The sequence below is a fragment of the Bartonella sp. M0192 genome, assembly GCF_016102305.1.
Lineage (GTDB): Bacteria > Pseudomonadota > Alphaproteobacteria > Rhizobiales > Rhizobiaceae > Bartonella > Bartonella apihabitans.
The window spans coordinates 1,501,960-1,559,630 of sequence record NZ_JACFOU010000001.1; the positions used below are offsets into that span (position 1 = coordinate 1,501,960).

Below are 57,671 nucleotides of genomic sequence, written 5' to 3' on the forward strand. Positions count from 1 at the left end.
AACCGGAGGAGGTCAAGGCTTACGAAGAGGAGGGGAGAAAACCGCATTGGCGTTTCAAATTGCCTAATTTCGAATCGGACCCTTTCAAGACCAGAAGGACCGATGTGCACTGGGACGATGTGGTCCGCGGTCCACAGACGATAGATCTTGCCTCGATGTCCGATCCGATACTTATTCGTGAAGATGGCAGTTATCTTTATACACTGCCATCGGTCGTGGACGACATCGATATGGGGATAACCCATATTATACGCGGCGACGATCATGTCACAAACACCGGTGTACAAATTGCTATTTTTGAAGCACTTGGTGCAAAAGCGCCGACATTCGGTCACATCAATCTTTTGACGACGATTTCGGGTGAGGGGCTGTCTAAACGCAAAGGTGATCTGTCTATCCGCTCGTTGCGAGAAGAGGGATTCGAGCCTTTAGCGGTCGAATCTCTGGCAGTTCTTATCGGTACTTCGGAAAATGTGACTGCTTGTCGAAATCAAAAGGAACTGCTTGAACATTTTGATCTCACGTCCGCATCAAAGTCGTCAGCGAAATTTGACCCGGCTGATTTGTTGACGCTCAATAAGCACATTGTGCATGAGCTTGAATTTGATGAAGTAAAAGCGAGACTGGAAAAGATTGGCATCAAAGGTGAAGACGCCAAGCGGTTCTGGTATGCCGTTCGGGGCAATATCGATAAAGTATGTGAAGCAAAAAACTGGTGGGACAATTTGGAGGTGAACAAAACGTTCGATGCAGTTTCACCGGAAGACCGTGAATATGTTCATCAATCAGCTTCACTTTTGCCAGATGGCGAACTTGATGAAAATAGCTGGAAAGTCTGGACGGATGCCTTGAAAAAACAGACGGGCCGCAAGGGAAGAGCGCTTTTTATGCCATTGCGGCAAGCATTGACAGGATTGGACCACGGGCCGGAAATGGCTGCTTTGCTGCCCCTTTTGGGTAAAAACAGGGTTCTTCAACGCCTGAAGGCTTGAATATTATATCCTTCGAATATTCATGAAAAAGGCAGCTCGTTTTATGAGCTGCCTTTTTATATTTATTCATTAAGAGGTAGAACGGCGTGTAAGTCTTATTATCCGCTAATCAACATTTACGCGCTGTAGTAAGCGTTGTGTTTGCGCTATTTCCTAACGATTTTAAGCACAGCAGACGAAAAGAATTCACCTTTTTGTATCAATAAGCATAAATGCGGGAATATCGTTCCCAAATCCCTTGGGTGAGGGGGGCTCTTTTGACGAGTATTTGTCTTGATTGTGTCTTTGAGACCGTATCTGCTGTTGGTTGACCGGCATAGCAGTCTGTTTGTCGCCAGAACTGTCGGTTTTTTCGCCATTGGCCTTTGTCTGTTTTTTCCGGCGTTTAGGTTCGGGGGTTTCGGTCTGCTTTCCACTCGCGGGAGATTTTGACTCCGATGATTTCGTACGTTTCTGATCGGAGTCTTTACCGTTTTCTTCCGGAACCAGAGAAGATAAGTCGCCATCATACCATTCGATTTTTTGATCGCTCATCTTTTCTATGGCGTCGACATATTTTTTGTCGGCCTTTGTAACAATGGTGAAAGCTTTACCGGATTTTCCGGCACGTCCTGTGCGACCGATACGATGAACGTAATCTTCTGCATGTATTGGAACGTCATAGTTGAACACGTGACTGACGTCAGGAATATCAAGCCCGCGGGCTGCGACATCAGATGCTACCAATAAAGCAATTTTCCCATCTTTGAAGTTTGCCAGCATAGACATGCGCGAACGTTGGTCCATATCTCCATGAAGAGCACCAACACTGAATTCATGCCGAACGAGAGAGCGGAAAAGTTCTGAAATGTCTTTTTTACGGTTACAGAAGATAATCGCGTTTTTTAATTCATCACCTTCATTATGGATAAGATCACGCAAAACTGCTCGTTTTTCCCATGGTTTGCGACCGGAAGCGACGAGCTTTTGTGTAATCGTCTCGGCGGTAGAAGACGCTTTCGCGATTTCGATACGAACAGGTGTATGTAGAAATTGTTCGGTCAATTTTGTAATTTCCGGTGCCATTGTAGCCGAAAAGAACAAAGTTTGGCGGGTAAAGGGAATAAGTTTGCAAATACGTTCGATATCCGGAATAAAGCCCATATCAAGCATACGGTCAGCTTCATCAATAACCAGAATTTCTACACCGGTCAGCAAAAGTTTTCCACGTTCGAAATGGTCTAAAAGCCGCCCTGGCGTCGCAATCAGAACATCTGCACCACGGTCAAGTTTACGGTCCTGATCATCGAATGAAACGCCACCAATGAGTAGCGCTACGCTCAAATGATGATTAATGCCGTATTGATCGAAATTTTCTTTCACCTGCGCTGCAAGTTCACGGGTGGGCTCTAAAATGAGTGTACGTGGCATCCGCGCCCGTGCACGTCCTTTTTCAAGGAGCGTCAACATAGGAAGCACAAAAGAAGCGGTCTTACCTGTTCCCGTTTGTGCAATACCCAATACATCTTCGCGTTTCAAGACATGAGGAATAGCTCCAAGCTGAATTGGAGTAGGTTCTTCATATCCAATAGATTTTACTGCTTTGAGAACCTTTTCTGAAAGGCCCAAATCATTGAAACTGGTCAAAGGCGCTATCACTCTTTCTCTTTTTCGCCTAACTTAGGTGACAATAGTCAAAATGGTTCAACTATTCTACATTATCAACAAACGCGTTAAGGTGCATTGATAAAAAAGTCAACAAAAACGATCGTTTGCAATGCGTTTTAACGTGTATTCTTCTCAATAACGAAATTGTTCGGATAATATACGTTCGTCCCATGAATGGTTGGAATCAAATAAAATTGACGCTTTTACACCCTTTGCCAGAGAAATAACCACCGAACTGACCGACTTTACTTCTACATTGTCAGCGGCAGCATTAACCGGCCGTTTATCTAGTTCAAGCATATCAAAACGGACTGTGACAGAATTTGGTAAAAGTGCGCCGTGCCATCTGCGCGGACGAAACGGGCTAACAGGCGTTAGCGCGAGCAATGGAGCAAGTAATGGTAAAATTGGTCCCTGAGCAGAAAGATTATAAGCTGTCGATCCCGCTGGTGTTGCAACCATCACGCCGTCGCAATTGAGCTCGTCCATACGGATTTTGCCATCAATGCTGATTTTTATTTTCGCAGCTTGGTAAGATTGGCGAAATAAAGATACTTCATTGATTGCCAATGCTTCAACATGGCCTTCGGAGCTGGAATCAGCAATCATTCTGAGCGGCTTTATATCTTCTTTATGTGCTTTCGAAATCCGTTGCGGCAAATTGGCTATTCGATATTCATTCATAAGAAATCCGACAGAACCGCGATTCATTCCATAAATAGGCTTTCCGGAATTCATGAAATTGCGCAGAACTTCCAACATTGTCCCGTCGCCGCCCAAAACAACAATGACATCAGCATCATCCACGCTCGATTGACCGTAACGCTCTTCCAACGCTTGAAGAGAGTTGCGCGCCTGTTCGGTTTTAGACGCGATAAAATGAAATCGCTCTATAGGTTTTTCCATCAAGTTTGCTCGTTTTTTCAAGTAAATGAATTGGATGTGCTCGTGCCCAATTTTTTTATCGACCAAAGCATCCAATATCTCATCTGATACGATATCTAATCTGACACGACAGCTTTTTCAACAATACACAAATTTTGCTGACAAAGTTCGAGAATAATGGCAAGTTTTAGTGATTGCTTGTTCGTGCAAATTAACCATTGAATAGTTGGCGGCTCGTTTAGTGAAAGGTATCGCTTATGAAAACGAAATTGTTCTTGGCCCTTCCTCTCGTATTTATAACTTTTTCATTTGCCCATGCTGAACCGGCGTTGAAAGGATGTGCTGCTAAAAAACATAGTATTGAAACGCAGCTTGATTATGCCCGTGAATACAACAATAGCTACCAAATAAACGGGTTGGAAAAAGCGCTGAAGGATGTTTCTGAAAATTGCACTGACGAGAAACTGAGAGCAGAACGGAAAGCCAAAATATCCGAAAAAATGAGAAAAGTCTCTGAAAGGGAGGCCGAACTCAACAATGCGAAAGCACAGGGTAAGCAGAAAAAAATAACAAAGAAAATGGAAAAACTGGAAAAGGCAAAACAGGAGTTGAAAGAGGCGCAAGACGAATTGAATCGATAATCAAATAAGTTTTGTTTTGCGATTTTTTTCACCCGTCAACGACAGTTAAAACCTGAAACATCTGAACTCACGTTCAGGTTAGAAACTTCTTTGTTTTTCAAATCCCGAAATAGATAGATAACCAGTTTTTGAGGGCAGGGGAGACTATTTAGAAATGTATTGTTTCTACACGATTTATGCGAAGTGAGCTATCCAATGTATATGCTGTAAAACTTTCAATTCGCGGGCGTAAATGACAATTTCAACGGGATTTTTTGATCACTCGGCGAAGCTCATTTCAAAGGCTTTCCTTATCAGAAGATATTTTTAGGAGCTTTTTGGAAAAAAAGCCGCGAGAAGGAATAAATACCATTATTATATTATTTCCAACCAAAACTTGTTCGTGAAGTTGATATTGATCTCAAGTTCAAGCAGATAACAGCTTTTTAAAACCACTTCATAATCAGCCCGAAAACCGTTATCGGCAACATCTTTGCATTCAAAAAGGGGAGGTATGTTGCACCGATCTGTTGCAATGATAACCCCTCGGCTCTGTCTCACTCAATTCGAAGGGCTCTTGAGCGGATAATTCAATAGTTTCGCAGGCTTCCCGGGATGTTTGTTTTCGTTATTTTTAATATTTTTCAACTTATTGACATAGAGAACGTTTTTCACCATTGAACCATTCACTATGATCGGCTAGAAAAACGTCGAACAAATCCGATTTTGGCAAAACAATATTGGGTTTTGCACCCGTAGCTCAGCTGGATAGAGCGCTGCCCTCCGAAGGCAGAGGTCAAGAGTTCGAATCTCTTCGGGTGCGCCATTTCCTCGTTTCAATTTGTTTTAAAGTTGAAAGACGATTTTCAATCATCCCCTATTTATGGCTAAAATTGCTAAGAACCGAATTTGAACGGATAGAGGTTCTAACAAGCCGCTATGTTGAATAACAAGGTCGAAGAACATTCTCTCGGGATTTTCTGATGGAAAAACAACTCGGGAAAAACATATTTATGAATCATGAGAGCTGCCTTACTTTGAATGTTTGTTTTGTCGCAACACCCAAAGAGGGCAACTCCCGCTTTGAAAAAGTCCAAATCGTCAGATCTTGTCTAAACTTTTACAAATAATGATGACAGTCGTGTTTACCTGATATTATCTGCTTTTTTTAGAACACTATATTATAACGCCACCGATGAGCGCTTTTACCACTCAAGAAAAGATCGCCACTTGCAAGTGTTTTGCCGCTTTCCCAAAGCTTTCTTGCACGTTCGTTCGTGCCTGGAGCGAGTTGCGATTTGTCAACTTCAAGTTCACTGACTGCGCCTCCCCCCTCTTTTCGCTTAAAAGCGTAGTTGACCTGGTCAAACATCGGATCGTTTAGTTCGTCACCCATATAGATTTGATAATCACCTGAAACCAACTTATCCATAAGGCCGTTACGATCTTCGATTCTACCTTCACGAACACCGATTTTATAATATTCAACTACAATCTCTTTCATTTGATCTTGAGAGAGAGCATAAGGGTTGTCTTCCAAATAATCATATAAATTTTGATATATAACACTTGATAAACTGCGAGACGATGAACCATCTTTTACTTCCGTAATATCAATAGCGTCGCCTATGATTTTTTGTATTTTATCAACAGAAGCCTGATTTTCCCGAGCAACAGCAATCTTAACCTTGTTATCATCTTTGACTTTATTTTGAGATTGCGCATTATTTGCTTTTAAAGCATTTTCAATCAACTTTGATCGAAATTCAGCTTGTGACTTATCCCGAATTTCACCGGCTTGTTTTACAAGTTCTTGAATATTGTTTTTAACGTCAGAGGGATTTGACTTGTTTGAATTGTTGTTCTTTGACGTTATCGATTGAATCAACTGAAGTGCTATTTCTCCACTTCGTCCACTTAATGTAGTAGATGAGATGCTCATGTCGTATCCCCTTAAGAATACTGCAGCCTTTCAAGCTCTCATAGCTATTCCAGCGCTCCCTCACATTCTTCATAAATGTATCATAACGGTACATTAAAAAGATTAATTGTCAATATTAACAATTCTATCAACAGGAAGAAATTTAACGTTTATAATATTAACATTTATTGAGGAGGTGCCAATCACTACTGAAAGAGTTATTTCATTACGATCAACCTTAGGTTTGGAGCGTTGATTATCAGCTATTATATATTCCAAACGTACACTTAAGGCCTTATTCGGAGGGGGACTATAGTTGTTAAGTGTGCAGACATTCCAATTTTGATGAATTTTTGCAGCTCTTCAGCAAGCTTTAGCAATTTGACCTCATGTTTGATAATTTTTCTTCTCGATCATGAGAGTTGCCTTTGTTCGAATGTTTGCATCATCAAAACACGCAAAGCGGTCAACTCTCACTTTGAAAAGTCAAAACTGTCAGATCATGTCTAAACGTTTAAATATCCGGGTACCGGAGTTATTTTCTTAATTCTCAATTTGTTAGACGCAAATGTAAAATATTGATAGGTAAAAAATGAGGTTTTGTTGGTCTAGCCTTTGCCAATCTCTATTGGCTCTCTAATCATGTTTATATGAAGTTGGCTGCTGACAAATGATCCGGCTAGCTGATCAAACCGTTATTACCAAATTCATATCAACTTGAAATTACTTCGGCCATCTCGCAATCTTAAAACAAGCAATGTCTTTTTTGCCGTCTACGGTGCCTTGTGTTTTCCTTTTCAGGCAATCGAAAACGACTTCTGTATAACTATTTAGGTAGATTGGATAACAGCGTTCATAGTGAATAAGCTTGGTCAAGTCTCTGCGCGAGGGGCCAAATCAAAAAGCCTCACAAAGCTTGAAAAATTTCGAGCTATGTGAGGCTGATAATTCAAGTGGAAAAACGATCAAAGTTCTTCAAATTTCGAAAATCAGAAGAAACCTTTTCTTTGCCACCAACCGACGCGTTTCGGTTTTTTATCTTCATTTTCATCCGATGACGTTACGACCGGTTCTGTTGTAACCGTTTCGTTGTTTTCAGCTGTAGTTGTCTTCGCTCTGGCCGTTTTGCGCGAAGATTTTTTTGCCGGTTTTTCTGTTTGGACCTTCACATCATCAATCGCTGTCTCATTTGATTGTGCTTCGGCTTTAGCTTTCCGTGAACGTCTAGCAGTCTTTTTAGCAGGTTTTTCAGTTTCTTGTGCTAACTCGGTTTCTTTCGACGTCACAGCATTTGCAGTTTCATCCGAAATTGTTTCACTTGTTGTTTCTTTCGTTTTTGTCTTCCGTTTGCGTCCGCGAGAAGCAGGTTTTTTATCTTCTTCACTTTCAACACTTGCTTCAACATTCGTTTCGGAAACTACTTTTTCTTCTTCTGCTGAGGTTTTTTTCGTCCGTCTCCTGCGCGTTTTTGTCGGCTTTTTTTGCTCTGTCTTTTGTTCTTCCTTAGAAACTTCCGTTTCCGAAGAAGCTTTTAGCTCCTGCGGCTCTTTTACAGCAACGGGTGTAACCTGAACTGCAACTTCCGTTGCCGAAAAACCAACCGGTTCTGCATGAGGAACTCGGCGTTGGCGTCTTGCAGCAATAACCTCTGCAAGCGCTCTTTCAGCAAAATCTCCTACCGGTTCCGCATAAGGAATTCTGCGACGTTCGAAGTCGCCTTCACGGTAGCGCCTTCCACCGCGACGCCCACGCCGGCGACGACGTTTATTGTCTTCGTCACTGCGTACAACATCATCTTCATTCCGGACGCGTTGATTTTTTCCTTCATTGCGATCGTTCGATTTTCCGCGATTGCGACGTTTGCGCCTTTGGTTATTATCGGTATTGTCACTATCTTTTTCTTCGCTTTCGACCTCGATTGCGGTTTCTTCGACCTCATTGTCATCATCCGCTTCATCGACTGCTGGAAGTTGGGGTACCACGGCAGGCGTTCCTTCGGCAGGTGTACCTTTATATATCGCCAAATTTTGAGCACCAACCTCGTCATCTGCTTCGATATTGATCGTTAGACCAAAACGGTTTTCCAAATCGGATAGAGCTTGTCTTTTATGATTAAGAACATAAAGAGCAGTAGCGACCGATGTACGGACGATAATATTAAAGTGAGGATTGCGCAGAAGATATTCTTCAATCGAGCGGATAACGTGCAGAGCCAAGGACGAATCAGAACGTATATAGCCGGTGCCATTGCAATGCGGGCAGGGCTGCATTGTGCTTTCCAGCACAGATGCCCGAATACGTTGACGGCTCATTTCCATAAGACCAAAATGTGAAATGCGGCCGACCTGGATACGAGCCCGGTCATCTTTCAGGCAATCTTTGAGTTTTTTCTCGACAAGACGATTATTGCGTTTTTCTTCCATATCAATGAAATCAATAACAACGAGTCCTGCGAGGTCGCGCAGTCGCAACTGTCTCGCAACTTCTTCGGCAGCTTCGAGATTCGTTTGGCAAGCCGTTTCCTCGATAGAATGTTCTTTCGTGGAACGACCCGAATTTACGTCAATTGCGACGAGAGCTTCGGTTTGATTGATAACCAGATATCCGCCGGATTTTAGCGTTACTTCCGGTTGCAGCATACCATCAAGTTGTGCTTCAATTCCGTTATGCGCAAAAATTGGAAGCTGTTCACGATATGGTTGAACAGCTTTTGCATGGCTCGGCATTAACATGCGCATGAAATCTTTTGCTTCACGATAGCCTTGTTCGCCCGAAACAAGTATCTCACTGATGTCTTTGTTATAAAGGTCACGGATCGACCGTTTGATAAGGCTACCTTCTTCATAGACAAGACAAGGAGCAACGGATTCAAGCGTCAATGCACGTACATTTTCCCATAGGCGCATCAGATACTCGTAATCGCGTTTGATTTCGGTCTTTGTCCTATTGGCGCCGGCTGTCCGTAAAATGACTCCCATTCCCTTCGGCACGTGAAGATCTTTCACAACCTCCTTGAGACGTTTACGATCTTGCACATTGGTGATTTTGCGGGAAATGCCACCGCCACGTGCCGTATTCGGCATCAAAACCGAATATCGTCCTGCTAAAGAAAGATAGGTGGTCATGGCAGCGCCCTTGTTGCCACGTTCTTCTTTTACAACTTGTACCAGCAGGATTTGGCGGCGTTTGATAACTTCCTGAATTTTATATTGCCGACGCGGGGTGCGCTCGCGGGTTGGCACCTCTTCCAGAGCGTCTTCTGCTCCGACAAGTTCTACACTATCTTCTGTGTCGTCTGCTGTTTGTTCGGTATCGTCGTTTTCTTCACTGGAAACAGAAACTGTCTCGCTTTCATTGCTTGCTTCGGACGAACGACTTTTTTTCCTGTTATTCGCTCTTGAAGCCTTTTCGTTTTCCTGTTCATCCTCATCTTCAACACGGGCAGCTTTTTCTTCTTCTTCAAGAAGCGCTTGGCGGTCAGCAACCGGAATTTGATAATAGTCCGGATGAATTTCAGAAAACGCAAGAAATCCGTGACGATTACCGCCATATTCCACGAATGCAGCTTGCAGAGAAGGTTCAACTCGCGTTACGCGAGCCAGATAAATATTTCCTTTTATCAGTTTTTTGTGTTCGGATTCAAAATCGAATTCTTCAATTCTGTTACCACGAACAACAACCACGCGAGTTTCCTCCGGGTGGGAGGCATCGATAAGCATTTTGTTTGACATTATAGAAAATCCTGCAGGCGACACGTATGGAACAACGGATAGAGGCCTTTGAAAAACCTATGAATGCCGATGCATACTGTCTGCCGATGGAAAGAAGATTTGCCAACAAACTATAGTGAGAATGGGCGTGCATATCCCCGCTTGCATGTGCCGCGCTTAAAACTACTTCTACTACCAGTTGTGTTCGACTCATATCCTGCGAGTCTCCGGCAAAACGTTTTTAAAATAGTTCGGGGCAACCGAACCAGCGAAACTTAATCATTACAAACTTGCTCCTTATTCATTGAAAACATAGCGTCAAATGACCTAGGAACAGCTAAAGTTTGTAGACTTTTTGGCTGAAAATGGTTTGAATGAACCGGTTAACCGAAGGTTCATTTATTGTTTTTCCAACCGTTCAAGACATTTACGCTTTTAAGTCGATATCCGGCCGAACACAAGTAACTTTATAAAGTCGTCTACTTTATTTCCTGGAAAAACATGAATTTGGCGGTTCGCGCAGCGGTCGTGTCCACAGATTGAGATGTTATTTTAAGCAAATATTATCTTAAAATCGCCAAAGACCCTGATTATCGTTCGCGCGATTTGCTAGTTTTTATTTAAATGCTTTAAAACAAAGACTGGTAGTAGAGAAACAAGGGCCACGCCACAATGGATCATGCCGGACAACAAGCAAATGGTATTGGCAATATCGGGCAATCAAAATGGCTTGTTTTTATCGTTGCATTTCTCTTAAGTTTTATGAGTTTTCCAGATAAAGGCAATGCTAGCAATGAACAATTGGAACTCGTGAACATTAGAGCGGTAGGAGATCTAACGAGAACACGACTTATTGCGGTATTTTCGGGTAATCCCGACTACTCCTTACAGTTTCTCGATCATCCGAACCGGCTCGTTGTCAATCTTCCAAGAACTGATTTTTCCTCACAAAAACAGCCTCCATTAAAGCTCGGTATGGTTACCGATTTGCGTTACGGAACGTCCGGGCCAAATTCGTCAAGAATTATATTGACGACGAATGCCCCTTTCGTGATCGAAAAAGATAAAATCGAACAACTTGATAGTGGACTTTGGCAATTGGTCATAGACTTGACCAAGGACAATGAGGAGAACTTCAAAAAGTTAATCCAAAAACAGCAAACAGAAAATAATGCGCTGGCACGAGACGATAGAAAAGCGCAACAAAAGCCTTTTCGTGTCGTGATTGATGCCGGTCATGGAGGAATTGATAGCGGGGCGGAAAGTGTCTCGGGCGTGCTTGAAAAAAACGTTACATTGGCGTTTGCACGCACATTACGCGATGAACTGGAAAAAAACGTCAATTTGCAGGTATTTTTAACACGTGATTCCGATATTTTTCTCAGACTTAACGAGCGGGTTCAAAAAGCACGTGATTATGGTGCCGATCTGTTCATTTCCATTCATGCCGATACAATAAATATGACATCGATGCGTGGCGCAACTGTTTATACAATTTCGGACCGTGCATCTGACGATTTGGCAAAAGCTTTGGCAGAAAGAGAGAATAAAGCTGACCTGCTTGACGGTTTACCGGCTGACGAATCTCCCGAGGTGACCGATATTCTGATTGATCTTGCAAGACGGGAGACACTGTCTTTTTCGGTGAATTTTGCCGATCGTGTAGTTTCAAGCCTTTTGGAAGATAATATAAACCTTATAAAAAATCCGCATCGCTATGCCGGTTTTCAGGTTCTAAAAGCCCCCGACATTCCATCGGTTCTTATTGAAATCGGATATTTGTCAAATAAGGATGACGAGAAGCTCATTTCGGATCCCGTTTGGAGAAGACAAGCAGCAAGCGCAATTGCAACAGCTGTGCAACAATTTGCAAATTATAGGACCCGTAACGGGAATAATCCACAGCCATGATAAAAATGCTTGAGAAAAACGGAAGCGATAGTCTTAACTTTGACATTAAAATACTAAATAGTGCATTTAGCCTTGTTTCTAACGAAATTCCAGTGCACACGCATCGTGTTTTACCAATAAAGGTCTCGCATAAAGCGGGTACGGGAGAAAGCGACATCCGGTTATTATGATGAAGTTTTTTAGAATTTTTCTTGCCGCTGGAGTTACTCTCAGTCTGGGCACATATCTAATCGGCTTGGCAAGCGCCGAGAATGAACAGCAAGGCGACGAGCTTCCGGATTATCAGGTGCTTGCCGATTACGAGCCTCCTGTTATGACCCGCGTTCACGCTGCAGATGGTGGCCTCATGGCAGAATTTGCGACGAATCGTCGACTTTATCTGCCAATCCAATCGGTTCCCGATTTAGTGAAATTTGCCTTTATATCTGCTGAAGACAAAAATTTTTACACCCATTTCGGTCTTGATCCGGAAGGGCTTGCACGAGCCTTGGTAAGCAACGTCAAAAATATCGGTTCCGGTCGCAGACCTGAAGGTGCTTCGACAATCACTCAACAGGTCGCAAAAAACTTCCTTTTAAGTTCCGATGCCACGATGGAACGTAAAATCAAGGAAGCCATATTGGCTATGCGCATCGAAAGGGCTTATTCCAAAGACCGTATTCTCGAACTTTATCTGAACGAAATTTATCTGGGACGTGGCGCTTATGGTATTGCCGCTGCTGCACTTACATATTTCAATAAATCGGTGAACGAGCTTACATTGGAAGAATGTGCCTATCTTGCATCTCTTCCAAAGGGGCCGAGCAATTACGATCCTTTCAAACATACCCAGCGTGCTCTCGACCGTAGAAACTGGGTAATTGATCGTATGGTTGAAAATGGCTATGCGACGCAGGCACAAGGCGAGCAGGCAAAACTGAAACCTTTGGGCATCTCGCTGCGTGGTGACGATTCATATATTTTCGCGGCAGACTATTTCACCGAAGAAGTCCGTCGGCAATTGATCAACCGTTATGGTTCAAAAACCCTTTATGAGGGTGGCTTATCCGTTCGCACAACTCTGGATCCGAATTTACAAGTTCAGGCCCGTCGGGCATTGCAGGACGGTCTTGTCAAATACGATCAGAACCATGGTTGGCGCGGAGCATATAAACACATCGACATTTCAGATGATTGGGGCGTCGCTTTGGGAGATGTTAGCGGCTTTAGCGATGTTCCGGAATGGCGTTTGGCTGTTGTTCTTTCCGTTTCTCAGGATAAAGTAAAAATCGGTTTGCAACCAAAGAGAGAAGTATCCGGCGCACTTTCGGCCGAGCGCGACGTGGCCACAATTAACGCAAGCGATATGAAATGGGCTTACCGAATGGTCGGTAAGAACGACCGCCGGTCTTCAGCTTCAAATCCAGGTGGCGTTCTGCAGGTTGGCGATGTGATTTTTGTCGAGAAAAAGCCCGGAAGCGAGGACGGTTATTTGCTCCGGCAACCACCTAAAATTGAAGGTGCAATGGTTGTTATGGAGCCAAGGACAGGACGTGTTCTGGCGATGGTTGGCGGGTTCTCATTTGCTGAGTCCGAGTTCAACCGTGCAACCCAGGCCTATCGGCAACCCGGCTCTTCTTTTAAACCCTTTGTTTATGCCGCAGCTCTTGATAATGGTTATACGCCGGCTTCGGTTGTGCTCGACGGGCCTGTGGAAATCAAACAGCCGAATGGCGAAGTGTGGCGACCAAAGAATTATGGCGGGACATTTGCCGGCCCGTCGACACTACGTTACGGTATCGAACATTCACGTAATTTGATGACAGTCCGGCTGGCAAACGATCTCGGTATGCCGATTGTGTCGGAATATGCGGAACGTTTCGGAATTTATGACAAATTGCAACCTTACCTTCCTATGGCGTTAGGGGCAGGGGAAACAACGGTATTGCGCATGGTTACCGCTTATTCGGTTATCGCGAATGGCGGCCGCTCCATTTCACCATCCCTTATAGATCGCATCCAAGATCGATATGGAGCGACGATCTATCGGCATGACCAACGTAAATGTGAGGGATGTAATGTAAAAAACTGGGATAACCAACCCGAACCGACATTAATAGATGAGCGGGATCAGGTGCTTGATCCTATGACAGCCTATCAGATTACCTCAATGATGGAAGGTGTGGTTCAACGCGGTACGGCTGCACGCCTTGCATATCTTAATCGCCATATTGCCGGTAAAACCGGAACCACCAACGACTCGAAAGACGCCTGGTTTATGGGCTTTACTCCCAATATCGTCGTTGGTGTGTTTATCGGCTATGACCAGCCTTCAACACTCGGATATGGTGGTACCGGAAGTTCTCTTGCAGTTCCCGTATTTGGTGAATTTATGGAGAACGCTATGAAAGGCGTTCCCGACGTTGATTTTAAAATACCGGATGGCATGATGCAAATTGCTATTGATCGGAAAACCGGTATGCGTGCGGAACCCGGAAATAGCAATGTCATTGTTGAAGCCTTCAAACCGGGTACTGGTCCGGCCGATGTTTATCAGGTTATTGGCGGAACGACATCCTTTAAAGAAGGGGTGCCGGTTGCGCCGACGTCTCCTCAAGTCAATAAAGCTATTCAAAGTGGAGCCGACGGCCTTTATTGAAAATTGCCTTTTGACAAAAAAGACATCTTGTGGATATTGCTGCACAATTGTTGTCGAACAAATGACGTTTCGAGCGGAAAGGTTGAATTCGCTATTGTAACGGAGCAATAAGCCCGACAACGAACAACAAAATAAATGATCAGGAAAAAGACATAACAATGCGAGCAGAAATCGAAACTTTGGTTGAAGAAATCAAGCAGGCTATCGGCTTGCTGAGGAGGCATCTTTGACTGGGATCAGTCGGTAAAACGCCTGGAATATCTCAACGAAAAAGCTGAAGATCCCAGTTTGTGGGACGATGCGGCAAAAGCGCAGGAACTTATGCGCGAACGGCAGCGGTTGGACGACGGTATTAATAATCTCAAACATCTGACGCAAACACTGAATGACAACATTGAATTGATCTCCATGGGGGAAGAAGAGGGCGATGACGACATTGTTAGAGATGCCGAATCATCAATACATGCCCTTAAAGGTGAACTTGATAAACGCCAGATCGAAATGTTGTTATCCGGCGAAGTGGATGCCAATGACACTTATCTGGAAATTCATGCTGGTGCTGGTGGTACAGAAAGTCAGGATTGGGCTTCTATGCTCCTTCGCATGTATACCAGATGGGCGGAAAAACACTCAATGAAAGTTGAAGTGCTGGAAGTTCATGATGGCGAAGAAGCAGGGATAAAATCGGCAACCATACTTGTGAAAGGTCATAACGCTTACGGTATGCTTAAAACCGAGTCTGGCGTGCATCGTCTGGTTCGTATTTCTCCATATGATTCCAATGCAAGGCGTCACACGTCCTTTGCTAGCGTCTGGGTCTATCCGGTTATTGATGACAATATCGAAGTGGATGTTTCGGAAGCGGACGTACGCATTGACACATATCGTTCGTCAGGTGCTGGTGGGCAGCACATTAACACGACAGATTCCGCTGTGCGCATCACACACCTGAAAACCGGTATTGTTGTACAGTGTCAAGCCGAACGCTCCCAACATAAAAACCGTGCTACAGCTTGGGCCATGTTAAGAGCACGCCTTTATGAAGAAGAGTTGAAACGTCGTGAAGACGAAGCCAACGCACTTGAAGCATCCAAGACAGAAATCGGTTGGGGCCATCAAATCCGTTCTTATGTTTTACAGCCTTATCAGCTTGTAAAAGATTTGCGCACCGGTGTGGAAAATACCGATCCACAAGCCGTGCTTGATGGTGACCTTGATGAATTCATGGAAGCGGCGCTAGCCCAAAAGATCAAGGGCGGTGTCGAGCATGTTGAAGATGTTACCTGACATCTTCAACGTTAAATTAACATGAATTGAAACGACCCTTTTGGGGTATAATATTATACTTCAATTCGACGAATTTTTATATCGGTTCGCAGATTGAAGTATATTTTTGAACCTGATTTACCTTGCAGGTATCCATCGGATAGCTAACAATTGGCTATAAAGATCATTAAGCCGAGATAAAGCAGCTTATCCACGTGGACCTGTTATTATGGGGTCAATGCCGGCATAAGGTTTTAGGGCAATATTTTCGGTTTTCGGAACCGAAACTTTGGGCATCGCCGGAAGAGATTGATGAAAATAGGGCTTTTTTGCATCTGTTTCTTTTGTCAGTTCTTTTGCTGTTGTAGCAACCGACATTGCTGCAAACAAAACCGACGTTAGAACCAGAATCTTTGCAAAATAGTGCATATTTTCATCTTCCCTGTTCAGTTTTTATTAACACACTAAAAAGTTAACAAAGTCCTAACGATTGTTATTTTCAGGCGATTGTTGTTGCCTTCTCCAATACAGTTTTGGCGTGGCCTGGAACTTTAACTTTCCGCCAGATCTCAGCAATTTTACCGTTTTTGTCGATCAGAAACGTAGAGCGTTCGACGCCCATATATTTGCGTCCATACATCGACTTTTCCACCCATACGCCATATTTCTGAAGCGTCGTTTTTTCCTCGTCGGAGACAAGGATAAGCTGAAGATCGTGTTTGCTTATGAATTTATCGTGCTTTTCAGCCTTGTCCGGTGACATTCCGATAATTGTTACGCCAATTTTGTCGAATTCGGGTCGAAGTTCCGTAAAGTCATGTGCTTCCAGTGTGCAGCCACTGGTATCATCTTTCGGATAGAAATAAAGTACAACAGGATGACCTCGCAATTCGGATAAAGTTTGTGTCTTTCCACTATCGCGAGGCAAATTGAAATCAGGTGCAATATCGCCTTTTTGTAAACCTGCCATTATAATTACCTTTCTTCTGTGGGTAGAACGAAAATTAAATTAGAAACCATAAGAATCAACATTATTCGGTGCTATAAAGAGTCTTACGATATTAATCCTACATCGTAAAATGTGATTGCAGAGATAAATGGGGTTGATTGCAATTTGTCAGATCCACATGAAGAGATTCGCTTTAAAAAAAGCGAGATAAAGAGCCTCGACCAATTTCCGTCAGCACAGGATAGCAATGGCGTGACGGTTGATACACCACGTCGACGCAAAACATTGGCAAGGCGTCTTTTCCATATCGTTTTGTGGGCTATTATTATCGTTATATTATTGTTGGGGCTGATCTTTTCTCTATTGAAAGTAGGCATTAGCGGCAAATATTTGACGCAGAAAATGCAGGCAACGCTTACCCAGCAATTAGGCGATTACGCACGTGTAAAAATTACCGATGCGCGTCTTTCATTGGACGAGGATTATCATCTTGCATTGGAAACACAAAACGTCATGTTGGATGATATCAAGGATGGCGTAAAAGTAGACCAGATCGGGGTTTTTCGCGTTGGCTTTTCCTCATGGGCTCTTCTTATGGGGAAATTGCAGATAGCCCAGATAGAACTTCACGATGCCAACGTCCTTTTGCCGCAAACTGGCGGACCGGGCTTGTTTGAGCAATTACCAAAAGATGAATATGGGCGCATTGACCCCGACGCAACGTCCAAAGCACTGTTTTCGGCTTTCGATAGTGGTGCCGATAAATTGCGTTCAATGTCAATTAATGTACTCGTTTTGAAGAATATTTCGCTTCATATGCCCGGCGATAATGGCGCAATATTGGGAATAAAAGATTTTGACTTGCGCACACGCTGGAGAACAGCCACACTTTTATCTTCTCTGACGTGGAATGGTGAAAAAATTGGCGTTACAGCAAATGCGAACTACGTCAGCAGGCATGCTACCGACATAACGCTCAAGGTCAAATCTTTCCCCCTCCATTTGGGCGCAGCCGATGATGTTTCACCATTTTTACCGAACGGTCACACAAATAATGGGCATTTCAGATTGAAGGGAAAGGCCAATCTCATTGTCGAGGCTCATCGTGTTTCATTAGAGAATGAACCGGTGGTGCGCACATCGCTTGTGATGCCTGATGGGGTTATGGATTTTGGTACAGAACAAAATATTCCTTCAAAAATCGATTTAAATCTGCTGCACACACCTCACAGCGGTAAAATCGAAGTCGAAACGTCATTATTGACAATCGGCGGGTTCACTTTGCCGTTCAACGGTGCATTGGGAATTACACCCAATGATAAAGAAACAGGAAAGCCGGTTAACGATTATCGTTTCGAAATTGTCGCCCAACATGCCGTCAGCGCCTCGAACGAGGTTCCCGATATAGCACTCAGATTCGAGATGAAGCTCGCTGGCCAGTACAATATTGGCGATAAAAAAGTAATGATGGATGAAATAACCATCAATACGCCACATGGTAATATGATGGGGCAGGGTAGTCTCAAATTCGGGAACGGTACCCCCGAAACGATCTTTGTTCTTCGTGTTCCTCAAATGGATGTGGCTGAAGCAAAACAACTTTGGCCTGTCAATCTATCTCCGGGCGCAAGGCGATGGGTTGTTTCCCACATTTTCGGCGGTCAGTTAAAAAACGGTTCTATCGAAATAGCCTTGCCACAAGGATATTTTCAATCGGGAATACCGACGGGAACACTTTCAGGAAATGAAATAAAAATCAGGACTGAAATCCTCAATACCCGTTCTGATCTTGTTGGAGAATTACCGGCTTTGCGGGATGCGTCCGGTAATATCGCCATTGACGGGATGACGACGACTATCAAGCTTGACAAGGGGATAAGCTATTTATCCGACGGACGTAAAATTGAAGCGACGGACGGAACAATGGTTATTCCTTGGGGCCCCCAACGGCCGGTTTATGCCGATATGAACTTGACAGCACGTAGCGAGATTGATGCAGCCGGAGAGATGATTGGCTATGCACCGATCAATGCCCGCCATCGTTTGCCGTTCAACCCTGATCATGCTGAGGGCAATGTAGAAGTTGATCTCGATCTCCGCTTTCCGGTAACGCATGATAATCCACGAGGTGAGATAACTTATAACGCTAATGTCAATTTCAATAATTTTTCTATTCCGGACCCGATTGAAAACAATCTGGTCAGCAATGCTTCCGGTACAGCTAATGTCACGAAATCGGGTATTGTTCTGGAAGCGAATGGCTTGCTCAATGACTTTCCTGCCCAAATCAAGCTTGTACAGCCGTTTGATAACTCGAATTTACAAAAAAGCGAAAAAATTACGCTTAATATTGATGATTCAATTCGGGCAAAACATTTTTCGTTCCTCAATAATTTCCTATCAGGGCCGGTTAATATAGAGGTCGGGCAGGATAATAATGGAAAACGCCATTTTAATGCAGATCTCACCAATGCAGAGCTGGAATTTTCATGGGCAGGCTGGAAAAAAGGCAAAGGCATGGCGGCACGTGCCCAATTTGATATGCCATCAAATATAAAGGATAAACCTGACTATACGATAGAAAATTTCTCTTTATCCGGTCAGAATTTGGATGTAGCTGGTCAAATCCATATCAAGGACAAACAACTGGCAAGTGCTGAATTCAACAAAGCCAATTTAAGTCGAAACGACGATTTGGGATTGAAAATTATCAGTTCCGGAAAAACCTATCATATAGAGGCAACCGGAAAAAGTTACGATGGACGCGCCCTGATCCAGCAATTGGGAAAAACACAAAATTCGAATTCCAATGATAAAACGGCTATATCATTGAGTGCATCAATAGGAAGCCTTGCAGGTTTCTATGGGGAAGAGCTTGATAACGTTAAGGCAACTTACGAAATAACCGAGCAAAAAGCTGTGCAGTTTTCATTAACCGGAACGACGCATAGTCGCAGATCTGTCAATGTCGAGACGCAGAAAAGTCAAGGGAGACAAACGATCTCGGCAAGAAGCAATGATGCCGGAGCGTTGATGCGATTTATGAATTATTATGACAAAATTCGCGGTGGTGATCTGAAGGCCGATTTAACGTCATCTTCCGGCCAACCATTATCCGGTCGCGTCAGCATCAGGAACTTTGCGGTGGTTGACGAACCCAGATTGGCTGCGATTGTCTCCTCACGACCAAGTGGCGGTGGTAAAAGTTTGAATGAAGCCGTAAGAGGTAAAATTAACAGTTCGAGTATCGGTTTTGATCTTGCTTATGCCCATATTGCAAAGGGTGATAATTATCTAGTTCTTGATAAAGGTGTCCTGAGAGGACCGACAGTTGGTGCGACTTTTCAGGGGGTACTTTACGATGTCGCGGGAAATATGTCGATCACCGGTACTTTTATGCCGGCCTATGGTCTGAACCGTTTGTTCGGAGATCTGCCGATCATAGGGCAAGTGTTAGGAAATGGCCGCGACCGTGGATTGATCGGAATTACTTTTAAGATTGAAGGCAAGGCGAAGCATCCGCAAGTTATGGTCAATCCGATTTCGGTGATCGCGCCCGGTATTTTCAGGTCGATATTCGAATTCCAATAAGCCTTTTAATTGAAGAGAGAGAATGCGTTATCAGCGTGTTTTGGTAACGGAGTGGCCTGTTTCCGGTTTTTAATGTTGCTCGACGAACCGGATTGAAGCAGAGAAAAACGGATTTTAATGCTGCCACATCAATCACATTAACAATGTGAATTATAACTGTTGGCACATACTGTAAGCTCTGAAGAGACCAATTCCATAATTCACCTTCTCATATCCGGATTATAGAGCTGTTTTGAAATGCTTTATCAAGAACGCCTGCAGTTTATTGCAAATGGATCTTTCTATAAAAAATCTTCCGGCAAGATCTGCCGGAAGACCATTATTATGACTGAGCAGAATTATGGCTGAGCGGGAATGCAAAACCATCACATTGGCTTGACGAGAACGTGCTTTTTTTTACCGAACGACAATTTGATGACGCCGTCGGCGTTGACATCATTTTCATTGATTATACGTTTTTCGTCTTCTACAGACGCATCATTCACCCGTATACCACCACCTTGAACATGACGCCGCGCTTCGCCATTTGATTTGGCAAGTCCTGCCTTCACCAACAGGGTAAGTAAGCCAATACCATCTTTAAGCTCGGTTGCCGGAACTTCTATTTTGGGAAGGTCATGACTGACTTCACCTTGTTCGAATGTTTTACGCGCGGTTTCGGCAGCTTTTTCAGCCGCGTCGCGTCCATGGAGCATGGCGGTTATTTCTGTTGCCAATATCTTTTTCACATCGTTGATTTCTGAGCCTTGGAGGGCAGAAAGACGTTTTATTTCGTCCATTGGCAAAGTTGTATAAAGTTTCAAAAAGCGCGAAACGTCAGCGTCTTCCGTATTGCGCCAATATTGCCAAAAATCATAAGGCGAAAGCATGTCGGCATTGAGCCAGAGAGCACCATTAAGCGATTTCCCCATTTTAGCGCCTGACGCTGTCGTCAATAATGGCGAAGTCAAAGCAAAAAGCTGTGGTGTATCCATACGATGGCCAAGATCAATGCCGTTTACGATATTTCCCCATTGATCGGAACCTCCCATCTGCATACGCAAGCCGTAACGTTTGTTGAGTTGAACAAAGTCATAGGCTTGCAAGATCATATAATTGAATTCAAGAAACGATAGCGAATGCTCTCTATCCATGCGCAATTTGACAGAGTCAAAAGAGAGCATCTTGTTTACCGAGAAAAACCGGCCGACATCGCGCAAAAATTCAATATAATTCAAATCCCGAAGCCAGTCGGCATTGTTGACCATAATGGCGTCTGTGGCTCCGTCACCAAATTTGATATAGTTGGAAAAAACTTTTTTAATACCGGCGATATTGGAATCGATTTTGTCGACGGTGAGGAGCTTACGTGCCTCGTCCTTAAATGACGGGTCGCCGATCATACCGGTACCGCCCCCCATGAGTGCGATCGGACGATGGCCGGTCTGTTGCAGCCAGTGAAGCATCATAATCTGGATCAAACTGCCGGCATGAAGGCTTGCGGCCGTTGGATCAAAACCGATATATCCCGTCACGATTTCCTTCGAAAGGAGATCGTCCAGACCTTTTTCGTCGGACATTTGGTGGATAAAACCACGTTCGCTCATCACATTTAGGAAATCGGATTTAAAACCGGACATCGGACTTTTTCCCTGAAAATTTTATATTTGGAAAAGAATATTCAACTGTTTCGTGGGCTTTATCATAGAATATATGTGATTCACAAGGAAACATAGTACGGGAAACAAGCTATGCGCACGCTAAAAACGGCGATCGGCCTCATGAGTGGTACCTCTATGGATGGCATTGATGCCGCATTGATTGAAAGTGATGGCGAAAAAATCGTCAACATCATCGGCCATTCGTCTTGTGAATATGATGTCGCTTTTCATAAAAAATTGAAGTCAACGCTTGATGAAGTGACTAATGTTGTGAAGGCTGATGAGCTTTCAAGATCTGTTTTGAATGTCGGAGACGAGTTGACAATCAAACACGCATTTGCGGTCAATCAATTATTGAAAAAATATTCTATTTCTCCGAACAAGGTGGATTTAATCGGATTCCATGGTCAGACTATACTCCATAAACCCGATATAGGATTAACTATCCAGATAGGCAACGGGGCAATGCTTGCACAACAGTGTGGCATTGATGTTGTTTTCGACCTGAGATCAAACGATATGAAACATGGCGGACAAGGGGCGCCGTTGGTTCCTGTTTATCATCGGGCTTTGGCTTTGAAATTGAGCGATAAACTCGATTTTCCAGTAGCTTTTATTAATATTGGTGGAATCTCCAATTTGACGTTCGTTGGTAAAAATGACGAACTTTATGCTTTTGATTGCGGACCGGGTAACGGTTTGATCGACCAATGGATGTATTTGAAAACCGGAAGCCCGATGGATCGCAATGGTGAAGCCGGTCTACGGGGAACTGTTAAAGAGGAGATTGTTAATTCCTATTCTCGACACCCGTTTTTTAGTCAGAGAAAACCGGGTTCTCTCGATTGGCGTAGTTTTAAACCTTTAACGGATAAAGCTGTTTCTGTTGAAGATGGAGCAGCTTCGCTGAGCTTCGTAACTGCCTATGGAATCGTCAATTCTTTCAGACATTTGCCGACCTATCCAAAAACACTCGTCCTCTCTGGAGGCGGGGCTTATAACAGAGCAATTATAAAGGCATTAGAGGAACTTACGCAAAAATATGGAATCATTACATTAACGGCGCAGTCACTTGGTCTTTCTTCGGATTTCATAGAAGCTGAGGCATGGGCTTATCTTGCGATCAGGTCAATTTATAACTTGCCGATAACATTTCCAACCACGACCGGTTGTCTCTCACCACAATCAGGCGGGCGTCTTGCGCGACACCAGAATAAGACACCGGATCGCAATATAAGCGGAAATTGAATAAAACAAATTTTAAAATTGGGGTAGGCAAGCGGCAAAATTCGCCATTTCGACCGTAATCGAAAGACTGTTTTATCGGATGTTTCAATTAGGAAGTTTCGGATTTTGGTATGGCAATGAAAGTTTTTGTCTGAAACCGATTACGCTCATTAAAAAAGGTCCATGCGGAAACTCTCGCATGAACCTATTTTGGAGGAAAATAGTAGCAAATAGTGAAAAGTTTTATCTTAACCGTTTCATACGAGGCTCGGACAATTCGCCATTAAGGCGCCGGTCAAGATAATTGGCGCAATCATCAATCAGTTCGTCGACTTGACCAGCAAAAAAGTGGTTTGCACCTTCAAGAATTTGCTGGGTTATCGTAATTCCTTTTTGTGTTTTAAGCTTGTCCACGAGGCCCTGAACGTCTTTTACCGGAGCAACACGATCAGCGTCGCCATGAATGATGAGGCCCGACGAAGGGCAGGGCGCAAGAAAAGAAAAATCATATATATTGGGCTGGGGAGCAACCGATATAAATCCTTCGATTTCAGGTCGACGCATCAAAAGCTGCATGCCGATCCATGCGCCGAAAGAATAACCGGCCACCCAACAATTTTTCGAATCCGGATGTAGTGCCTGTACCCAATCGAGTGCTGCTGCAGCATCGGACAACTCACCGGCTCCATGATCGAATTCACCTTGACTGCGTCCGATACTGCGGAAGTTGAAACGCAATGTAGTAAATCCGCGTTGCTGGAACATATAGAAAAGATCATAAACGATCTTGTTATTCATCGTACCGCCAAATTGGGGATGTGGATGGAGAATAATGGCTATAGGAGCATTTTTTTCCGGCGAGGGTTGATAACGGCCTTCAAGGCGACCCGCAGGACCATTGAAAATGACTTCAGGCATCAAGTACTCCTTACTTCATCAGCTTGAATTTCCGTTGTGACATAAATGGATATCGGTAAATTCAAACTGTTTTTTATGTTTTAAATTTATTCTAAGCGTTAGATAGTCTGTAATGGGTGCACTTTTCAAGGAAATTGCGTTATGGATGCGTTTGAAATAATAAAAATTACGAGGCCTCCATATGTCATCTTCAAGATGCTATCTCGATTATAATGCTACAACGCCCTTGTCAGATGCTGCTCGCAACGCTTTGGTGAGCGCACTCGACGTATATGGCAATCCTTCCTCAGTCCATCAGGAAGGGCGTGCCGCGAAAGCCTTGCTGGAAAAAGCACGGCGGCAGGTCGCCAACCGCCTTCATACCGAGCCGGATCACGTTGTTTTTACATCCGGTGCAACGGAAGCGGCAATGACGCTCCTTACACCCGATTACAAAATGGGACGTTCGGATGTTCACTTTTCCAAAGTCTACATAGGAGCAACCGAACATCCCTGCATTGGAAAAGGCGGTCGATTTGAAAAAGACCGGCAGGAAATTATTGATGTTGATGAAAATGGCATCATCAAACTGGACGAGCTTGAACGAAAACTCTCGGCTCATGATAAATCCGAAGGTCTGCCAATGGTTGCAATTCAGGCGGCCAACGGCGAAACCGGCGTCATCCAGCCTGTAGGAAACATTGCCGATATTGTCAAAAAGGCGGGCGGTGTTTTGATTGTCGATATTGTCCAATATATTGGTAAACTCCCTGTCACTATTGGTAGCTTCGGAGGAGATTTCTATATTGTTGCAGCACATAAGATCGGCGGGCCAAAAGGCATCGGCGCGTTTGTAGCGACAGGAAGTGCTCTTATGCCACAACCGCTTATATTGGGCGGGGGGCAGGAAAAAGGTTTCCGTTCGGGCACCGAGTCAGTTCCGCTCATCGCCGCTTTCGGTGCAGCGATGGAACAAAAACCCACCACTCAGGATTTAGACCATTCTAAAGCGCTTCAAATGCGTCTGGAACACGGGTTGCATCAATTGAGTAACAATCTTGTTATTTTCGGAGAAAAATCGCCGCGTTTACCGAATACAACCTATTTTGCTGTTGAAGGTTTAAAGGCGGAAACGCTGCAAATCGGTTTTGATCTTGCCGGGTTTGCGGTTTCGGCGGGATCGGCCTGTTCCTCGGGAAAAGTGAAACAAAGTGGTGTTCTTGCCGCAATGGGGTGTCATGTACCCGACGGGGCAATTCGGGTTTCTACAGGTAAACGCACAAGCTTGAAAAACATTGATGATTTTCTCTCGGCTTTCGAAAAAATCATTCGCAATTCAAAAAATTAAAAAACAGCACTTGAAATCTTCTTTAGAACTGTTTTAAACAAGGTCAAATAAGCTTGACTGGATTTATCATGTTTTTCATTGAAGTCCGGCGACCGAGACACTAAATCAAGTTGTGCTTATTTTGGTATAATCGACAACTGCCGGTTTTTGACCCGGCCAGGAGGGAGAAGCCCATGCCTGCAGTGCAGGAAACTATAAGTCAGGTCCGTGAAATTGACGTGGACCAATATAAATATGGTTTTGAGACCAAGATCGAGGCAGATAAAGCTCCGCTAGGTCTTAACGAAGATATTATCCGTTTGATTTCGGCTAAAAAGCAGGAGCCGGAGTGGATGCTGGAATTGCGACTGAAAGCATTCCGGTATTGGTTGACGATGGAAGAGCCTCATTGGGCAAGATTGGAAATCCCGAAAATAGATTTTCAGGCAATTTCATATTATTCGGCTCCTAAAAGCCAGAATGCACCAAAGTCTCTCGATGAAGTTGATCCTGCATTGCTGAACACTTATGAGAAGCTTGGTATTCCTTTAAAAGAACAGGAAATTCTCGCGGGCGTACGTAAGCAAGCAGAACCTTCACAATTGGACGATAATGTTTATGCATCCGGTCGCGTTGCGGTCGATGCGGTGTTCGATTCGGTTTCTGTGGTCACGACATTCAAGAAAGAATTGATCCGTTCAGGTGTTATATTCTGCTCGATATCGGAAGCGATACGTGAGCATCCTGATCTCATAAAGCAGTATCTCGGTTCGGTTGTTCCTGCCGGTGACAACTTTTATGCGGCACTCAATGCGGCGGTTTTCACGGACGGGTCATTTATTTACGTTCCTAAAGGCGTTCGTTGTCCAATGGAGCTGTCGACTTATTTCCGTATTAACGAGCGCAATACCGGCCAATTCGAACGCACATTGATTATAGCGGATGAAGGCGCCTATGTATCCTATCTTGAAGGTTGTACAGCGCCGCAACGTGACGAGAACCAGCTGCATGCGGCGGTTGTCGAACTTATCGCCCAGAAGGATGCAGAAATAAAATATTCAACAGTTCAGAACTGGTATCCGGGTGATAAAGACGGCAAAGGCGGAATTTTCAATTTCGTTACCAAGCGTGGTGATTGTCGTGGTGACAATTCAAAAATTTCCTGGACACAGGTTGAAACCGGCTCGGCGATAACCTGGAAATATCCTTCATGCCTGTTGCGTGGTGATAATACACGTGGTGAATTCTATTCCATTGCAGTTTCCAATGGACACCAGCAGATCGATTCAGGCACAAAAATGATCCATCTTGGAAAAAACACATCAAGCCGTGTTATTTCCAAAGGCATTTCAGCCGGATTTTCCAATAATACTTATCGTGGACAAATCTCGGCCCATCGCAAAGCCACCAATGCCCGTAACTTCACCCAATGTGACAGCCTGTTGATCGGCAATAATTGTGGTGCCCACACAGCTCCTTACATTGAAGCGAAAAACGCGACGGCGAAATTCGAGCACGAAGCCACTACGTCGAAGATTTCCGAAGACCAACTGTTCTACGTTATGCAGCGGGGCATTCCGGAGGAAGAAGCGATTGCTCTTATTGTAAATGGCTTTGTCAAAGAAGTTATTCAGGAATTACCGATGGAATTTGCGGTTGAAGCCCAAAAGCTTATCGGCATCAGTCTTGAAGGTAGTGTCGGCTAACTGAAGCTGTTGTTTTTTGTTGGGGGCCTTATCAGTGTCCACAAAATAGGATTTAAAAATGTTAGAAATTAAAAATCTCCATGCACGTATAGCCGAAACCAAGACAGAAATTCTGCATGGTCTGGATTTGACAATCCACGATGGCGAAGTTGCAGCAATTATGGGACCGAATGGTTCCGGTAAATCAACGCTTTCCTATATTCTTGCTGGCCGTGACGATTATGAAGTGACGGACGGAGAAGTCATCTTTAACGGCAAGTCGCTTCTTGATATGGATCCGGCAGAACGCGCGGCAACCGGCGTTTTTCTGGCTTTCCAGTATCCGATGGAAATACCGGGCGTTGCAACAATGGAATTTTTGAAAGTCGCAATGAATTGCCAGAGAAAAGCGCGCGGCGAAGAAGAATTGAAAGTGCCTGAATTCTTGAAAAAGGTGAAAGCGGGCGTTGCTGAACTCGAGATGGATATGAGCATGCTCAAGCGTCCTCTCAATGTCGGTTTTTCCGGTGGTGAAAAGAAACGGGCCGAAATACTCCAGATGCTTTTGCTGGAACCGAAGCTCTGTATTCTTGACGAGACAGATTCAGGCCTTGATATTGATGCGTTGAAAATTGTGGCAAACGGTGTCAATGCTTTACGCTTTCCGGACCGTTCGTTCATGGTCATAACCCACTATCAAAGACTTCTGGACTATATTGTGCCGGATACTGTGCATGTCCTCTATAAAGGTAAAATCGTCAAGACTGGCGATAAGACATTGGCGATGCAGCTCGAACAAACGGGTTATGCCGACATTATCGACAAGGTAGAAGCGGAGGAAGGACATGAGTGAAACCTCCAAAGTCGATAAAAAACCGGAAATGACTGCTGCAGAACAGGCAATAGTCGATATTTTTGGTCAAAAATTGGGTGATTTTCCTGGAAATAGCGAGGTTATGTCAACGCGAGATAGCGTGGTAGAACAGTTCAAACACGTGGGCATTCCTTCCAGAAAACGTGAATATTGGCATTACACCGATTTGCGTACCTTGTTGAAGACAATTCCGAATTTCAGTGATGAAGGTGACGGATTATCTCGCGACCCACTTCTGCCAAAGGATTCTGTATTTGCCATATTTAACGGCAAAACACTCGATGCTCCACAAGTGCAATCGATAACGACAAAGCGCGTGGCCGATGAACTTGCTAACGAGCATTTCACCCTGAAGCCGGATATTTCCGACGATGATTTTGTCGGTCAGGTCAATACCGCTTTTGTTACAGATGGCTGGCTTCTTGAAGTAGCAGAGGGTGCAAAAATTGCTGATCCGGTTGAATTGCAAATGATCAATCCGGGTGGTCAGGCTCATGCCTATTCCCAAATCAAAGTAGGAAATAACAGCTCGGTTACTTTCATTGAAAGGCAATTGGGTGGAGAAAAGTCCACATTTGTAACTTCCGTGCAAGACCTCAAAATAGGCGAGGGTGCAGATGTAACCTGGATTATCATTCGTGATCGGGGTTTCGATGCGACGCAGTTTTCCAAGTTTCTCGCAAATCTTGATAAGAAAGCAAAACTGACCCTTTACATCGTTAATATCGCAAGTGAGTTGAACCGGCAGGAAATAGACATCGAGATGCCGGGCGAGGGAGGGAACTTCCAATTGAGGACGATCAATCTCCTTGCAGGCGCCAGTCATAGCGACGTTACAATGTTTGTCCGTCACATTGGCGAAGATACTGTTTCGACCGAAATTGTCCGCAATGTCGTAGCTGATAAGGCAAGAGGTGCGTTTCAGGGCATGATCAAGGTTTCCAGAGAAGCCCAGAAAACGGATGCCCGGATGACGTGCAACAGTCTTATCTTATCGGATGACGCAGAATTCGATTCGAAACCCGAACTTGAAATTTTTGCCGATGATGTTGCTTGCGGACACGGTTCCACAGTTGCGGAGATCGATCGCGAACAACTCTTTTATCTGATGGCGCGCGGTATCGAAGAATCTGTCGCTCGCGGATTACTGGTAAAGGCTTTTGTCTCGCAATTGATTGATGACGTGGAAAACGATCAAATGAAAGACGTCATTGTTGCTCTCATTAATCAATGGTTGGAAAAGCACCTTTAAGAAGGAATAATGATGACTGACCAAACGTCTTCGTCTTTCGATATCAATCAAATACGGCGTGATTTTCCGATCCTTGATCGGAAAATCTACGGTAAGCGTCTCGCCTATCTTGATAATGCTGCTTCGGCTCAGAAGCCGAGGCAGGTGCTGGAGGCTATGGACGAGGTCTATCGGACAAGCTATGCCAATGTTCATCGCGGCCTTCATTTTTTGTCGAACACTGCAACCGAGCTTTATGAAAAAGCCAGAGAAAGCGTTCGTAAATTCGTGAATGCTTCATCCCATGAAGAAATTGTCTTTACCAAAAACGCGACTGAAGCCATCAATACTGTTGCATATGGATATGGAATGCCGCGTTTTTCGGAAGGTGACGAAATTGTTTTGACGATTATGGAACACCATTCCAATATCGTTCCCTGGCATTTTATACGCGAAGTTAAGGGCGTAAAACTTGTTTTCGTGCCGGTTGACGATGATGGAGTTCTCCATTTGGAGGATTTCGAAAAGGCATTGACCGAAAAGACGAGACTTGTAGCAGTTACGCATATGTCTAACACCCTCGGCACAGTTCCACCGGTGAAAGAGATGATAAAGGCCGCTCATGAGCGGAATATTCCGGTTTTGATCGACGGGGCGCAAGGGTCGGTTCATTTGACCGTCGACGTGCAAGACCTCGATTGTGACTGGTATGTAATGACTGGACACAAGCTTTACGGCCCGACAGGGATCGGCGTTCTTTACGGCAAAAAAGACCGGTTGCAAGAGATGCACCCGTTTCAGGGCGGTGGCGAGATGATTGAAGATGTGAGTGTCGACAAGATCACTTACAATGAACCTCCTCATCGCTTTGAAGCTGGAACGCCGCCGATTGTTCAGGCTATCGGATTGGGTGTTGCTCTCGAATATATTATGTCGAAAGATCGTAAAGCTCTCGAGGCACACGAGAAAGCGTTGACGGCCTATGCTCATGAACGGCTTGAGGCGATCAATTCATTGCGTATCTTCGGGTGTGCTCCTAATAAAGGTGGCATTATTTCGTTCCAACTCGAGGGAATTCATCCTCACGATGTCTCAATGTATATTGACCGTCAGGGAGTAGCAGTGAGAGCTGGAACGCATTGTGCCCAACCGCTCCTTAATCGCTTTCATGTCACATCAACATGTCGTGCATCTTTTGCAATGTATAATGATCGCGATGATGTCGATCAGCTTGCCGAAGCGTTGGAAAAGGCAAGGAGGTTTTTTAATGAGTGATTCCGACAACAAAATTCATACTGCCGAGCCGGTAGGTGATTGGGACGATCATGTTGTTGCAGCAAACACTTCAACGATTCCCCCTGCCGAACTTGATCGTATGACGGACGATATCATCAATGCTTTGAAAACAGTCTTCGACCCTGAAATTCCCGCCGATATTTATGAGTTGGGTCTGGTCTACAAAATCGATATTGAAGATGATCGCACTGTAAAAATCGACATGACTTTGACTGCCCCGGGATGTCCGGTCGCAGGTGATATGCCGAGCTGGGTAGAAAATGCCGTCGGCGCGGTAGAGGGCGTTTCGCATGTCGAGGTCAATATGACATTTGACCCACCTTGGACACCGGATAGAATGTCTGAAGAAGCCCAGATTGCACTTGGCTGGTATTAACCACCTCCGTCTTGATAATAATTGCTGCCGGTAAGAATATATTGAATTTTTGAGATATATCCAGTTTCGGCGATGTGATTGAAAATAAGGTTGTTCTTCCAGAATTGAAGCCGGAAGAAGAGGGCTCTTTATAATCAAAAGTTCAATAAAGCCGACGTTCTTCAGGCTATCTCGTTTGGATATAGAAAAATGCGATTTAAGCATTAAGGGTAAACGTGTGGAAAAGACGGAGTTTTAAACGGTAAAACCGACATAGCTTTTCCTTTCGAGCGAAATTTGAAAACTTTGTATTATTCGGAAAATGGAGATATTTCCGCTTTATCAAGAATTGTCATCCGGTGTTTTGCGCAAGGAAATATTTTTTCCGAATGTGTAACCGGTTTCGATTGATTTATTTCCGAATTTGGCACGAAGTTTATCCATCGCAGTTTCAGCGACTGCCCGTTTATGCTGGAATGGGTCGAGAAGATCATTATCGTGTAAATGAGAGGCTTTCGATAATTGCTGGACACCTATTCCGAGCAGACGAAATTTTGTTCCATCAAGTTCCTTTTGTAATAATCTTAATCCTACGCGAAAAATGCGGTCAGCAGTCTGTGTCGGGTCATCAAGGCTTAGGTTACGTGTTCGCGTTTTGAAATCTTTGGTCTTTAACTTCAAAACAACAGTTTGCCCGGCAATTTCACTTGTCTTCAGTCGTGCCGAAACTTTTTCAGACAACATTCGTAAAACCGGTATCAGGTCTTCCGCATTTGATAAATCACTCATGAAGGTCGTTTCAGAAGATATGCTTTTCATTTCTCGTTCAGGTTGAACCGGCCGGTTATCTTGCCCGCGCGACAAGCGATAAAGGCGCTGCCCCATTTGTCCATAACGTTTGATGAGTAATGCTTCATCCAGCTGTTGAAGTTCGCCCACTGTGGTAATTCCGTCGTGGGATAATTTTTGCGCTAATGCTGAACCGACACCCCATATTTTTGTTACAGGTTGTTTTGCAAGAAACGCGAGTGCCTCATGTTCGCCGATGATCGAAAAGCCACGCGGTTTATCAAGATCGGACGCAATTTTTGCCAGGAACTTGCAATATGATAGACCGATCGAGACTGTAACGCCAATTTCTTGCTCGATACGTTTTGCAAAACCTGCAAGTATATAAGAAGCCGGTGCCTTATGGAGTTTTTCAGTACCACGCATATCCAGAAACGCCTCATCAATCGAAATTGGCTCGACAAGCGGCGTCAGTTCGAACATGAGCTGACGGATTTCCCGTCCAATACGGGCATATTTTGTAATATCGGGGGGAATAACTATCGCATCGGGGCACAGTTCCAGTGCCTTGAACATCGGCATTGCCGAGTGTACCCCCGAAATCCGTGCAATATAGCAGGCTGTGGAAACAACTCCACGTTTGCTACCTCCGACGATAACCGGTTTATTGCGCAGCTCCGGATGGTCGCGCTTTTCAACGGAGGCGTAAAAGGCGTCACAATCAATATGGGCCAATGTGAGAGAATAAAGTTCCGGATGGCGGATAAGGCGCGGCGAACCACATTTTTCGCAGCGTTTATTGAACTTATGTTGAATGGATAAACAATCCCGACAAAAACCAAATTCAGGTTGGTTAAACGGGGTCAGAGCCATATAGGTTGTTCTCCACCAGGAAGAAAGTTGATGGCTTCACCGACTGATTGCGGGGGATAGCCAGATTCGGTTGAAAAGGCTATAAGTGTGGGTTCATGAGCCATTATGAATTGTAAAACACCAGCTAGAAACCCCTTGGTTGAGGCGGCTTGGCGAATATCGGAAGCATTTATACCTGTGATATTTAAAAAACGTGGCATAAGTTCGGCATCGTTTGCAATGAATAACAGCGCTGCCACAGCCAATTCTTCAGCTTCTTCGCGATTTGTTATGTGTTTTTTCATATCATTTTAGCCAAGTAGTAACCACAGCAAGTTTACTCTCCAAAGCGCAAAGCTGGAAGAGCGGAGATTATATAATGACAAAAAAAGTTATGATCGTGGAAGATAATGAACTTAATATGAAATTGTTCCGCGATCTCGTCGAAGCGAGCGGCTATGAAACAGTAGAAACGCGTAGCGGTTTGGCTGCGTTGGATTTGGCACGGCAGAGTAAACCCGGTCTCATTTTAATGGATATCCAATTACCGGAGGTTTCCGGAATTGACGTTATAAAACAATTGAAAGCAGACGATGAATTGAAATCGATTCCGGTTGTTGCAGTTACCGCTTTTGCCATGAAGGGTGATGAAGAAAGAATAAGGGCGAGCGGCTGTGAAGATTATATGTCAAAGCCGATATCAGTCGTTAATTTCATGTCCATGGTTAAACGGTTCTTGGGGTAAATCGACTTAATCCGGTTATTCAATCTGCAATAATAAATAAAAAAGCCCCGCAAAAACGGGGCTTTTCGGAAAACAAAATAGAAATTAACGTTTGGAGAACTGGAAAGAACGGCGGGCTTTTGCCTTACCGTATTTCTTACGTTCAACAACGCGGCTATCACGAGTAAGGAAGCCACCCTTCTTCAGTACCGAACGTAGACCGGGTTCGAAATAGGTCAAAGCCTTGGAAATGCCATGACGAACTGCACCTGCCTGACCGGAAAGACCACCACCGGCAACAGAAGCAATAATGTCGAACTGACCGTCGCGATTTGCAGCAAGAATTGGCTGACGCAAAATCATCTGCAAAACAGGGCGTGCAAAATATTTGTCAAAATCTTTACCGTTGACGACAATTTTGCCGCTACCGGGTTTTATCCAAACGCGTGCAATAGCGTCTTTACGTTTACCTGTAGCATAGGAACGTCCTTGAGCGTCAAGTTTACGTTCATGAACAGGAGCTTCCGGTGCTGCAGGAGCTACAACCGTTTCGGTTGCCGCACCAAGCTCAGAAAAAGAACTAATCTCGGCCATAATTAAGCAATCCTTTTATTTTTACGGTTGAGTGCACCAACATTGATAACTTCAGGCTGCTGGGCTTCATGAGGATGTTTTGTTCCAGCATAGACACGCAAATTTTTCATCTGCCGACGGCCAAGAGGACCACGCGGAATCATTCGTTCAACAGCTTTCTCGATAACTCTTTCAGGAAAACGTCCTTCAAGAATTTGGCGGGCTGTACGTTCTTTGACGCTACCAATATATCCGGTATGCCAGTAATACTTTTTGTTATGAAGTTTTTTGCCGGTCAAAACGACTTTGTCGGCATTGATTACGATAACATTGTCACCATCATCAACATGAGGTGTATAAGTTGGTTTGTGTTTACCGCGTAACCGGTTGGCTACCAGTGTGGCAAGACGACCTAAAACAAGGTTCTCTGCGTCAATAATGACCCATTTCTTGGCCACTTCAGCGGGCTTTTGTGAAAAAGTTGCCATTGAAGCTTTCCTTTTTAAAATCCCTTGTTAAACAAGGGCGTTTTTTGTTGCTTGGCGTTGCGATATGATATCGCAACAATTGTGCCGAATACGACACGTGCGAGCTTCTTATAGGCTTGCAACTATTACGTCAATCGAAAAATAAGCCAATATTTCCAATATTTTGCAATAACGGTAATATAATACCACTATTATCTGGTTGTTGATTACGACGATCACACCAAGGATTTACCTCTGCTTCTCGAATTTTGCCATTAAAATGAAAATTTTTACAGAACTATCATCAAGAAAATCTAAAATATGTCGAGAAATCAAAGAGGTGAGTAGCTTAATAGCCGGCACAAATAAGTTGGTTTAAGCAATCGGTATTGATGCATGACGAAGACCGGTATTGGACTGCGGTAGAATATGAATGGTCAATCAGTAAATCGCGGTTACGTGCTTATTGAACGCGTTCGTTTTGGCGTAAGTTTAGTCACCAACCCATATTTTAAAACAGGTTTTTACGAAATATTGTAATTGAGAGAATTTGTCTGCCGCGGCTTTGGTGTAGCGGCTGATAGATTGAAATTGGGCCAAAGAGAAATCATTGACCATCGTTGCTGACCCACTGTTTTAAATGATTGCTTTCCAATGGAGTAAATTCTGTAAGGAGACAATTGTTATGGATTTAAAGCTAAACCGACTGATTTAGCTTGGTAAAATACTTTTTGCCTTCACGGAAGGCGAGGCTGTGAACTTGAAATTCACTAATCAATTCTCAAACCGCTATGAAAGACGCGGCGTGGGGATCCATGACAAACAAAAGATAAAGGCTGTTATCATTATCGTTTATTTTTATGGTTTTATAGAATTTCTCTGAATCTTAACTTGAAGAAGAGTGCATGAAGTTCAACCGCTACCGGTCGTCACACTATGAAGCGGACTAACATTTGACCGGTTTTCTGCAAAGCGGTGTCATTTACCGTTTTCTACGTAAAATCTTGATCGGAAAAGCTCAGCTTCACTGCCATAAAGAACAAAATGGAGGGGCGGCTTTTGTTTATGGCCATAAGTACAGGGTTGAGGCGCGTCAGGTTTTAGAACGGGCGAACCTTCATAGATGATAGCGGGTTCTTAATTTCACGTCGCAAAACACAGATAAAAAATCATTTATCTCGCAACAAATGATTTTCCCGATAAATTATGAGAGCTTCGTTGATGTTACAAAATAGATAATTGTCTTTAACAAAGAGCGAGAATGATGGGTTTTGCTAAAGTTAGGATACGGTTCTATTTTTCTAAAACTTTGTCTATTTGGCCGGAAAAAATTGCAGAGAAAACAAATATCGAAAGTCTGGGTATTGTGAGATGAAAAGAGTAATAATTAAGGGATTAAAGAAATTGTTTTCTTGTGCTCATTCTCAGTGTCCTCTAGCCTCATTTTAAATAGAATATTGCACGACGCTCTATGGAGATGAAAATGACAAAAGTTACCCCTGGAATAGAAACATTGGCGGTTCATGCGGGAACTGCTCCGGATCCGACAACCGGAGCGCGGATTACACCAATTTATCAGACAACAGCTTATGTGTTCAAGGACGCTGATCAGGCAGCAAACCGTTTTGCTTTGACAGAACCGGGAAACATCTATGGCCGTATCACCAATCCGACGCAGGCAGTTCTTGAGGAAAAAGTAGCAGCACTCGAAGGTGGCACAGCAGCCTTGGCGACAGCATCCGGTCATGCTGCCGAGTTTCTTACATTCCACACACTCATGGAACCGGGTGAAAATTTTGTTGCCGGACGTCAATTATATGGCGGTTCGATCAACCAGTTTGCAAATGCTTTCAAATCATTTGACTGGCAGGTCCGTTGGGCAGACAGTGAAGATCCGGAATCCTTCGAAAAGCAGATTGACGACAAGACGCGTGCGATTTTTATTGAAAGCTTTGCAAATCCGGGTGGCATCGTCGTTGATATCGAGGCAATTGCAAAGATTGCCCATGCTCATGGTGTTCCTCTCATAGTTGATAATACGCTTGCAACACCTTATCTTTTGCGCCCGATAGAACACGGAGCAGATATTGTTATTCATTCGCTCACGAAATTTATAGGCGGTCATGGCAATTCAATGGGAGGTCTGCTCATTGACGGCGGTACATTCGATTGGGGGAAATCGGGACATTATAAAAAATTGACAGAACCGCGTCCGGATTACGCCGGTCTTGTTATTTACGAAGCAACTGGTAACGCTGCTTTTGCAACAGCCGCCCGTGTTTTGGGAATGCGTGATTTTGGTCCGACGATTTCGCCGTTCAATGCATTCCTTATTTTGACGGGTGCGGAAACTTTACCGCTACGTATGCAAAAACACAGTGATAACGCTTTAGCTGTAGCCCAATATCTTGAAAAACATAACAAGGTTTCCTGGGTTAACTTTGCAGGTTTGACCGGCAATAAATATCATAAATTGCAGCAGCGCTACGCCCCTAAAGGAGCCGGTTCTGTCTTCACGTTCGGAGTAAAAGGCGGCTATGAAGCCGGTGTAAAATTTGCTTCGTCACTGAAGTTATTTTCGCTTCTTGCAAATATTGGCGACACACGGTCCCTTGTTATCCATCCCGCTTCCACCACACATCGTCAGCTCACTGATAGTCAAAAAATTGCTGCCGGAGCAGGGCCGGATGTTGTTCGCCTGTCAATTGGAATTGAAGATATAAAAGATATTATTGGCGACATCGAACAGGCTTTGAATAAGATTTGACAGGAAAATTCTGTCAATTACGAATATTCTAGCCTTCAACCGTAAATAAATAAAAAGGGCTGAAGGCTCGAAGCAATTTTGCAAAAATGGTAATCTTGCACTCTGTCAGGATTAGTTTAATCCGATTTTTGTCCTTCGCTTTCAGTGCTGTTTTGTTGTATCAAATCAATCATGAAACAGACAAAACAAAATTTTCTCGGTGTGGCGCATTCCGCGCTTGGACAGGCGTGGATTGATAGCCTTGATAGAGAAGGGCTGAACAATGCCCGTACTCTGTCGCAGAAGTTCGGTCTTGCCGAACCTTTGGCACGTGTTCTCGCTGCGCGTTCGGTTTCCGAAGAGGAAGTTATAAATTATCTCGACCCGACTTTGAAAGCTTTGACGCCTGATCCGACGACTTTTGTCGATATGGAAAAAGCAACACAACGCATTGTCAAAGCAATCAATCGAAAGGAAAAAGTCGCTATTTTTGGCGATTATGACGTTGATGGTGCTTGTTCGTCGGCCATTCTTTTTCGATTTCTGACATTTTTCGGTCTCGACGTGACAATTTACATACCTGATCGCATCGTTGAGGGATATGGACCAAATCCGCAAGCGATGAAGATGCTTGCCGATGATGGTGCCAGTTTGATCATAACAACGGATTGCGGAGCAAATAGTCCGGAGGCGATAAAAGCGGCACGTGAAAAGGGTGTTGATGTCGTTGTTCTAGATCACCACCAAATGTCTGTAATCCATCGGGAAGCTTATGCCCTTGTGAATCCCAACCGTCCTGATGATCTGTCGGGGCAGGGGCATCTTTGTGCTGCCGGACTTGTTTTTATTGCTGTTGCCTGGACACTTAAACACCTTAAACAACAAGGAAGATATAAAGAATATCCGGACATTCTTTGTTATCTTGACCTTGTGGCACTCGCAACAGTTTGCGACGTTGTGCCATTGAGAGGCATCAATCGGGCATTTGTTGTCAAAGGACTTCAAGTAGCAAGGATGATGTCCAATCCCGGTATTGCTGCGCTTTCACGCGTTGCCAGAATAGGCGAGCCGCTCAATGTTTTCCATTTCGGTTTTTTACTGGGGCCTCGAATTAATGCGGGAGGCCGCATCGGAGATCAGGCGCTTGGCGCACGTTTGTTAACAACGAAAACAGAGGGAGATGCCAACTCTATTGCAGAAGAGCTGAATGTTCTCAACCAAGAAAGACAGGATATTGAAGCTCGACAACTTCTGGAGGCCGAAGGCGATTTACAGTCAATGAAAATCGATCAAAACCCGGGTGTAATTGTCGTCGCACATGAAGGTTGGCATCCGGGAATTGTCGGTATTCTCGCAGCAAGACTCAAAGAAAAATTTCGTTGCCCCACCTTTGCAATAGCAATCAAAGAAGATGGGTCTGCTACCGGCTCCGGTCGTTCAATTAACGGAATTAATCTTGGAGAGCTCGTAGGTGAAGCGGTTGAACTCGGGCTTCTCGAGAAGGGGGGCGGGCATGCAATGGCAGCAGGCATTACGGTGTCAAAAAGTAAAATTCAAGAATTCCGGACATGGCTCGAGCACAAATTATCAGCTCGCGTTAACGATATTCATGCCCATGAAACACTTTTGATTGACGGTGTCATTTCTGCGTCCGGTGCTACAAAAGAGCTCTACGATATGATTGAAAAAGCAGGACCTTTCGGAGCAGGGAACCCTTTGCCGGTATTTGTGTTGCCTTCACACCGTTTGAGCGATGTGCGGGAAGTTGGAAAAGGGCATTTGCTTATGTCCATTTCGAATGTTGAAGGCAAAAAGTTAAAAGCAATAGCATTCCGCGCAGTTGGAACAGAGTTGGGGGATTTTTTAATGGCTCATCTTGGGAAAAACATCCATATCGCCGGTAACATCAGCCTCAATTATTGGAACGGGCAAGCTTTACCCCAATTACGTGTCATTGATGCCGCCGAACCTAATTAATAGATTATTGAGCTATTATGATTATCATAAATTTCGGTTGAAAGGGACGTATATTGTTCATCGGGCCTTGCCGACACCGTCTTATAATCTAACAACAACATTCTCTTTTTCTGAAAATTGTTTTATCAAGTGTATTTTTTGATTTAAAAAATCGTGTAGAATGGACCGATAATAAAGATCATTTAAGTAACAATATCGGCATTAGCAGATATTTTCATACATTTTGTGTGATAACCAATCTAAAATAATGTTTGGTGCAGCTTCCACCGATGACGAAATCTTTTTATCAACCGCATTTTTCAAAAATATAGTATTGGAATTTATTTGATCAATTACAGATTGATCCATATCGGAACTAAAAAACTTTTCAAAACCAACAACATAAAAATCTAATTTTTATTCACGATGTGAACAAAATAAACAATAATTGATATAGATTGGACAAGAAGTATATAAGGTGAACAGGGAATTTCCATTGTAAAAACAAAATTGTTAATTAGAGAGAATTAACAATACCACAATTACAATTAAAGACCGTTATATTTTACACTGTTTAGTCAGATATCAAGATTGTCGGCAAATTCGGCATTGTCTTGTATGAAATGGAAACGCGCTTCAGGTTTTGAGCCCATAAGATCCTCGACAACCTTTTTTGTTTCCTGATTACTTTCGCTATCAATATCAACTCTCAACAAAGTACGATTTTTAGGGTCCATTGTTGTCTCTTTGAGCTGATCGGAACGCATTTCTCCCAAGCCTTTGAATCGACCGATTTCGATTTTTCCCCGTCCGGTGAATTTTGTTTTCAATAATTCATCTTTATGAGCATCGTCACGTGCATAAGCAACAATTCCGCCTTGTGAAATGCGATATAAAGGAGGAACGGCTAAAAACAGGTGTCCTTTACGAATGAGGTCAGGCATCTCCTGATAGAAAAAAGTAATCAGCAAAGAAGCAATATGCGCGCCATCAACGTCCGCATCTGTCATGATGATGATGCGATCATAACGCAAGTCGCTTTCTTTGTATTTCGAGTGGGTACCGCATCCCAGTGCCAGAATGAGATCGGAAATAATCTGATTATTGCTAAGCTTATCGCGTCCGGCACTGGCGACATTCAGGATTTTTCCTCTTAACGGCAAAACAGCCTGCGTCGCGCGATTGCGAGCTTGTTTTGCTGAACCGCCTGCAGAATCACCTTCAACGAGGAACAGCTCGGCTCCAGCGGCAGAATTATGTGTACAATCCGCAAGTTTTCCAGGAAGTCGCAATTTGCGAACTGCTGTTTTACGACTTACTTCTTTTTCCTGACGTCTTTTGAGCCGTTCCTCGGCTCTATCCACAACCCAATCAAGAAGTTTGGTCGCTTCTTGTGGCGAATTGGCTAGCCAGTGATCAAAGGGGTCGCGAATAGCGTTTTCAACAATCTTTTGTGCTTCCGCTGTTGCTAAACGGTCTTTAGTCTGCCCGACAAATTCCGGTTCTCGAATAAACACAGAAAGCATAACGGCAGCAGATATCATAACATCATCTGTTGTAATAACCGATGCACGTTTATTACCGATCAACTCGGCATAGGCCTTCAATCCCCGCAACAGCGCCTGTCTCAAACCGGCTTCATGGGTTCCGCCTTCACCGGTAGGAATGGTGTTGCAATAAGAATGGACAAAGCCGTCACCACCATACCATGTAATGGCCCATTCAACCGAGCCATGGCCACCGCGTTGCTCAGTTTTCCCTGCAAAAATATCGGAAGTAACTTGGTATTCTCCATTGAGGGATGAACTTAAAAAATCTTTCAAGCCACCCGGAAAATGAAAAACAGCTTTTTCGGGGATATCATTTTTTCCTACGAGCTTTTCCGGAGCGCAATTCCAACGGATTTCGACACCACCGAAGAGATAGGCCTTGGAACGTGCCATTTTATATATCAATTCGGGGTCAAAAGCGGCTTTTGGACCAAATATTTCTGCATCGGGGTGAAAACGCACGCGCGTGCCGCGACGATTATGAACTTCGCCTAAATCCTCAAGCCCTGTTTGCGGAATTCCACGTGAAAAACGCTGGCGGTAAAGTCGACGTCCACGTGCTACTTCAACTTCCATATCATCGGATAAAGCATTAACGACCGATATACCGACACCATGCAAGCCCCCCGACGTTTCATAAGCTTTTCCGTCGAATTTGCCGCCAGAATGAAGCTGGGTCATAATGACTTCGAGTGTCGATTTGTCTGGCATTTGCGGATGGTTTTCAACCGGTATGCCGCGTCCGTTATCAGTAACTGTGAGGTAACCTTCATTATCCAGCGTGACATCGATGAAATTGGCGTAACCGGCGACGGCTTCATCCATTGAATTATCGATAACTTCGGCAAACAAATGATGGAGCGCTTTGCTATCTGTGCCGCCAATATACATACCGGGCCGCAAACGCACAGGCTCGAGACCTTCCAACACACGAATCGAAGACGCATCATAGCTATCTTCGGCGTCGGTGGTGATATTCAGAGACTTCGAAGTTTGCCTATCTTTTTTACCCGAATTTGCGGTTTTCGAAGGTGAATCGACAAGTTCTTTTACGGTTTCGGTTTGGCTTTGCAAGTTGCCAAAAAGGTCATTATGTTTCTCGTCCATCGGTCCCGATTATATATCCAATAATTAACAGAAGGTCAGTTCATGCGATTCGTATGATTTTTACACATTTGACGAAAAAAAGCGAGAATGTTCGTGTTATGTTCGCGACACTTTTCTTTGTGATCAATTCGTGCGAAAGGATATACACGGCTATAATATTTCCGGAATAGAGCAATGACAACAGTTTCTGTGATAAGCCCATTTTATAATGAAGGACGCGGTCTTCAACTGTTTGTTGAAAAAGTTGCGCATGTTTTTGCCAGTCTGGATTATGATTTGACGATCATAATGGTTGATGACGGTTCAAAAGATAATAGCTGGTCAAGCTTAAAAGAAATTGTTCCGGAAAATTTCAAACTTTTAGGCATACGTTTGGCCAAAAACTTCGGGAAAGAAGCCGCCATTGCTGCCGGCCTTTCATTGGCTGATAGCGATGTAGTGATTACGATTGATTGTGATTTGCAACACCCCCCAGAATTGATGGAATCGATGCTCAAATTTTGGGAAGAGGGGGCTGAGATTGTTTTAGCTGTAAAACAGGAGCGTCAGAAAGAATCGTTTTTCAACCGGTTGGCAGCCAAGTTTTTTTATAAAATTTTCCATTGGATTACTGAAAATGATATCGATGGATCTTGCGATTTTATACTTCTGGACCGCAAAGTTGTCACTGCGCTGAACGCTTTGCCAGAAAAACTCTTTTTTTATCGTGGAGTTGTTCAATGGATTGGTTTCAAGCAAAAAAGCCTTTCATTCATACCAGCTGATCGACAAAATGGAAAAAGTAGTTATTCATTTTGGAAAAAAATTAGACTGGCAGTGGATTCTCTAACGGGTTTTTCAGCAAAACCATTAATTGTTATCTGGCTTTTAACATTTCTCTTCATGATCTTTGCAACGGTGATTGGTGGAGAAGCCTTAATTTCTAAAATTATGGGAAAGTCGGTTGGCGGGTTTTCTACTTTGATTTTGGTTGTGCTTATAACAGGCGTGGCAATTCTCTCCTGTTTTTGCGTTCTTTCAGCCTATGTGCGCCAAATATTTTACGAGGTCAAAAATCGTCCGCGTTATCTCATTAGTGATCAAATTGGTGTGGACGCAGAATACGGCCCCAAAAAAAGAAAAATTGAAGAATGACGCTATATTGCCTTATGAATGCGGATGATTTTGCACTGAACGCATCTTGTTCGAATGCCATTATCACTGCGGTAAAAGAGGGAAGACTTCAAGCGACAAGTGTTCTCGCTGGAGGTGAAGATCAGGTAAGTTACAACGCACTGAACGAGGCGGGCGATGTTTTCATAAACGCACATCTCAACCTTCTGGAAGGAAAAGCCTTGACGGAGGGAGGAAGCGAATTCGGATTAACAACTGACGATGACTTCTTTTGTTTATCTTTGGGAGGCTTGTTGAGAAAACTATGGTTTTCGCCAAAAACAAAGTTGCTTCAGGAGTGGATTTTTAACGAATTTTGTTGCCAGATCGAGTCCGTTTACAAGCATTTTGACAATAAGCAAATAAGGATTGATGGGCATTTACATATCCATACTTTACCGCCGTTAAAAGGGGTTATCGAAAAGCTCCTGAATAAATATTCTGTTTGCTACATTCGCACCCCTTATGAAATCAGATATCGCTATAGTCCTTTTTCAATTGAAAATATGAAAGGTAATTTGCGGCGGCAATTGCTGGGGTGGTGGGCAAATGATATGAAAACTTTGGCCCAACAATATCATCTTGAGACAGCCGATTTCTTTTTGGGGGCGACCGCGAGTTGCCGGCTAACTTTGGACGATATCGATAGAAGTTTGGCAATGATATCACGCCAAGCCGGTGGGAAAGATGCAACAATCGAAATAATGATACATCCCGTTGTTAAAGGCTTTTCCGAGGGTAGTTTTTATAAGGATAGCCTTTATCGCTCGGCTCACATAACTCAGGAACGGCTAGAGGAACTGGACCTGTTGTTATCTGACGAACTCATCCAAATTATGAAAAATCATAACGCTGTTTTCGTAGATGTGAGCAATTAAATTGTTAATTACTTTCATAATTTCTTAAAAAAAACGATGTGATTGAGAAAAAAATTGGCAAACAACCCCGCAATAGATCCGGCTGCAACAGCTAGAAACATAGTTACAGGATTAACTTCGCTAACGCTCTTTATGACAGCCATACTTGCGCAATAATTAAAACTGCCGCCGATTGTAGCCAAGGCAATATAGGTACACCAGCCTTTCAGGTTCTTAAAACGTGCTTCACGTCCGCGAAATGATATTTTGGTGTTGAAGACCCAAGTGAAGGTAGCAGCAATAATAAAAGCTGCTGCTCGTGCGAGCCAAAGGTTTAACCCCGCGGTTTGCAAAATCCAGAATGTCAAAAAATCAATCCAAAAGGCGATCGCACCCGAACATAAAAACCACAGAATCGTCTTATGTCTTTGGTAGAATTTGATACTACGGACAGCTATTGCCGTCCTCCAATTATTTTGTCTCGGCGGTGTAATTGTCATTATAATGCCCAAGGCACATATTTTTTTTCCCTAGAGATATAAACAGATAATCTCCTAAATCGAATATCCTGTAATAAGGGGTGGTTGTATCCGGTAAAGCGCGGTTAGCACATAGTTGTGTTACTAATTCATGAGCCTTCGGCGTATCCGACAGATTGATAATGTTATTATAACCGAACTCTTTTAACTCAGATGAAAGCTCCCAGGAATTGGCAAAAGGAATTATAGCGGCAACGAGCCGCATTCTTTGCGTTGTCTGTGCAACAAATAGTGATTTTCCTAATCCGCCGATGACCACAGCAGGTTTATCAGCAGGATAACGTTCCAGGGAAGTTGCAATGCGTTGCAGATAAAAACGGTTTAAATCATTCTGAATTCGGGTTGCGCTGTTGACGATATAACTGAACACAAGCGGGCATAGAAGCAAGAGGAGTAAAGTCACCCAAATTAATTTTGTATTGGCAAATGTTCCGATTTTTTCAACGAGCTCAGGTTGCTGGAAAACCGTGATAAACCGGGATAGCAGAAAAACGATCAACACAGAAAAGAAAATTGATGCTGGCATAACTCTCGGGGGAATAACGCCATCGCCAACAATTCCGTATAATACACCGAGTGAAATGGGTAACATGAATAAAAAAACAATTGAACAAATCGTGGCTCTCAAAACCGGATGATCAAAGTTTGTATGTCTATAAAAGTGAAGCTGAATTTGGATAAATGCCAGACAGATAGACACTGAATACAATATTTTACCGGTAGTGGATAGAAAACCGAAATAACGAGAAAAAACGTTTTCCATCATAACTGCAAAATATTTCCAAACACCTTTTTCACCGAAAAAAATAAACTGGCTTTTTCCGGTCGCGTATTTATTAATGAACAATTTGTCGAAGAAATAGGTAGCAATACAAATACAGGCAGCGAAAACGAATGCTTTGATTAAAAATTTTATAGTGGAATAGACGGGTTTTCCGCTATAAATCGCATATAATGCTTCGATTACGATAAGAACAATAAACATGTTAATATAGGATTGGTAAAATCCCATTGAAACAAAGCACAATAACGCTGATTTTAGTTTCGATTGATTGTAGTAGGCCCATCCCAGCAGACCACAGGCAACGCCCATCGCCATAATGACGCAATCGAAACGATAGAAAAAAGCCGACAAAAGAAAAGGATTAAAAAGATAGGTAACGACCAGAACTGCGGTTGTCGCATTGAACGGGATCGCACGTATTTTTAAACTCAAACATGTTGAGATTATTGTTAGAAACAAAGCAACCAACAGGAAAAAGGGTGACGAGTCGGGCACCCACTGCCAGTCAGCCGAAAGAAAATATGCGAGTATATCTGCGAATGGTCTTCCTAATTCGCCCCATCCCGGTTTTTGTGAGATAAGACGTTCAAAATCATCACGGTAGTAATAGCTCCCGATGACAAGTGGGAAATAAAATAAAACAGTAGCAATAGAGGTGGTAATTAAAAACTTTTTTTGGTCTGTATTGTCGCAGATCATAATTTCGAACCTAATGGTTTAGAGAACGTGTTGGGCCAAATATTTTTTCAAAAGTTTTTTTAAGGACAACGTCAACATCCGCCATCGTGACAGGCAAGCCGAGATCAACCAAACTGGTTACTCCATGGTCGGAAATTCCGCACGGAACTATACCACTATAATGCGATAAATCTGGCTCCACATTGAGAGCAATTCCATGAAAACTAACCCATTTACGTAAACGAATACCAATGGCTGCAATTTTGTCTTCAGCCGGTTCATTTTTTATTGTCGATGGTTTTTCTGGTCTTACGACCCATACGCCAACCCTGTCTTCCCGACGTTCACCCTTAATGTTGAATGCGGCAAGAGTCTGTATAATCCACTCTTCCAAAGCTCCGATAAATGCGCGAACGTCTTCCTTTCGTCTCTTTAAGTCAAGCATGACATAAATGACACGCTGTCCAGGGCCATGATAGGTAAACTCGCCACCTCTACCCGTTTGGTAAACAGGAAAACGGTCGGGGGCGAGTAGATCGCTTTTTTTTGCACTGGTTCCAGCGGTATAAATAGGTGGATGTTCCAACAACCAGATGCGTTCATCCGCTTCACCTGAAGCAATTTTAGCAATGCGTTCTTCCATTTCATGAAGAGCGTAGGGGTAAGGTGTCAATCCATCACTAACCAACCATTCTACCGGACGGGCAGGGGAAACGCTGGGCAAAAAAATATGATCGAGATTTTGACGTATGTTATTATTCATCATATCCTGAGAAGAAAAAACTTCAACTTGCGCAATTTATAAGCTTCAATCAATTAAATCAAGGTAAAGCCTTAGTCCAATCGCCACGCCAACGCGCAGGGATCGACGACTACGTTCTTTACCAAATTCGAGCATAAAAAACAGTAATGCAATGTGAAAAGACAAAGGGAGCTTGGGTGAGTTAGCGTTTAATTAAAAAATATATTATTGACGCCAAAGTCAGGATGTTAAATTAAAAAATTTAACAACTTAAATATTTTTTATAAAATTATATATAAATAATATAAAAATAAATACATTACGAATAATTATGAAAATAATTTCACGTTACGATTAAATATATTTTTTTATAATAATTTTTAGTGATAGGGGGATTATAAAGATAATGGATATTTTTATCGTTTATATTTCGATGATATGATCGGGTAATTCGTTTTCGGTAGTTGCGTTCCGTGGAAAATAGTGTGTCAGTACTTCGCCCGACTTTTTTATGGCATCGACATAAGCTTCGGTCAAATGACCTTCCCTTGCCTTGGTCATCATTCCTTTGACGATATCATTCCAGATTTCTGCAGGTACTTTTTCGACAATTTTGATATCCGATATAACTTCCGCATAATGTTCAGCTTGCGAAATGAAAAGCAGGATACCTGTCCGTTTCTTTGTATGATTGATATTTTGTGCAAGAAATTGCCGCACTGCATTCGCATGACAAATGCGATTTTTAATTGCGGCCGGTGTTATGAGAAGCCGTAACTGCGGTAGAATCGACAAATAAAATAAGCCCAGAAGGTGGATGGCAAGGACGGTGGAGGCAAAATAATGTAGGGGAACATCATGCCAAAACCAATGAATTCCATAGGCCGCAATGATTGAAGTAAAAAAAATCGCTACAGTCCAAATGAAAAATGAAATGAAAAAATAATTGTCACTTTCTTTTGCAAAAACCGCGAAAATTTCTCCGTTCGTCGACTTTTCTGCGGAACAAATAGCTGCACCAATTTGATCACGTTGAAGAATATTTGTATGATTTGCAGAGTTTGTTTGCATCACCATCGCCCTGAAGCTCCACCGCCTCCCGATGAACCACCGCCGCCGCCAAAGCCACCGCCAAAGCCGCCGGAACCCCCTCCAAATCCACCGCCGAATCCGCCTCCACCGAATCCTCCGCCTTTGCCACTCCCTAAGAACCAAAGAACAAACACGATGCCAAGCCAACGGTAACGTCTTGGTCCGACTTTTGTACCGAAGATAGATGCAAGTACGGGGAGTACAAAAAAGAATAAAAATATTAGAACGGCAACGGTATTCGCAATCATGTCCTGTCTTTGTTGTTGCCTAACTCTTTCCTGTTCAATCTGTTGGTAGTCGTGAACACGTGCATCAAAATCTGCTTTGCTACCTGTCAGAACATCGGCGATCGCTGCAACTCCTTCAACAATACCTTTTTCAAAATTATCTTGCCTGAAATTCGGTAAAATAATTGCATTAATAATAGTCGAAGAGAGAGCGTCGGTCAGAACTCCTTCCAGACCATAGCCGACCTCGATTCTAACTTGTCTCTCGCTTGGAGCTATGAGCAGCAACACACCATTATTCATTTGTTTTTGCCCTAATGCCCAGCGCCTGAACAAGGTATTTGCATAGGTTTCGATATCATGTCCTGATAGGGTTGGTAATGTAGCGACGACGATTTGGTCTCCCGTTTTGTCCTCCAGAGAAGAGAGCTTCTCGATTAAAGAGGCTCTTCCCGTCGGACTTATCAGGTTAGCATTATCGACTACCCGACCAGAAAGGGCAGGCAGAGAATCTTCTGCTAACGTGTCGACACACAAAAACGGTGGGATGAAGATGAAGGCCAATCCTAGAAAAAATAGTGCTCTGTTGATTGGCCAACGGAAATGATTCATTTGTTGAACTCGACCTTAGGTGCTTTCTCGGCTGCTTCGTCGATTGAAAATGTCGGCATGGGCTTTGCGTCGCGATACCACAACCAAGTCCAAATCATAGTTGGCATGGTTTTGAGTGCAGTGTTGTAGATACGAACCGCTTCTATATAATCACGTCGTGCAACAGCAATCCTATTTTCTGTTCCTTCCAGTTGCGATTGTAGAGCGAGAAAATTTTGATTCGCTTTCAAATCTGGATAATTTTCAGCTACAGCCATCAAGCGGGATAGTGCTCCGGTGAGATTGGACTGGTTGTTGATAAATTGTTGCATTGCCTCGGGATTATTGAGCATATCGGCATTAATGTTTGTCTGCGTTGCCTTTGCACGTGCCTCGACAACGCCGGTCAATACAGCCTGTTCATGCTGTGCATATCCCTTCACCGTTTCAACGAGATTCGGTATCAGATCTGATCGCCGCTGATATTGGTTGAGAACTTCACTCCAAGCGGCGTGAGCTTTTTCTTCGTTGGTTGGAATCGTATTAAATCCGCATCCGGACAGGACGGGCAGAAGCAATGAAAATAGTAGAAAAATAAAGGGCAGTTTGAGGGAATGAGAGTCGTTTTTGAGATAAACCGCTTGCATAAAATCATCTCCATATAAAAACACCATAAAGGTGCAGATAGGAAAAACTTTGATATTGAAAAGATCTTTATCACGCTTTTTATGGCTTTTTGTCGGTGACAAGAAAAAATTGATTCAAGCAACTTACCAGATGTTTGGTTTTCGATGGCAGGCTGATTCGATGGCTGATATCCTGGTTTTGTGAAAAACCGGCAAGGAATCATGATCAATCGTGATCAACTTGAAACCAAATAATTTTAGTGAGTGGGCTTGTCAGGTGTTTTATGGCTTCGTTGATAAGTAGATAACGGTAAAACCGATACATGTTATAAGTTTGTTTGATCAGCGACTAATAGAACCCAAAGGGCAATTTTTTAAGTCAAATAGTGAAGATTATGACGACTTTAAGCCCTATTTAACGAAATGACAAAACTATTCAATTTTGGCTTTAACAATAGACAAGTGATCGTTAGCCACATGTAACGCAAAAACTTCATGTTATGGTCTTGATATTCTTTATTAGATGCAATTTTTACGAAGTCGGATCCTATTTTCACGAATTCCCGATCGACGAATTCTTGTAAACAAATTCGCTCTTCCCGGATTCCTCAATCACTTAAAAGAGGATATCCAGCTCTTCTGCGTTTTAAAGCGCAAATCGAAACGCCCGAAAGGGCTCAAAAACTTTATCATTGAATGAGAAAAAATGGTAGGCGATGAGAGACTCGAACTCCCGACATCCTCGGTGTAAACGAGGCGCTCTACCAGCTGAGCTAATCGCCCGCCGTTACCTTGGTCGGTAACAACTGCAGCTCTCTTTAGGCAAAAGTTTTCCTAAACGCAAGAGAAAGATCGCATCCAATTAGTTTTTTTTACTGAAAAAATTAAAAATCGCGGTTTTCCGCCATTTTTCGTGAAAAAAACAATTTTTATAAAAAAACTCAACTCTTGTCGCTTGACAGATGCAGACGAACACCTTAAACGACCGCACACAGTCACAATGACTGAACTGAAAAGTGCGCGGGTGTAGCTCAGTTGGTTAGAGCGCCGGCCTGTCACGCCGGAGGTCGCGGGTTCGAGTCCCGTCACTCGCGCCATTTTCAAACAGCTTTTAAAAGCTCGTTGGAATTGGCATTTTTCCTAAAATATCCATTATTTTTTAAATCTCCCGATAATAAAAGATCTCTCTATATTCCGTCGGGAATCCGTCCGGTAAAATCTGTTCCTTCGTGCTCTCCAGCGGCGTTTTAAAGTTTCATGATAGAATCTGCTCAAGCGTCGCTATGCTCGAAATTTCAGATAAAAAAGGAAAAATGTGTCGTTTTGGCTCAACAATGACGTAAATATCGTTGCTCGCCAAAACGTGACCAGATGAATAAAATGGGAAATTTTCTATACTTTATCTCGAATAATATACGTAAAAATCCTACCAATACATTGTTTTCTAATTGTTTTTTTGAATAATCAAGAATGTTTTACACATTGATGCTTTTTTTAACATGCTGGATTTTTGCACAGCTTGTGATTTTATGATAGCGTTAGCTATTGCGCAGGAGCGTTTGGTGGGGTAACGCTTAGCGCAGATTTGTCGCACGGCATGCCCTTTAAGCTGCACGGGCGGGATTAACTTATCAACCAGCAAAGTCGTCGATTTAACCGACGTTGGTTGCGTTAGTTCGGCACCTAATTAAAGGCAGAAGTGAACCATGGCTGATCTTATTAGTTCTTATTTGCCAGTATTGATTTTTATCATCGTATCGGCGTTGATAGCTGGCGTACTTTTGATAATGCCTTACATCGTGGCTTATCGTTCCCCAGATCCGGAAAAATTATCTGCATATGAATGTGGTTTTAACTCGTTTGATGATGCACGTATGAAATTCGATATCAGATTTTATCTGGTTTCAATTCTATTTATTATTTTCGATCTGGAAGTAGCCTTTCTTTTTCCGTGGGCTGTTTCATTTGACGCGATCGGCTGTTTTGGTTTTCTTTCGATGATGGTGTTTCTTGCTGTGTTGACCGTCGGATTTATTTATGAATGGAAAAAAGGAGCACTTGAATGGGATTGATTCATGACAATTCGGCTTTGGTCGCTCCTAAGCCTAAAGGCATAATTGATCCAAATACAGGAAAACTGATTGGATCGGATGACGAGTTTTTCCAAAATATAAGCGGTGAGCTTTCTGATAAAGGTTTCTTGGTGACCTCGGTTGATGCACTTGTAACCTGGGCAAGAACCGGCTCGCTTATGTGGATGAGTTTTGGTCTGGCATGCTGTGCAATCGAATTGATGCAATGTTCCATGCCACATTATGATAATGAACGGTTTGGCTATGCACCGCGTGCTTCACCGCGTCAATCTGATGTGATGATGGTCGCTGGCACATTGACGAACAAAATGGCACCTGCACTGAGAAAAGTTTATGACCAGATGCCGGAACCCCGTTATGTGATTTCGATGGGATCGTGCGCAAATGGTGGTGGCTATTATCATTATTCATATTCTGTTGTCAGGGGATGTGATCGGATAGTGCCTGTAGATATCTATATTCCGGGCTGCCCACCAACGGCTGAAGCTTTGCTTTATGGTGTGCTTCTGTTGCAGAAAAAGATACGTCGCACCGGTTCGATTGAACGGTGAGGGGAGAGCAGTTGATGACTACTGAAGCGCTAAAGGAATTGCAATCCTATGTTACAGAACGCTTGGAGACTGTAATTGAGGATTCAACTTTTGCCTATAATGAGCTCACGCTCGTATCGAAACTTGATGCAATTGTCGATGTCCTGTCGTTTTTGAAAGATGATTCACATTGTCAATTTGTTTGTCTGATTGATATATGTGGTGTCGATTATCCGGAACGGGAAAAACGCTTCGATGTTGTCTACCATCTTTTGTCACCTCGTCACAATCTTCGGCTGCGTGTGAAAGTCCGCACGGACGAAGATACACCGGTTCCTTCTGCGTGCAGTATATATCCGGGTGCGGAATGGTATGAACGCGAGACCTATGATATGTACGGTGTTCTCTTTTCCGGTCATCCTGATTTGCGGCGTATTTTGACGGATTACGGTTTTGAAGGTCATCCTTTGCGGAAAGATTTTCCAACGTCAGGGTTTGTCGAATGCCGATATGATAATGAAGTAAAACGGGTTGTTTACGAGCCGGTTGTGCTTCGTCAGGAAATGCGTAATTTTGATTTTATGTCTCCATGGGAAGGAACCGAATATGTTCTGCCGGGTGACGAAAAAGCTGGGGGTGCAAAATGAGTTGCTATCCGGCCCGTTTAAAGTCGAGCGTTACGAATTCCGGTTTTCAATCATTGCTTAACGTCGTGAACGCTCAGATCATTACATTCATACCATTTCGAGACAGAGGAGTTGATCGTGGCTGAGGTCAATGTCCGTAATTTCAATATAAACTTTGGTCCGCAACATCCTGCTGCACACGGTGTTTTGCGTATGGTTCTTGAGCTTGATGGCGAGGTCGTCGAACGTGTTGATCCGCACATTGGTCTGCTTCACCGTGGCACCGAAAAGCTCATGGAAACGAAGACCTATTTGCAGGCTACCCCTTATCTCGACAGGTTGGATTATGTTGCCCCGATGAATCAGGAACATGCATTTGTTCTTGCCGTCGAGAAATTGTTGGGGCTAGAGGTTCCTAAAAGAGGACAACTCATTCGTGTTCTATTTTCGGAGATTGGTCGTATTCTCAATCATTTGCTGAACGTTACGACACAGGCAATGGACGTTGGCGCATTGACGCCTCCATTGTGGGGATTCGAACAACGCGAAAAACTAATGATTTTTTATGAACGTGCTTGTGGGGCTCGTTTACACGCAAATTACTTCAGACCGGGTGGTGTGCATCAGGATTTACCGGAAAAACTGGTAGAAGATATCGGCGAATTTATTGACCCGTTTTTGGTTGCGCTTGATAAACTTGATGAGCTTGTCACACCGAACCGTATTTTCAAACAACGTAACGTTGATATCGGTGTTGTGAAGATTGAAGATGCATGGGTTCGCGGTTTTTCCGGTGTAATGATTCGCAGTGCAGGCATTCCTTGGGATTTGCGTAAGAGCCAGCCCTACGAATGTTATGACGAAATGGACTTCGATATACCAATCGGTAAAAACGGCGATTGTTACGATCGTTATCTCATCCGCATGGAAGAGATGCGTCAATCGGCCAAAATTATGCGTCAATGTGTTGAACGCTTGTTGAGTACCGAAAAAAGTGGGCCTGTTCTGGCTGTTGACCATAAAGTCACTCCGCCCAGAAGAGCTGCTATGAAAAGTTCGATGGAATCTCTTATTCATCATTTTAAACTCTATTCGGAAGGGTTTCATGTTCCTGCCGGAGAAGTTTATGCTGCTGTTGAAGCGCCAAAAGGTGAATTTGGGGTTTATCTGGTTTCGGAAGGCAAAAATAAACCTTACCGTGTAAAGTTGCGTGCTCCCGGTTATGCGCATTTGCAAGCGATGGATTTTCTTACACGGGGTCATTTACTGGCTGATGTTACTGCAATACTGGGTTCTATTGATATTGTTTTTGGAGAGGTTGATCGCTGATGTCTGTGCGCCGTCTTGCCAATGAAGCCATACAACCCAGCTCATTTTCCTTTAATAAGGAGAATTTAAAATGGGCAGAAAAGACTATTGCTAAATATCCGGAAGGGCGGCAAAGGTCTGCTGTCATTCCATTGCTTATGCGCGCTCAGGAACAGGAGGGATGGGTTACCCGTGCGGCAATAGAATATGTCGCAGACATGCTTTCGATGGCCTATATCAGGGTGCTGGAAATTGCGACATTCTATACTCAATTCCAATTGAAGCCGGTCGGGACAAAAGCTCATGTTCAGGTATGCGGTACCACTCCTTGTATGTTGAGGGGCGCGGGGGACCTTATTAAAGTTTGCAAAAACAAAATAAATGAAGCTCCTTTTGTGACCAATAAGGATGGAACTCTTTCTTGGGAAGAAGTCGAATGCTTGGGGGCATGTACAAATGCGCCGATGGTTATGATCTTTAAAGATACTTACGAGGATCTTACGCCAGAGCGTTTGGAAGAAATTATTGACGCATTCGAGGCAGGTAAGGGTGATACCATTCCGGTAGGCCCACAAAATGGGCGTAAGACGTCGGAACCGATTACCGGTCTTACGTCATTGCTGGATGGAGAACAAAAAACAACCAAGAAAAAGTCTTCCGCAAAGAAGGCAGAAGAATGAGGCATTGGTTGAGGTTGGACTGTTTAATCAAGGTTGGAAGATTTTCGGTAAAGCAGTCTGAAGTAGCTGAATAAGGTATTGAAACGAAGGAAAAGGTGAGAAATGCTGGCAGATAGTGATCGCATCTTCACCAATATATACGGTTTAAAAGATAAGTCTCTCAAAGGCGCGATGTCTCGCGGTTGTTGGGACGGAACCAAAGCCATTCTTGAGAAGGGCCGTGACTGGATCATCAACGAGATGAAAGCGTCCGGTTTGCGCGGAAGAGGTGGTGCGGGATTTTCGACCGGTATGAAGTGGTCTTTCATGCCTAAACAGAATGATGGGCGTCCGCATTATTTGGTTGTCAACGCTGATGAATCGGAACCGGGAACTTGTAAAGACCGTGAAATATTACGCCACGATCCTCATACGCTGATCGAAGGATGTGTTATTGCGACTTTTGCTATGGGAGCGCACACAGCTTTTATCTATGTTCGCGGAGAATATATTCGTGAACGTGAGGCTTTGCAGGCAGCGATTGACGAATGTTACGACGCCGGTCTTCTCGGTAAAAAGACAAAACACGGTCATGCATGCGATATCATCGTTCACCATGGTGCAGGTGCATATATTTGTGGTGAAGAGACGGCTCTCTTGGAAAGCTTGGAAGGTAAAAAAGGCCAACCGCGGTTAAAACCGCCTTTCCCTGCCAATATGGGTGTTTATGGTTGTCCAACGACAGTTAATAATGTCGAGTCAATTGCTGTTTCTCCGACGATCTTGCGGCGTGGGGCATCGTGGTTTTCGTCTATTGGCCGGCCGAATAATGTGGGCACGAAACTCTTTATGTTTTCCGGACACGTTAACACACCTTGTGTTGTTGAAGAAAGTTTGGGACTTACGTTTCGGGAATTGATCGAGAAACACGCCGGCGGAATTCGCGGCGGCTGGGATAATCTTCTGGCCGTTATTCCGGGTGGTGCTTCCTGTCCGGTCGTACCGGGAGAAAAAATGCCGGATGCGATAATGGACTTTGATGGCATGAAGGCAATCGGTTCTTCATTCGGCACGGGCGGTGCAATTGTAATGGATAAATCGACAGATATCATCAAAGCTATTTGGCGTATTTCTGCGTTTTTCAAACATGAAAGTTGCGGACAATGTACCCCTTGTCGTGAAGGCACCGGCTGGATGATGCGTCTTTTGGGACGCATGGTCGAAGGACGGGCACAAAAGCGTGAAATAGATCTTTTGTTTGACGTTTCAAAACACGTTGAAGGACATACAATTTGCGCATTGGGGGATGCGGCCGCTTGGCCTGTACAGGCCCTTATCAGAAATTTCCGTCCTGAAATAGAAAAACGTATTGATGATTATACGCGCAATGCGGTTCAGAGTAAGAATATTGCTTTGGAAGCAGCAGAATAAAGACGGCAGTGTTCGAGAATTTAGAGTTTTAAAGGTTAGGCGGTTTATCCGCGGACTGGAATAACAATGGCGAAGATCAAAATTAACGGAAAAGAGATCGAAGTACCGGATCACTATACGCTTCTTCAGGCTGCCGAGGCAGCGGGAGCCGAGGTTCCGCGTTTCTGCTTCCATGAGCGGTTATCGATCGCTGGTAACTGCCGCATGTGCCTTGTTGAAGTGAAGGGTGGTCCTCCCAAGCCGACGGCTTCATGTGCAATGGGTGTGCGCGATTTGCGTCCTGGTCCCAATGGGGAGCCGCCGGAGATGTTTACCAACACTCCGATGGTCAAAAAGGCACGTGAAGGTGTGATGGAATTCCTCCTCATCAATCACCCGCTTGACTGTCCGATTTGTGATCAGGGGGGTGAATGCGACCTTCAGGATCAAGCAATGGCTTATGGTCACGATTTCTCGCGTTATACAGAAGACAAGCGTGCTGTTGAAAACAAGTATATCGGGCCATTGGTAAAGACGGTGATGAACCGTTGTATCCATTGTACAAGATGTGTGCGTTTTACAACGGAAGTAGCGGGAATATCGGAGCTTGGATTGATTGGACGTGGTGAAGACGCAGAGATTACCACTTATCTTCAGCAAGCCATGACATCCGAATTGCAAGGCAACGTTATTGACCTTTGCCCCGTTGGAGCTTTGACGTCGAAGCCTTATGCTTTCCACGCTCGTCCGTGGGAACTTACAAAGACTGAAACGATCGATGTGATGGATGCGTTGGGGAGTGCCATTCGGGTCGATACACGCGGGCGGGAAGTTATGCGTATCATGCCACGTGTCAACGACGATATTAACGAAGAATGGATTTCTGATAAAACGCGTTTTATCTGGGATGGTTTGCGCACCCAAAGACTTGATCGGCCATATGTCCGGAAAGAAGGCAAATTGGTCGAAGCAAGCTGGTCAGAAGCATTCGGAGCTATCAAATCAGCCGTAGAATTTGCTTCGGCTGACAAGATCGGCGCTGTTGCCGGTGATTTTGCTACTGTAGAAGAGATGTATGCACTAAAAATGTTGCTGAAATCTCTTGGTTCTACCGCGGTGGATTGTCGGCAGGACGGGAGCTTCCCTTCGGCTGAAAACGGGCGTTCGTCCTATATGTTCAATCCTAAGATCATCGGAATTGAAGAAGCCGATGCGCTCTTGATTATCGGCTCCAATCCACGCTTTGAAGCGGCGGTAATGAACGCAAGAATTCGCAAACGCGAACGTCAGGGGAATTTCCCGATCGGCGTTATCGGAGATAAATTGGAACTACGTTATCCTTATACTTATCTCGGTGCAGGTGCCGATACTCTTGCGCAAGTGGTCAACGGTAAAAACGAATTTTTTGAAGTTTTGAAAAAAGCCGAAAAACCGTTGATTATCGTGGGGCAGGCCGCTTTGGTTGGAGAAACTGGCGAAGCCGTGTTGAAGTCGATAGCCAAGCTTTGTGTTGAAGTCGGCGCACTCTCGGAGACATGGAACGGTTTGGGCGTTCTTCAAACAGCAGCTTCACGTGTAGGCGGGTTGGATATCGGTTTTTCTTCGCAGCTTGGTGCAGAAAACATTGTTCAAAACTCTGATGTATTGTTCCTTCTTGGAGCTGACGAAATCGATCTTGATAAAAAGAGAGGATTTACCGTCTACATTGGTAGTCATGGAGACAATGGCGCACTCAATGCGGATGTCATTTTGCCAGCATCGGCCTATACCGAAAAATCCGGCATTTATGTCAATACAGAGGGGCGCGTTCAAATGACTGCACGTGCAGCCTTTGCACCGGGAGAAGCCAAAGAAGATTGGGCGATTATAAGGGCCCTGTCGGAAGTTTTGGGGCGTAAGTTGCCGTTTGATACATTGGCAGAATTGCGCCGTAACTTGTTCGAAAATTTCCCGCATATGGCCAATATAAACGCAGTTAAAACCGGGGATATCAAAGACATTGAAAAGCTCGGTTCGCAGACTGCCAAACTTGGCAAGCAAACCTTTTCTTCTTTGATAAAAGACTTCTATTTGACAAACCCGATTGCCCGTGCGTCGGCTGTAATGGCTGAATGTTCAGCCCTTGCAAAAGCCCGACTGACAGAAGCGGCAGAATGAAGGTAGAGAGGAAAAATAAAGACGATGGGTGATTTCTTTATGACCTGGCTGCTTCCCCTGCTGATTATCGTCGGCAAAGCGGTACTGCTTTTGGTAGTTTTGTTGATTATTATCGCATATCTGCTTTATGCCGATAGAAAGATTTGGGCCGCCGTTCAATTGCGGCGTGGGCCA

44 protein-coding genes, 3 tRNA genes and 1 pseudogene (2 of these 48 only partly in view) are annotated in these 57,671 nt (G+C 43.8%); 28 read left to right on the forward strand and 20 right to left on the reverse strand.

Annotated elements, in window-relative coordinates; all coding sequences use genetic code 11:
- Window positions 1-992 carry the 3' portion of a glutamate--tRNA ligase gene (gene gltX / locus H3S82_RS06610; protein WP_077971346.1) on the forward strand. The gene continues 379 nt to the left of window position 1, outside the view, so the window shows 992 of its 1,371 coding nt (coding positions 380-1,371); its start codon lies beyond the left edge, outside the window; it ends in the stop codon at window positions 990-992.
- Between the two features lie 482 nt (window positions 993-1,474).
- Here gltX and H3S82_RS06615 read toward each other — a convergent pair.
- Window positions 1,475-2,618: pseudogene (locus tag H3S82_RS06615) on the reverse strand (DEAD/DEAH box helicase); the annotation flags it as partial.
- Window positions 2,619-2,771: 153 nt separating this feature from the next.
- Window positions 2,772-3,596 carry an NAD kinase gene (locus tag H3S82_RS06620; RefSeq protein WP_198225748.1) on the reverse strand — a complete coding sequence of 275 codons (825 nt, stop codon included), beginning with the start codon at window positions 3,594-3,596 and terminating at the stop codon, window positions 2,772-2,774.
- Window positions 3,597-3,781: 185 nt separating this feature from the next.
- Between H3S82_RS06620 and H3S82_RS06625 the strand changes: the two genes are divergently transcribed.
- Entirely contained in the window at window positions 3,782-4,165 is a 384-nt protein-coding gene (locus H3S82_RS06625) for a DUF1090 domain-containing protein (protein WP_198232100.1), read from the forward strand.
- Window positions 4,166-4,893: 728 nt separating this feature from the next.
- A tRNA-Arg gene (locus tag H3S82_RS06630) sits at window positions 4,894-4,970 on the forward strand.
- Between the two features lie 342 nt (window positions 4,971-5,312).
- Here the strand turns inward: H3S82_RS06630 and H3S82_RS06635 are convergent.
- Window positions 5,313-6,086: a hypothetical protein gene (locus tag H3S82_RS06635; RefSeq protein WP_198232099.1), complete on the reverse strand. Its 774-nt coding sequence runs from the start codon at window positions 6,084-6,086 to the stop codon at window positions 5,313-5,315.
- Between the two features lie 968 nt (window positions 6,087-7,054).
- A complete protein-coding gene (locus H3S82_RS06640) occupies window positions 7,055-9,796 on the reverse strand; it encodes an Rne/Rng family ribonuclease (RefSeq protein WP_198232098.1) in 2,742 nt (913 codons plus the stop codon).
- Window positions 9,797-10,447: 651 nt separating this feature from the next.
- Here H3S82_RS06640 and H3S82_RS06645 point away from each other — a divergent pair.
- The 3 genes from H3S82_RS06645 (at window position 10,448) to prfB (ending at window position 15,611) form a co-directional block, all read left to right on the forward strand.
- A complete protein-coding gene (locus H3S82_RS06645; protein ID WP_198232097.1) occupies window positions 10,448-11,686 on the forward strand; it encodes an N-acetylmuramoyl-L-alanine amidase in 1,239 nt (412 codons plus the stop codon).
- Window positions 11,687-11,852: 166 nt separating this feature from the next.
- Entirely contained in the window at window positions 11,853-14,324 is a 2,472-nt protein-coding gene (locus tag H3S82_RS06650; RefSeq protein WP_198232096.1) for a penicillin-binding protein 1A, read from the forward strand.
- Window positions 14,325-14,482: 158 nt separating this feature from the next.
- Window positions 14,483-15,611, forward strand: a protein-coding gene (gene prfB / locus H3S82_RS06655) for a peptide chain release factor 2 (RefSeq protein ID WP_198232095.1) whose coding sequence is annotated in 2 segments (ribosomal slippage) — window positions 14,483-14,551 and window positions 14,553-15,611 — 1,128 coding nt in all. Because the reading frame shifts where the segments join, the coding sequence is not laid out codon by codon here.
- A gap of 186 nt (window positions 15,612-15,797) precedes the next feature.
- Here the strand turns inward: prfB and H3S82_RS06660 are convergent.
- Both H3S82_RS06660 and bcp read right to left on the reverse strand, forming a co-directional pair.
- Complete coding sequence (locus H3S82_RS06660; protein ID WP_078039477.1) at window positions 15,798-16,019, reverse strand: hypothetical protein; 222 nt, start codon at window positions 16,017-16,019, stop codon at window positions 15,798-15,800.
- A gap of 70 nt (window positions 16,020-16,089) precedes the next feature.
- Window positions 16,090-16,560 (reverse strand): thioredoxin-dependent thiol peroxidase, encoded by a 471-nt coding sequence (bcp, locus tag H3S82_RS06665; protein ID WP_198232094.1) that lies wholly within the window; start codon window positions 16,558-16,560, stop codon window positions 16,090-16,092.
- 144 nt (window positions 16,561-16,704) lie between these two features.
- On the opposite strand from bcp, the gene H3S82_RS06670 reads away from it, so the two are divergent.
- Window positions 16,705-20,130: a DUF3971 domain-containing protein gene (locus H3S82_RS06670; RefSeq protein WP_198232093.1), complete on the forward strand. Its 3,426-nt coding sequence runs from the start codon at window positions 16,705-16,707 to the stop codon at window positions 20,128-20,130.
- A 365-nt stretch (window positions 20,131-20,495) separates the two neighbouring features.
- Here H3S82_RS06670 and tyrS read toward each other — a convergent pair whose 3' ends face one another.
- On the reverse strand, window positions 20,496-21,749 hold the full coding sequence (tyrS, locus tag H3S82_RS06675; protein WP_198224671.1) for a tyrosine--tRNA ligase: 1,254 nt from the start codon (window positions 21,747-21,749) through the stop codon (window positions 20,496-20,498).
- A 111-nt stretch (window positions 21,750-21,860) separates the two neighbouring features.
- Here tyrS and H3S82_RS06680 point away from each other — a divergent pair, with 111 nt between their 5' ends.
- On the forward strand, window positions 21,861-23,018 hold the full coding sequence (locus tag H3S82_RS06680) for an anhydro-N-acetylmuramic acid kinase (RefSeq protein WP_198232092.1): 1,158 nt from the start codon (window positions 21,861-21,863) through the stop codon (window positions 23,016-23,018).
- Between the two features lie 222 nt (window positions 23,019-23,240).
- On the opposite strand, the gene H3S82_RS06685 is transcribed toward H3S82_RS06680, so the two are convergent.
- Entirely contained in the window at window positions 23,241-23,915 is a 675-nt protein-coding gene (locus H3S82_RS06685; RefSeq protein WP_077971403.1) for an alpha/beta hydrolase, read from the reverse strand.
- Window positions 23,916-24,096: 181 nt separating this feature from the next.
- On the opposite strand from H3S82_RS06685, the gene H3S82_RS06690 reads away from it, so the two are divergent.
- From H3S82_RS06690 to H3S82_RS06715, 6 genes are all read left to right on the forward strand, one after another.
- Window positions 24,097-25,242 (forward strand): cysteine desulfurase family protein, encoded by a 1,146-nt coding sequence (locus H3S82_RS06690; RefSeq protein ID WP_198224667.1) that lies wholly within the window; start codon window positions 24,097-24,099, stop codon window positions 25,240-25,242.
- A 173-nt stretch (window positions 25,243-25,415) separates the two neighbouring features.
- Complete coding sequence (gene sufB, locus H3S82_RS06695; protein WP_198232091.1) at window positions 25,416-26,927, forward strand: Fe-S cluster assembly protein SufB; 1,512 nt, start codon at window positions 25,416-25,418, stop codon at window positions 26,925-26,927.
- A 58-nt stretch (window positions 26,928-26,985) separates the two neighbouring features.
- Entirely contained in the window at window positions 26,986-27,759 is a 774-nt protein-coding gene (sufC, locus tag H3S82_RS06700; RefSeq protein WP_198232090.1) for a Fe-S cluster assembly ATPase SufC, read from the forward strand.
- Window positions 27,752-29,032 carry a Fe-S cluster assembly protein SufD gene (sufD, locus tag H3S82_RS06705; RefSeq protein WP_198232089.1) on the forward strand — a complete coding sequence of 427 codons (1,281 nt, stop codon included), beginning with the start codon at window positions 27,752-27,754 and terminating at the stop codon, window positions 29,030-29,032. Before sufC ends, sufD begins: the two co-directional genes overlap by 8 nt.
- 9 nt (window positions 29,033-29,041) lie before the next feature.
- Window positions 29,042-30,286, forward strand: coding sequence for a cysteine desulfurase (locus H3S82_RS06710; RefSeq protein WP_198232088.1), 1,245 nt, complete (start codon window positions 29,042-29,044; stop codon window positions 30,284-30,286).
- Entirely contained in the window at window positions 30,279-30,683 is a 405-nt protein-coding gene (locus tag H3S82_RS06715; RefSeq protein ID WP_198232087.1) for an SUF system Fe-S cluster assembly protein, read from the forward strand. The genes H3S82_RS06710 and H3S82_RS06715 overlap by 8 nt, the downstream gene beginning before the upstream one ends.
- A gap of 321 nt (window positions 30,684-31,004) precedes the next feature.
- Here H3S82_RS06715 and H3S82_RS06720 read toward each other — a convergent pair whose 3' ends face one another.
- Together H3S82_RS06720 and H3S82_RS06725 are read right to left on the reverse strand one after the other, a co-directional pair.
- Window positions 31,005-32,324, reverse strand: coding sequence for a DNA polymerase IV (locus tag H3S82_RS06720; RefSeq protein ID WP_198232086.1), 1,320 nt, complete (start codon window positions 32,322-32,324; stop codon window positions 31,005-31,007).
- Window positions 32,315-32,608: a DUF3572 domain-containing protein gene (locus H3S82_RS06725; RefSeq protein ID WP_198232085.1), complete on the reverse strand. Its 294-nt coding sequence runs from the start codon at window positions 32,606-32,608 to the stop codon at window positions 32,315-32,317. Before H3S82_RS06725 ends, H3S82_RS06720 begins: the two co-directional genes overlap by 10 nt.
- Window positions 32,609-32,682: 74 nt before the next feature.
- On the opposite strand from H3S82_RS06725, the gene H3S82_RS06730 reads away from it, so the two are divergent.
- Window positions 32,683-33,048 (forward strand): response regulator, encoded by a 366-nt coding sequence (locus tag H3S82_RS06730; protein ID WP_078039486.1) that lies wholly within the window; start codon window positions 32,683-32,685, stop codon window positions 33,046-33,048.
- Between the two features lie 84 nt (window positions 33,049-33,132).
- Here the strand turns inward: H3S82_RS06730 and rpsI are convergent, their stop codons facing one another.
- Complete coding sequence (gene rpsI, locus H3S82_RS06735) at window positions 33,133-33,621, reverse strand: 30S ribosomal protein S9 (protein ID WP_075870719.1); 489 nt, start codon at window positions 33,619-33,621, stop codon at window positions 33,133-33,135.
- A gap of 2 nt (window positions 33,622-33,623) precedes the next feature.
- Window positions 33,624-34,088: a 50S ribosomal protein L13 gene (rplM, locus tag H3S82_RS06740; protein ID WP_198212777.1), complete on the reverse strand. Its 465-nt coding sequence runs from the start codon at window positions 34,086-34,088 to the stop codon at window positions 33,624-33,626.
- A gap of 1,462 nt (window positions 34,089-35,550) precedes the next feature.
- Here rplM and H3S82_RS06745 point away from each other — a divergent pair.
- Window positions 35,551-36,834 (forward strand): O-acetylhomoserine aminocarboxypropyltransferase, encoded by a 1,284-nt coding sequence (locus H3S82_RS06745; RefSeq protein WP_198232084.1) that lies wholly within the window; start codon window positions 35,551-35,553, stop codon window positions 36,832-36,834.
- 171 nt (window positions 36,835-37,005) lie between these two features.
- Complete coding sequence (recJ, locus tag H3S82_RS06750; protein ID WP_198232083.1) at window positions 37,006-38,790, forward strand: single-stranded-DNA-specific exonuclease RecJ; 1,785 nt, start codon at window positions 37,006-37,008, stop codon at window positions 38,788-38,790.
- A gap of 557 nt (window positions 38,791-39,347) precedes the next feature.
- On the opposite strand, the gene parE is transcribed toward recJ, so the two are convergent.
- The gene (parE, locus tag H3S82_RS06755) at window positions 39,348-41,426 is read right to left on the reverse strand and encodes a DNA topoisomerase IV subunit B (protein WP_077971432.1); all 2,079 of its coding nucleotides are present in this window, start codon (window positions 41,424-41,426) and stop codon (window positions 39,348-39,350) included.
- A 174-nt stretch (window positions 41,427-41,600) separates the two neighbouring features.
- On the opposite strand from parE, the gene H3S82_RS06760 reads away from it, so the two are divergent.
- Together H3S82_RS06760 and H3S82_RS06765 are read left to right on the forward strand one after the other, a co-directional pair.
- Window positions 41,601-42,560: a glycosyltransferase family 2 protein gene (locus tag H3S82_RS06760; protein WP_198232082.1), complete on the forward strand. Its 960-nt coding sequence runs from the start codon at window positions 41,601-41,603 to the stop codon at window positions 42,558-42,560.
- Entirely contained in the window at window positions 42,557-43,456 is a 900-nt protein-coding gene (locus tag H3S82_RS06765) for a ChbG/HpnK family deacetylase (RefSeq protein WP_198232081.1), read from the forward strand. Before H3S82_RS06760 ends, H3S82_RS06765 begins: the two co-directional genes overlap by 4 nt.
- A 14-nt stretch (window positions 43,457-43,470) precedes the next feature.
- Here H3S82_RS06765 and H3S82_RS06770 read toward each other — a convergent pair whose 3' ends face one another.
- The 7 genes from H3S82_RS06770 to H3S82_RS06800 form a co-directional block, all read right to left on the reverse strand.
- Entirely contained in the window at window positions 43,471-43,935 is a 465-nt protein-coding gene (locus H3S82_RS06770) for a GtrA family protein (RefSeq protein WP_078039489.1), read from the reverse strand.
- Window positions 43,907-45,457, reverse strand: coding sequence for a glucosyltransferase domain-containing protein (locus H3S82_RS06775; RefSeq protein ID WP_198232080.1), 1,551 nt, complete (start codon window positions 45,455-45,457; stop codon window positions 43,907-43,909). The genes H3S82_RS06770 and H3S82_RS06775 overlap by 29 nt, the downstream gene beginning before the upstream one ends.
- A 10-nt stretch (window positions 45,458-45,467) precedes the next feature.
- Window positions 45,468-46,202: a lipoyl(octanoyl) transferase LipB gene (lipB, locus tag H3S82_RS06780; RefSeq protein ID WP_370541238.1), complete on the reverse strand. Its 735-nt coding sequence runs from the start codon at window positions 46,200-46,202 to the stop codon at window positions 45,468-45,470.
- 399 nt (window positions 46,203-46,601) lie between these two features.
- Entirely contained in the window at window positions 46,602-47,249 is a 648-nt protein-coding gene (locus H3S82_RS06785) for a TPM domain-containing protein (RefSeq protein ID WP_198232079.1), read from the reverse strand.
- Window positions 47,249-48,109: a YgcG family protein gene (locus H3S82_RS06790; protein ID WP_198232078.1), complete on the reverse strand. Its 861-nt coding sequence runs from the start codon at window positions 48,107-48,109 to the stop codon at window positions 47,249-47,251. The genes H3S82_RS06785 and H3S82_RS06790 overlap by 1 nt, the downstream gene beginning before the upstream one ends.
- Window positions 48,106-48,735: a LemA family protein gene (locus H3S82_RS06795; RefSeq protein ID WP_198232077.1), complete on the reverse strand. Its 630-nt coding sequence runs from the start codon at window positions 48,733-48,735 to the stop codon at window positions 48,106-48,108. The genes H3S82_RS06790 and H3S82_RS06795 overlap by 4 nt, the downstream gene beginning before the upstream one ends.
- 686 nt (window positions 48,736-49,421) lie before the next feature.
- Window positions 49,422-49,497, reverse strand: a tRNA-Val gene (locus H3S82_RS06800).
- 237 nt (window positions 49,498-49,734) lie between these two features.
- Between H3S82_RS06800 and H3S82_RS06805 the strand changes: the two genes are divergently transcribed.
- From H3S82_RS06805 to nuoH, 9 genes are all read left to right on the forward strand, one after another.
- A tRNA-Asp gene (locus H3S82_RS06805) sits at window positions 49,735-49,811 on the forward strand.
- 609 nt (window positions 49,812-50,420) lie between these two features.
- Window positions 50,421-50,786 (forward strand): NADH-quinone oxidoreductase subunit A, encoded by a 366-nt coding sequence (locus tag H3S82_RS06810; RefSeq protein WP_077971446.1) that lies wholly within the window; start codon window positions 50,421-50,423, stop codon window positions 50,784-50,786.
- The gene (locus H3S82_RS06815; RefSeq protein WP_077971448.1) at window positions 50,777-51,358 is read left to right on the forward strand and encodes an NADH-quinone oxidoreductase subunit B family protein; all 582 of its coding nucleotides are present in this window, start codon (window positions 50,777-50,779) and stop codon (window positions 51,356-51,358) included. Before H3S82_RS06810 ends, H3S82_RS06815 begins: the two co-directional genes overlap by 10 nt.
- Window positions 51,359-51,372: 14 nt before the next feature.
- Window positions 51,373-51,984: an NADH-quinone oxidoreductase subunit C gene (locus tag H3S82_RS06820; RefSeq protein ID WP_198232076.1), complete on the forward strand. Its 612-nt coding sequence runs from the start codon at window positions 51,373-51,375 to the stop codon at window positions 51,982-51,984.
- Between the two features lie 117 nt (window positions 51,985-52,101).
- A complete protein-coding gene (locus tag H3S82_RS06825; RefSeq protein ID WP_198232075.1) occupies window positions 52,102-53,292 on the forward strand; it encodes an NADH-quinone oxidoreductase subunit D in 1,191 nt (396 codons plus the stop codon).
- On the forward strand, window positions 53,292-53,951 hold the full coding sequence (gene nuoE, locus H3S82_RS06830; protein WP_077971454.1) for an NADH-quinone oxidoreductase subunit NuoE: 660 nt from the start codon (window positions 53,292-53,294) through the stop codon (window positions 53,949-53,951). Before H3S82_RS06825 ends, nuoE begins: the two co-directional genes overlap by 1 nt.
- Window positions 53,952-54,053: 102 nt before the next feature.
- Window positions 54,054-55,361, forward strand: coding sequence for an NADH-quinone oxidoreductase subunit NuoF (nuoF, locus tag H3S82_RS06835; RefSeq protein ID WP_077971455.1), 1,308 nt, complete (start codon window positions 54,054-54,056; stop codon window positions 55,359-55,361).
- Between the two features lie 66 nt (window positions 55,362-55,427).
- Window positions 55,428-57,497 carry an NADH-quinone oxidoreductase subunit NuoG gene (gene nuoG / locus H3S82_RS06840; RefSeq protein ID WP_198232074.1) on the forward strand — a complete coding sequence of 690 codons (2,070 nt, stop codon included), beginning with the start codon at window positions 55,428-55,430 and terminating at the stop codon, window positions 57,495-57,497.
- A 24-nt stretch (window positions 57,498-57,521) separates the two neighbouring features.
- Window positions 57,522-57,671: the 5' end (the start) of an NADH-quinone oxidoreductase subunit NuoH gene (gene nuoH, locus H3S82_RS06845; protein ID WP_198224635.1), read on the forward strand. It continues 891 nt past the right edge of the window; 150 of the gene's 1,041 nt are visible here — the first part of the coding sequence; its start codon is at window positions 57,522-57,524; its stop codon lies beyond the right edge, outside the window.

Coding starts and splice junctions, on each gene's coding strand:
- H3S82_RS06625 (WP_198232100.1), top strand. CDS start 3,782: ATGAAAACGAAATTGTTCTTGGCCCTTCCTCTCGTATTTATAACTTTT.
- H3S82_RS06635 (WP_198232099.1), bottom strand. CDS start 6,086: ATGAGCATCTCATCTACTACATTAAGTGGACGAAGTGGAGAAATAGCA.
- H3S82_RS06640 (WP_198232098.1), bottom strand. CDS start 9,796: ATGTCAAACAAAATGCTTATCGATGCCTCCCACCCGGAGGAAACTCGC.
- H3S82_RS06645 (WP_198232097.1), top strand. CDS start 10,448: ATGGATCATGCCGGACAACAAGCAAATGGTATTGGCAATATCGGGCAA.
- H3S82_RS06650 (WP_198232096.1), top strand. CDS start 11,853: ATGATGAAGTTTTTTAGAATTTTTCTTGCCGCTGGAGTTACTCTCAGT.
- H3S82_RS06660 (WP_078039477.1), bottom strand. CDS start 16,019: ATGCACTATTTTGCAAAGATTCTGGTTCTAACGTCGGTTTTGTTTGCA.
- bcp (WP_198232094.1), bottom strand. CDS start 16,560: ATGGCAGGTTTACAAAAAGGCGATATTGCACCTGATTTCAATTTGCCT.
- tyrS (WP_198224671.1), bottom strand. CDS start 21,749: ATGTCCGGTTTTAAATCCGATTTCCTAAATGTGATGAGCGAACGTGGT.
- H3S82_RS06680 (WP_198232092.1), top strand. CDS start 21,861: ATGCGCACGCTAAAAACGGCGATCGGCCTCATGAGTGGTACCTCTATG.
- H3S82_RS06685 (WP_077971403.1), bottom strand. CDS start 23,915: ATGCCTGAAGTCATTTTCAATGGTCCTGCGGGTCGCCTTGAAGGCCGT.
- H3S82_RS06690 (WP_198224667.1), top strand. CDS start 24,097: ATGTCATCTTCAAGATGCTATCTCGATTATAATGCTACAACGCCCTTG.
- sufB (WP_198232091.1), top strand. CDS start 25,416: ATGCCTGCAGTGCAGGAAACTATAAGTCAGGTCCGTGAAATTGACGTG.
- sufC (WP_198232090.1), top strand. CDS start 26,986: ATGTTAGAAATTAAAAATCTCCATGCACGTATAGCCGAAACCAAGACA.
- sufD (WP_198232089.1), top strand. CDS start 27,752: ATGAGTGAAACCTCCAAAGTCGATAAAAAACCGGAAATGACTGCTGCA.
- H3S82_RS06710 (WP_198232088.1), top strand. CDS start 29,042: ATGATGACTGACCAAACGTCTTCGTCTTTCGATATCAATCAAATACGG.
- H3S82_RS06715 (WP_198232087.1), top strand. CDS start 30,279: ATGAGTGATTCCGACAACAAAATTCATACTGCCGAGCCGGTAGGTGAT.
- H3S82_RS06720 (WP_198232086.1), bottom strand. CDS start 32,324: ATGGCTCTGACCCCGTTTAACCAACCTGAATTTGGTTTTTGTCGGGAT.
- H3S82_RS06725 (WP_198232085.1), bottom strand. CDS start 32,608: ATGAAAAAACACATAACAAATCGCGAAGAAGCTGAAGAATTGGCTGTG.
- H3S82_RS06730 (WP_078039486.1), top strand. CDS start 32,683: ATGACAAAAAAAGTTATGATCGTGGAAGATAATGAACTTAATATGAAA.
- rpsI (WP_075870719.1), bottom strand. CDS start 33,621: ATGGCCGAGATTAGTTCTTTTTCTGAGCTTGGTGCGGCAACCGAAACG.
- rplM (WP_198212777.1), bottom strand. CDS start 34,088: ATGGCAACTTTTTCACAAAAGCCCGCTGAAGTGGCCAAGAAATGGGTC.
- H3S82_RS06745 (WP_198232084.1), top strand. CDS start 35,551: ATGACAAAAGTTACCCCTGGAATAGAAACATTGGCGGTTCATGCGGGA.
- recJ (WP_198232083.1), top strand. CDS start 37,006: ATGAAACAGACAAAACAAAATTTTCTCGGTGTGGCGCATTCCGCGCTT.
- parE (WP_077971432.1), bottom strand. CDS start 41,426: ATGGACGAGAAACATAATGACCTTTTTGGCAACTTGCAAAGCCAAACC.
- H3S82_RS06760 (WP_198232082.1), top strand. CDS start 41,601: ATGACAACAGTTTCTGTGATAAGCCCATTTTATAATGAAGGACGCGGT.
- H3S82_RS06765 (WP_198232081.1), top strand. CDS start 42,557: ATGACGCTATATTGCCTTATGAATGCGGATGATTTTGCACTGAACGCA.
- H3S82_RS06770 (WP_078039489.1), bottom strand. CDS start 43,935: ATGACAATTACACCGCCGAGACAAAATAATTGGAGGACGGCAATAGCT.
- H3S82_RS06775 (WP_198232080.1), bottom strand. CDS start 45,457: ATGATCTGCGACAATACAGACCAAAAAAAGTTTTTAATTACCACCTCT.
- lipB (WP_370541238.1), bottom strand. CDS start 46,202: ATGATGAATAATAACATACGTCAAAATCTCGATCATATTTTTTTGCCC.
- H3S82_RS06785 (WP_198232079.1), bottom strand. CDS start 47,249: ATGCAAACAAACTCTGCAAATCATACAAATATTCTTCAACGTGATCAA.
- H3S82_RS06790 (WP_198232078.1), bottom strand. CDS start 48,109: ATGAATCATTTCCGTTGGCCAATCAACAGAGCACTATTTTTTCTAGGA.
- H3S82_RS06795 (WP_198232077.1), bottom strand. CDS start 48,735: ATGCAAGCGGTTTATCTCAAAAACGACTCTCATTCCCTCAAACTGCCC.
- H3S82_RS06810 (WP_077971446.1), top strand. CDS start 50,421: ATGGCTGATCTTATTAGTTCTTATTTGCCAGTATTGATTTTTATCATC.
- H3S82_RS06815 (WP_077971448.1), top strand. CDS start 50,777: ATGGGATTGATTCATGACAATTCGGCTTTGGTCGCTCCTAAGCCTAAA.
- H3S82_RS06820 (WP_198232076.1), top strand. CDS start 51,373: ATGACTACTGAAGCGCTAAAGGAATTGCAATCCTATGTTACAGAACGC.
- nuoE (WP_077971454.1), top strand. CDS start 53,292: ATGTCTGTGCGCCGTCTTGCCAATGAAGCCATACAACCCAGCTCATTT.
- nuoF (WP_077971455.1), top strand. CDS start 54,054: ATGCTGGCAGATAGTGATCGCATCTTCACCAATATATACGGTTTAAAA.
- nuoG (WP_198232074.1), top strand. CDS start 55,428: ATGGCGAAGATCAAAATTAACGGAAAAGAGATCGAAGTACCGGATCAC.